Source organism: Microbacterium sp. CnD16-F (assembly GCF_024124465.1).
Classification (GTDB): domain Bacteria; phylum Actinomycetota; class Actinomycetes; order Actinomycetales; family Microbacteriaceae; genus Microbacterium; species Microbacterium gawkjiense.
Genome location: NZ_JAMXSA010000011.1, coordinates 1 through 56,042, shown reverse-complemented (window position 1 = coordinate 56,042; position 56,042 = coordinate 1). Strand labels below are relative to the sequence as shown.

Below are 56,042 nucleotides of genomic sequence, written 5' to 3'. Positions count from 1 at the left end.
ACGCCGAGGAGGATCCAGAGGACCGTCAGCAGCTGCGGGTCGCTGATCGGGCGCTCGGTCGCGTACAGCGCGGCGACCGTCACGAAGATGAAGATGCCGCCGACGCACAGGGCGATCGAGGTGATCGAGCGTCGCGTCGGCTTGTGTCCGCTGACCCGCGCGTTGAGCAGCGTGGTGATGACGAGCGAGATCGCGCCGATCGGCTGTACGAGGATCAGCGGCGCGAAGGACAGCGCCGCGAGCTGGCAGAGGATCGCGAGGCCCAGCATGACGGTCCCGAGGACCCACGACGGACGGCGCAGCAACCGCAGAAGCTGACCGCCGGTCAGGCCGGAGACACCCGCCTGCGCGGTGAGCTGCTCGACCTTCTGCACGCCGCGGTGCTGATACTGCGCACCGAACGACATGAACACCGCGCCGATGATCGCGAGCGGGATGCCGATGAGGATCGCCGGGTTCCCGAAGACGCCGACGAGCTCGTCGGTCAGGTCGTCGATCGGCGTCCCGGGGAGAATCACGCCTCGACGATACCGGGCGCGAGCCTCGTTAGGCTTCTGACGTGGCCGTACTTCCGATTCGCATCATGGGCGATCCTGTCCTCCATTCCGTCGCCGCTCCCGTCGACGAGGTGACCGACGACATCCGCACGCTCGTCGCCGACATGTTCGAGACGATGGACACGGCACCGGGTGTCGGCCTCGCCGCCCCGCAGGTCGGCGTCGGGCTCCGTATCTACACGTACTCGTATCAGGACGACGACGGGCAGCCGTGGCGGGGTGTCCTCATCAACCCGGAACTCTGGATGACGCCGCCCGAGCCCGGCTCCCCCGACCCCGACGACGAGTCCGAGGGGTGCCTGTCCTTCCCGGGCGAGCGGTTCGCTCTGCGCCGGGCCGACGCGGTCCTGGTGACGGGCACGGACCTCGACGGCGCTCCGGTCGAGATCCGCGTCGAGGGCTGGCGCGCCCGCATCATGCAGCACGAGTTCGACCACCTCAACGGCATCCTCTACATCGACCGCCTGTCGGACTCCGACTGGAAGACCACCCAGAAGATCGCTCGCAAGCGCGGCTGGGGCAAGCCCGGACAGAGCTGGATGCCGGGCGTCGACGACCTCGACGCCTGACCGGCCGTCCGCCATGGAGCCGTGGGAGCTGCACGGGTGGTTCGACGACTTCGTCGACACCTGCAACCGGCACGATCTGGCGGCGATCCGGGATCTTCTCGATCCGGGTGTCCGGCGCGCCCACCTCCCCGCAGGAGCGGACGCCTGGATCGATGACCTGGCCGATCTGTTCCACGGCTTCCCGGACTGGCGGTGGAAGACGATCCAGGTGGTCGCCGAGGATGATCGGATCGCCGCGCACCTGCGCGCCGGCGGAACGCACACAGGGGTGTGGCGCGGCATCCCGCCGACGCGTCGGCACGTGAACGTCGCCGAGTTCCTGTTCCTGCGCATCACGGCGGGACGCGTGGTCGCCGTGACCGGATCGGGCGACGAGGCCGTACAGGCCCACCTCACCGGCTGACACCGATGTCCGCCGCTCTGCGTACGATCGCGGAGTCGGCCGGAGAGAGGGATGCCGGTTGGGTGCGAACAGGCGGTACGCGGCGAGCGTCGATGCGCGGATGGACGACCGCATCCTGCAGCGGGTCGCGTCGCGCGGCATCCTGCAGTCCCTCACCAACGAGGAGCTGGAGCTCGACCGCAGGCCCGTGACGACCGATCCGCGCCCTGCCCGGGTGCAGGCGTGGGTGCGCTTCGGCGCCGAGGCGGTGCTCGTCGATGCGGATCTGTGCATGTGGACCGACCGGGCCGCGGCGATCCGATTCCGGGTCGGCGATCAGGAGCGCCGGTGCTGGGTGTGGTCGGGCGCTGTGCTCCGCGACGGGTGAGGTCGGGCCCGGCGTGAGCGCCGGGCCCGACTCCACGTTCCGCGCGCAGCGCGTATGTTCCGCTGCGGGTTTTTCAGCGCCAGGACGAGCGCTCCGTATCCGCGGAATCGCGGTACACGGAAGCCCGCGAGCAGGCGCCCGAGCGATCGTCCGAGCTGCACCGCGCGGCGCTCGGACTGCAGCGGCTGCACGCGTGCGACGTCGTCGAGGTCGATCGGCGCGAGCGCCAGGACTTTCGCCGCGACGGCGCGCTCGATCAACGCAGCACCTCGACGGGTGCGCGCGATCACCACCGACGACCCCTCACCCTCGTCGAAGGTCGGGAACCCCCGCTCGTCCGTCGCCCAGAAGTCACCCACCGCGATGTCGGCGTGCTCACCCGTGCCGTCGGGACAGATCTTGCAGCGGGACTGCAGCTGCCGACCGAGGTGGTGACCCCAAGACTCGTTGTAATCCTGGGACCCGCTGGCGGCACCGGTGAAGACGAACCGACCCGGCCACCCGTCCCCCCGGTATCGCAGCGAAGTGAGTTGCTCGGGGTCACCGCCGAGCTTCTGGACGAGACCGTCGGTCGCGTGCTGACTCGGAGTGCCGGCGCAGAAGAACGAGAGCAGGATCGGGTCCTCCCCGGAGGTGGCGTCGAGGTACTGGCGAAGACCGGCGAGCTCGCAGGGCTTACCGACCATCCCGCCGCCGTTCCACGCGGAGGGCACGCTGACGGGCGCGTATCGCGAGCCCGCAGCCGCCAGCGCTTCCTCCCGGGAGGTGATCGTGACGGGCGCCGTCCGCTTCGGACGCGAGGCGTCCTGCGCGGCACCGGTGACGATCGCAGCCTCTCCGACGTCGAGGAGAAAGGCGGTCAACGCCGTCAGCACGCCCCCGCTGCTTCCCGCTCGTCTGACAGAGTCGTCCACCGCGTGCCCTTCCCACGCAGCGACCACGCGACCGAACAGCCAGTGCGTCGATCCTTCCGAGTCGGGTGCGCGCAGTCGGACGCCGGGGCAGGATGCGTGGAAGGTGCGCGCCTGCGCCGCGTCATCGTCGCCGCCGCGCGGTGCCACGGTGGGTCGCATGAATCCGTCGGCGGACAGTCCCATCGTGACCCGGTCGGACACCAGCGCACAGACACCGCAGCCCGTGCAGTTGTCGTTGCGGACGACCGCGTCGACGGCACCGGCTAGAAGATCCCTGTTCGCGCGCACGCGATCCCCGTTCGCTCCCGTCAGCCCTGCTCCTCAGAGCCCCCAGAGGACTGACGTCCTGATCTGTCTACCAGAAACATCGTGAGTACGCCGCTCGGAAGGCTGTCGTCAGGTCGCGACGGCGACGCCCGGCACCTCGGCGAGGGAGGTGTACACCGGGAGGCCGCGCTCCCGCGCGATCGCCACGACCTGGTCTGCGCCTCGGGACTCGCCCGGAAGGCGCAGCACGGCGTCGCAGTGCTGCAGCAGTCGCTCGGCCGTCGGGTACACGACCTGCGCGGCCAGGGGGTCGTGCGGACCCTCAGCGCCGGCGCTGCGCAGAACGGGCAACGCCACCCACTCCCCGATCATCGGGATGTGGCCGGCTCGGAATATCGGCCAGGCGGCCTGCTCGAGATTGCGCCGCATGAGGTCGGGGTCCCCGTTCGTACCCGAGGCGTACGGGCCGGCGATGAGGATCAGGAGGGGGCGAGGTGCGTCGGAGGGGGTCATGTCGATGGAACACGCACAAACATGCACAACCGTGAAGGATCGCGAGTGCTCGCCGCCACCCGCAAACAGTTGCTGCTCGACCGACTCCGCTCGGACGGCCGCATCGTCGCGAAGGAGCTCGCCGCGGAACTGGGGCTCTCCGAGGACAGCATCCGCCGCGATCTTCGCGAACTGGATGCCGCCGGGCTGGCCGTCCGGGTGTACGGCGGCGCCCTTCCCGCACCCCCCGCCGTCGCGAACTACGGGGTGCGCGAAACCGTCGCGACCGACAGCAAGACACGCGTCGCGCGGCGCGCGGCCCAGCTGATGGAACCGGGCAGCACCGTCATCCTCGACGGCGGGACGACCGCGCTCGCGACCGTGCGCGCGCTCGACCCCGGTCGCGAGTGCACGATCATCACCCACAGCCCCACCGTGGCGACCGCGCTGCTGCACCACACCGCCGAGGTCATCATCCTCGGGGGCCGCCTGTTCAAGCACTCGGCCGTCGCCTCGGGCGCCGCCACGTGGAGGCGGCGATGACCGTTTCCGCGGACCGGTTCCTGCTCGGTGTCACGGGTGTCCACGAGGACGCGGGCCTCACCACCGGCGACGCCGACGAGGCCGCGATGAAGCGCACGCTCGCGAGCCGCGCGGCGGAGCCCTTCGTCCTCGGGACTGCGGAGAAGATCGGGGCCGCGTCGCGATATCGCCTTCTGACGTGGGATGCGGTCGACGGGGTGATCGTCGACGCGGAGGATGCTGCCGGCGCCACGACGCTGTCCGCTCTCAAACGGCGCGACGTCAGCGTCCTGCGCTGAGGGTCAGCGCCGGCGCGGGCGCGACTGCCGGCGGAACCGGGCTTCGCGCGACGCGACCTGGACGCCGAGCCCGGTGATGCCCGCGACGAGCGCGCCGAAGAGGGCGAAGAAGGCGACGTCCTGGCCGCCGCAGTACTGGAACGCGGCCCAGACCAGCAGGACGACGGAGGCGGCGAGGACGATCACGCCCGCGCGTTCGCCCCAGCTCCACACCTTCCAGCCACCGACGACGGTGCTCATGGCTCCAGGATGAGGCCGCTGTGGGCCCCGCGTAAGGAAATTTCTCGGAAGAGCGGATGCCGCGCCCCGGCATCCGTGCCGCGAAAGCGAAAACCCCCGGCGGGACCGGGGGTTTCGTTCAATGGCTCCCCGGCTTGGACTCGAACCAAGAACCTATCGGTTAACAGCCGATTGCTCTGCCAATTGAGCTACCGAGGATCAGTCACCCGCCACCGGGCAACCACACAATCGTAGCAAAGCCCGAGGGGTGCTCGTGACATCAGCCGCCGATGCGTGTCGCTTCGTCGGGGGTCCAGAGCACGTCGTCCAGGGTGGGGCCGACACCGATCGGGTGGCCGGCGCGCAGGACGAGGACCTGGGCCTCGAGGTCGGCCACGAGCTCGCGCTCGTTCGTGACGACGAGCAGAGCCATCCCGTCGTCGACACGTCGCCGGAGAGCGTCGAGGACGGCGGGCCGGACGTCGACGTCGAGGTTCGCATAGGGCTCGTCCGCGATGAGGACCGTGGGATCGAGCACGAGGCTGCGCGCGATTGCGACGCGTTGACGCATGCCGGAGCTCAGCTCGTAGGGGTACTTCTCCGACGCCCCGATGGGGAGCTGCAACTCGTCGAGCAGCGCGGCGACCCGCAGCGCGAGGGCGCGCTCGTTGACCTTGCGATCACGGGCTGTGATCGGTTCCGCGACGATCTCCGAGATGGTGAGCCGCGCCGGAAGATCCGAGTTCGCGCCTTGACGCAGGTGCCCGGTGCGATAGGTCAGGACCCGCCGGGCGCGACCCCGTGCACGAAGGGAGATGCCGGCGACCTCCCCGACCCCGCCGACGATGCGCAGGTCGCGGTGGTCCGCCCCCGCGAGACACGAGGCGAGACTCGACTTGCCGGAACCCGTCGCGCCCATCACCGCGACGACCTCGCCCGGCGCGACCCGCAGAGACACGCCGTCGACGACACGCGTGTCTGCGGAGACACGAGCGATCGACAGGTCGGAGCAGTAGATGACGGCATCCGGTTCGGTCACTCGAGGCATGCTTTCCATCCTCATCCGTCGGGGACGCGGGCGCCAGTCCGGGGCGGTGCGGAAATTGCGGCGGATCCGGTGCGTTGTTCGGGGCGCGCGGTGTCGTGGCACGTCGCGGGCGCCGTCGTCGTGATCCGCGCACGCATTCGAGCGTGGGCTCGTGAGGTGTCGCGACGTCCGCTCGCGGCCGGCTGACGAGGATGAGAGGACTCTCATTCTCGAGGTGTGCATAACGAGTGTTCTGAGCCGGTTTCGCCGGGGTGGATGTCGGTGGCCAGTGGCAGAGTTCAGGTATGACGGATGCGGCGGAAACCCCCGGTGGCGATGACTATCTCGCTGCTCTGGCGGGGGTCGTCGCTGGCGTCGATTCCGCGGCTCGACGGATCGCCGCAGCGCAGATCGACGAGCTGCGTATGCTCGCTGCGGCGGGCCGGTTGGCGGAGGCGCAGATCGCGCAGCGGAACGCCCGGGTGCAGGTTCACGACATGGCGCTGCGGTCCATCGCGGCCGAGGTCGGCGGGGTCATGCGGGTCACCGACCGGACCGTGCAACGCCGGATCGGTGAAGCGCGGACGTTGATCGAAGGCTTCCCGGCGACCGTCGAGGCGTGGGAACAAGGCCGCATTGTGCGGGGTCACGCGATCGCGATCGTCGAGACCGGGACGAGTCTGCCCGCGGAGATGTGGGCGGAGTTCGAACAGGTGGCGATCAGCCGGTGCGTACGGGACACTCCGAACCGGGTGCGAGGTGAGCTCGAGATCCTCGCGCACCGAATGCACCCTCGCTCCTTCGCCGAGCGGCACGAGGAGGCTGCCGCGACGCGATGCGTCCGGATCGTGCCCGGACGAGACGGGATGTCCGACGTGATCGCAACCGTCCCGACGGTGATCGCCGAGGGCATCCACGACCGGCTCACGCAGCAAGCGCGGGCGATCATCGTCACGCGCGACGAACGCGCCGCTGCGCACGGAGGTATCGGTGTCGCGTTCGAGGCCGCAGTCACGCAACGCGAAAGCGCCAGCGACAGCGAGGACGCTGCCGTGATCGTCGCCACTGACAACCGGTCCGCCGACCAGGTCCGGGCCGACGTGTTCGCGGACCTCCTCCTCACGGGAGCACCCGCCATCGATGACACCCGCGACACCACCGCCGGTCCGCTCGGTGCGATCCGCGCGCGGGTGCAGGTGCTCATCCCCGCAGCGACACTCACCGGTCAAGACGACGGACCTTGCGACCTCACCGGGCGCTCCCCCATCGACCCCGCGACCGCCCGAACCCTCGCGGGCGACACCGGGATGTGGGAACGGCTCTTCCACGACCCCACCACCGGGGTCACCGTCTCAACCGACTCGTACCGGGTCCCGTCGGGAATGCGCCGGTTCCTGCAAGCCCGTGATCAGCACTGCCGGTTCCCCGGATGCCGCGTCGCCGCCATCCGCTGCGAGGTCGATCACACCCACGACCACGCGCTCGGCGGACGAACCGAACTCACCAACCTGGCGCACCTGTGCCAACGGCATCATTCGATGAAGCAGTTCACCGCCTGGCGGGTGCGACAACTGAAGGGTGGAGTCCTGGAATGGACCTCACCCCTCGGCAGGACCTATCGCGAAGACGCACCCACCCCGGCCGTCGCCTTCACCCCTGCCGCACCACCACCACCCCCGCCGACCACACCAGCGGAACCCGCACCCTTCTGAGCATCACGCGGCAATCAGAGCGCGTCGCTCTCGTAGCCCAGCGAACACTCCTGAGCGTGACGCGGCGGTGAGAGCGCGTCGCTCGCGTAGACCGGCAAACACGCCTGAGCGTGACTCAGCGGTACGAGAACGTCGCCCGCATGGCCCCGCGAGCACGCCTGAGCGTCACGCGGCGGTGCGAGAACGCCCCGCATCCCACCATCCCGCGTTTCTGCGCGGCGACACAAAGCGTCAGACGAGATCAGCCAGCGTCCGGCGCCGCTGGTCGAGGTCCCGCAGGGCGACCCGGACCGCGCGACCCTCCTCGGAGTCCGCCGGCACGCGCTGAACGGCGCCGAGCAGCTCCGCCTTCTCCCGATCCATCGCCCGCAGCCGAAGTCGACGGCACAGCGCACGCGCCGACGTCGTCGCCTCCACCTCCGTCAACGCCGGGAACGACGCCGTCAACAGCTCCGCGGCGAGCCCGCGATACGGCTCCCGCGTCGCGTCCACAGCAGCCGTCGACCACCCGACACGCGAACGGTCCGGCTGCGCCGCCACCGCCTGGCGCACCGCGTCGAGCGCCGGATGCTCCATCGGGATCTGCAACGCGGCATCCACTTCTTCCTGATCGATGACGTGCCCGTACTGCAGCACACCCATCAGCGCATCCCGCTCGAGGGTCACGCTCGCCGTCCGCGGAAGGCTCGCGACCGTCACCCGCAACGACGGAGCCGCTCCATCCGAGGACCCCTCGACCGGAGCCGCCTCCGGCTCCCGCGGGCCGCGCGGCCCGCGGGCCGCGCGCTCCACCGCCGGAGTGACCTCACCGAGGTCCATCCCGAGCTTGCGCGCCAGCACCCGCGTGTACCCCGGTCGCAGCGACGAGTCGCGGATCTCCGCGACGATCGGCGCGGCCGCGCGCAACGCGCCGACCCGGCCCTCGACGCTCCCGAGATCGAACCCGGTCAGCTTCTGGTCTATGACGAACTCGAACATCGGCGCCTTCGCGTCCATCAACGCCCGCACGGCGCCGTCGCCGCGATTGAGCCGCAGATCGCACGGGTCGAGACCGTCCGGCGCGACCGCCACGTACGTCTGCGCCGCGAACCGCCTCTCCTCCGAGAACGCCCGCAACGCCGCCTTCTGCCCCGCGGCATCCGGATCGAACGTGAAAATCACCTCGCCCGAGGCACTGTCGTCACCCATCACCCGGCGCAGCACCGTGATGTGGTCCGACCCGAACGCGGTGCCGCACGTCGCGATCGCCGTGGTCACCCCGGCGAGGTGGCACGCCATCACGTCGGTGTACCCCTCCACGACGACGACACGGTGCGAGCGAGAGACGTCCTTCTTCGCGAGGTCGAGACCGTAGAGAACCTGCGCTTTCTTGTAGATCGGCGTCTCGGGCGTGTTCAGGTACTTGGGCCCCTGGTCGTCCTCGTACAGCTTCCGCGCCCCGAAGCCGATCGTCTGGCCCGTGAGGTCGCGGATTGGCCACACCACACGTCCGCGGAAGCGGTCGTACACGCCGCGCTGCCCCTGCGACACGAGCCCCGCCGTCGCCAACTCCTCGTCGGTGAAGCCCTGCGCACGCAGGGCGTCGCGCATGTTGTTCCACCCCTTCGGGGCGTATCCGACACCGAAGTGCGCGGCGGCACCGGCATCGAACCCGCGTTCGCCGAGGAACCGGCGACCCGCGTCGGCCTCCCCTGTCGCGAGCTGCGCGCGGAAGTACTCGGCCGCGGCCGTGTTCGCCTGGTAGAGCCGCGTGCGGCCGCCGGTCTCGGGCGCAGCACCGCCGTCCTCGTAGTGCAGCTGGTACCCGATGCGAGCCGCGAGACGCTCGACCGCCTCGGTGAACGACAGGTGGTCCATCGCGCGCAGGAACGAGTAGACGTCGCCCGACTCCCCGCATCCGAAGCAGTGGTAGTAGCCCGCCTGGGGCCGCACGTTGAAGCTCGGACTGCGCTCATCGTGGAACGGGCAGAGCCCCTTGAGGGACCCCACGCCCGCTGACTTCAGGGCGACCCGCTCCCCCACGATGTCCGCGATGTTCGTCCGGGCCTTCACCTCGTCGACGTCGGACTGCCGGATGCGGGCCATCAGAGACCTTCGATCGGCTCGGGAAGGGCGAAGCTCGCGTTCGCGACGACCCGAGACCCCGCCGGCCACAGGCCGAGTTCGCGCAAGTCCACCGGCCCGACGAGAGCCGAGTGCCACTCGATCGCGAAACGGTCGGTGAGCGTCGCCACCTGATCCACCACGACGCGCTTGCGTTCGACATCGCTCGATGCCGCCGCGAAGTCCACCGCGTGCACCCGATCGAGGTGCTCCGGACGCTCCAGCAGAGCCGACGCGAGGCGCTTCAGCACCCGACGCTGCTCCTTGTAGAGCCCCTTACGACCGTCGATCGACACGACGAACGCCCCGATCGTGCCCTTCAGCACCGCCATCTCGGCCTCGATCACCCGCGGCACGATCATCCTTCCCCGATAGCGGGTCAGCGCGGGCGTGTCGTAGTGCTCGCGCGTCGCCGCCGTCGCGGCACGAGCGAAGCGCCCGATGAAGTCGGACGTGAGGTTCTTCAGCCGGGCCACCGACGCCCGCGTGCCGTCGAAGTCGGTCATCCACTCGGGAAGTCGCACGAGTCGGTACAGCGCATCCGCGAGTTCATCGCGGCCGAACCCGAGCCCGACCCACGACTGGATCGCCGTCAGCAGCGCCTCGCGCTCCCGGGCATCCGCGAGTCGGCGGGGATCGAGGTACCCGTTCAGGACGGCGTCCTCGAAGTCGTGCACCGAGTAGGCGATGTCGTCGGAGAGGTCCATGACCTCGGCCTCGATGCACCGCACCCGACCGGGCGCGCCCTGCCGCATCCACCGGAAGATCGCCTCGTCCTCGGCGTACACACCGAACTTCTGGCGTCCTCCGGGATCCGGGATCGCGTGATCCGCCGTCCACGGGTACTTGCAGGTCGCGTCGAGGCTCGCGCGGGTGAGGTTCAGCCCGAAGCTCTCGCCGTCGTCGTCGACGACCTTCGGCTCGAGACGGGCGAGGATCCGGAGCGACTGCGCATTGCCCTCGAACCCGCCGATGTCCTCGGCCCACTCGTTGAGCGCCCGCTCGCCGTTGTGTCCGAAGGGCGGATGCCCGAGGTCATGGCTCAGGCACGCCGTGTCGACCACGTCGGGCGAGAGCTCGAGCGCGATCGCGAGCTCGCGTCCCACCTGTGCCACTTCGAGCGAGTGGGTCAGCCGGTTGCGGGCGAAGTCGTCGGGGCTCGCCGGGCTCAGCACCTGCGTCTTGGCCGCGAGCCGCCGGAACGCCGCGGAGTGCAGCACCCGGGCACGGTCACGGGCGAACCCGTCGCGCAGGGAACGGTGCTTCTCCGGGTGGAAACGCTCGGCGTCGTGGTCGTCGTAGCCCGTGGGGCGTCCGGCGGCGATGCCCACGCTCGCGCCGATCACCGACTCAGCCGCCACTGGTGTCGAGCTCCGCATCCGCGAGGGCAGTGGATGCCGCGTGTCCGATCTCGCGCGAGTCGAGCCACCCGTCGGGCAGGGCCGGCCGCTTCGGCGTGCCCGCACGCCCGCGCTGACCCTCCGCGGCGGCACCGGGGTACGGCGCGTCGAGGTCGAGCGTCGCGAGCAGCTCGTCGATCTCCGCGAGGCTCGACGCGGTCGCGAGGCGAGCCCGCAGGTCACCCCCGACGGGGTAGCCCTTGAAATACCAGGCGACGTGCTTGCGGATGTCGCGGCAGCCGCGGTCCTCGTCCTCGAAGAACTCGACCAGCAGCTCCGCGTGGCGACGGAACGCGGCCGCGACGAACCCGAGGGTCGCATCGACGGGCGGAGCGGCGTGGCCGGTGCCGAGTTCGCGCGCGAGGTCACCGAAGAGCCAGGGGCGGCCGAGGCATCCGCGTCCGACGACGACACCGTCGCAACCGGTCTCGGCCATCATCCGGCGGGCGTCCTCCGCCGACCAGATGTCGCCGTTGCCGAGCACGGGGACGCTCGTGACCGTCTCCTTCAGCTTCGCGATCGCGGACCAGTCCGCGTGGCCCGAGTAGAACTCCGATGCCGTCCGCGCGTGGAGCGCGACGGCGGCGACGCCGGCGCCTTCGGCGATCCGGCCCGCCTCGAGGTAGGTCAGGTGGTCGGAGTCGATGCCCTTGCGCATCTTGACGGTCAACGGGATGTCGCCGGCGGCCTTCGCGGCGCGTTCGACGATCTCGCGGAACAGCTCGGTCTTCCACGGCAGCGCCGCGCCGCCGCCCTTGCGGGTCACCTTGGGCACGGGGCATCCGAAGTTCAGATCGACGTGGTCGGCGTGATCCTCCTCGACGATGATCCGGACCGCGGCCTCGACGGTCGCCGGGTCGACGCCGTACAGCTGGATCGACCGGGGGGTCTCGGACTCGTGGTGGCGGATGAGCCGCATCGTCGTCGCGTTGCGCTCGACCAGAGCGCGCGTCGTGATCATCTCGCTCACGTAGAGGCCCGCACCGTACTCGCGGCACAGGCGACGGAAGGCCGTGTTGGTGATGCCGGCCATGGGTGCCAGGACGACGGGAGCGTCGAGGGTGATCGGCCCGATACGCAGGGGCGCGGGGGGTGCGAGGGTCGAGGACATATCCTTCCCATTCTCCCAGACGGCGAGCGCTTACGGCATCGGCGCGCGTCTTATCGTGGAGACATGACCGAAACCCCCTCCCTCCGCGACATCCCGTTCACTACGGCCGACGGGAGGGAGGCGACACTGGGCGACTTCGGCGACAAGGCGTTCCTCATCGTCAACGTCGCGTCGAAGTGCGGTCTGGCCCCGCAGTACGAGCAGCTCGAGGAGCTGCAGAAGACGTATGGCGAGCGCGGCCTGCAGGTCATCGGGTTCCCGTGCAACCAGTTCATGGGGCAGGAGCCCGGGTCGATGGAGGAGATCCTCGACTACTGCGCCGTCAACTGGGGCATCACGTTCCCCATCATGGACAAGATCCGGGTGAACGGCTCGCACGCCGCTCCGCTCTACAAGGCGCTGAAGAAGACTCCGAACGCGGAGCGCGCGAAGGGCCCCGTCATGTGGAACTTCGAGAAGTTCCTCGTGACGCGGGACGGCGAGCTGCACCGCTTCCGTCCGCAGACCAAGCCGAACGAGCCCGAGGTGATCGCGGCGATCGAGGACGCGCTGGCCTGATCAGCTCGCGGCCGACGCCTCCGCGCGCTCGGACCACACCTGACGTGCGATCTGCGCGAACGCCTCGGCGGGCTGCGCCCCGCTGACGCCGTACTTGCCGTCGATGACGAAGAACGGCACACCCTGGATGCCGTAGGCCTGCGCCTGCGCCTGGTCGGCCCGCACCGCCTCGAGGTAGCGGCCGGACTCCAGCGCGTCGCGCGCGGCCTCCCGATCGAGTCCTGCTTCGGCGGCGAGATCGACGAGGTCGTCGATGCGACCGACGTGACGGCCCTCGGTGAAGTAGGCCGACATGAGCCGCTCGGTCATCTCCTTCTGGAGACCCTGCTCCTTGGCGAAGTGGAGCAGCTCGTGCGCCTTCACCGTGTTCGTGTGCTTCAGCAGGTCGAACCGGTACTCGAGGCCTGCCTCGGCGGCGACACCCGTCACCCGGTCGAGCATCGGCTTGACCTGCTCTGGTGTCATGCCCTTGTGCTGCGACAGGAAGTCGACCTCGTTCCCGTCGAAGTCGACGGGGGTGTCCGGGGACAGCTCGTACGAGTGGAACGTCACCTCCACGCGGGGGGCGTCGGCGTCGTCCGCCGTCGCCGCGAGCCCCGTCTCGAGGTTGCGCTTGCCGATGTAGCACCAGGGGCAGGCGATGTCGCTCCACACGTCGATCTTGATGGCATCCGTCACATCGCCTGCAACGCGCCGGGCACTCGCATCTATTCCCGCCGCCGTCCTAGGCTGGCGGGATGCTCTCTGCCGACGACCCGCTGCCGGCTCTGCCGCGTCGCGTCGTGATCGCGGGCACGACGGGGGTGGGCAAATCCACCCTCGCACGACGGCTCGCCGACCTGTGGCACCTCGAGTACACCGAGCTTGACTCGCTCTTCCACGGACCGGGCTGGACGCCCCGGCCCGAGTTCCTCGACGACGTGCGCCGCGTCGCCGCCGGTGAGCGGTGGGTGTCGGAGTGGAACTACTTCAGCGCGGGCGGTGGGCAGTTGCTCGGCGAGCGCGCCGACCTCGCGGTGTGGCTCGACCTCCCCCGTCGCATCGCGCGCGCCCGGCTCGTGCGACGCACCCTGCGGCGCAGCATCCTGCGGCAGCCCCTGTGGAACGGGAACGTCGAGCCTCCCCTGTGGACGGTCCTCCGCGACCCCGACCACATCCTGCGCTGGGAGATGCGCACGCACGGCACCTGGCGGGAACGGATGCCGCGGGTCGCCGCCGAGTACGGCCTGCCCGTCGTGCGCCTCCGGCATCCGCGGGAGGTCGAGCGCTGGCTCGCGGGCCCTGCCGCGCGCGTCGCGGACTGACCTCAGGAGGACGTCGGGGCGTCCTTGGCCCCGCCGAAGCGGCGGTCGCGCGACAGATAGAGCTCGATCGCGCCCCACAGGTCGGTCCGCGAGAAGTCGGGCCACAGCGTGTCGAGGAACACCATCTCGGCGTACGCCGCCTCCCACAGCAGGAAGTTGGACGTCCGCTGCTCACCGCTCGACCGCACGAAGAGGTCGACGTCGGGCATGTCGGGGACGTACAGGTGGCGCCGGAGCGTCTTCTCGGTGATGGCCGAGGGCTTCAGCTTTCCGCGGACGATCTCCTCACCCATCGCGCGCATCGCGTCGATGATCTCCAGCCGCCCGCCGTAGTTGATGCACATCGTCAAGGTCAGGCCGGTGTTGCCGGACGTCAGCTGCTCGGCGTACTGCAGTTCCTTGATGACCGATCCCCACAGCCGCGGCTTGCGTCCGGCCCAGCGGATGCGGACGTTCCACTCGTTGAGCTGGTCGCGCCGCCGGTGCAGCACGTCGCGGTTGTATCCCATGAGGAAGCGCACCTCCTCGGGCGAACGCGCCCAGTTCTCCGTCGAGAAGGCGTACACGCTGAGGTGTTTGACGCCCGCCTGGATCGCCCCGGCGACGACGTCGAGCAGCACCTCCTCGCCCGCGCGGTGCCCTTCGATCCGGGTCAGCCCGCGGCGGTTCGCCCACCGGCCGTTGCCGTCCATCACGATCGCGACGTGAGCGGGGACCGAGCCCTTCGGGAACTCCGGCGGATAGACGCCGGTCCAGTCGAGCGGTCGATAGGGCACCGCGTCGCGATGCGTGTACGGCTTGGGACTCACCGAGGCGCCTCCAGGTGGGACAGGGAACGGATGCCGCGCTCGGTGTGCCACTGCGCGTAGGCGGCGATGAGGCCGGAGGATGCCGCGGTGGCGCCGGACGAGGCGGCATCCACCACATCCCACTCCCCCGCCAGCAGCGCCCGCAGCAGATCGCTGGTCTCGACACTCACCCGCGGAGCACCGGTGGGCGCGCACGCGGCGCAGACGATGCCGCCCAGCTGCGCGACGAACCACTCGTGCGGCCCCGGAGCACCGCACCGCGCACACTCCCGCAGGGACGGCGCCCACCCCGAGAGGGACATGACCCTCAGCAGGTAGGAGTCGAGTACCGACCGCGGGGCGTGGTCGCCGCGGGCGAGGGCGCGAAGCCCGCCGACGAGGAGGAGGTACTGCTGCGGCGTCGTCTCGGCCTCGTTGAGCCGGTCGGCGGTCTCGGACATGGCGGATGCCGCGGTGTACCGGTCATAATCGGTCGCGATGTCCGCACCGTAGGCGCCCAGGGACTCGGCCTGCTGCACGATGTCGAGCGAGCGGCCCTTGTACATCTGGACGTCGGCGACCATGAACGGCTCGAGCCGGGCGCCGAACTTCGACGACGTCCGCCGGACACCCTTCGCGACAGCGCGCACCTTGCCGTGACGACGGCTGAGCATCGTCACGATGCGGTCCGCCTCGCCCAGCTTGTGGGTGCGAAGGACCACGACCTCGTCGCGGTAAGTGGGCACCCCTCGATTATCCCGTGACCGGGCACAATGAAGGCGTGACCGAGCCGCAGTTCCTCATCCCCCTCTGGGCCGACCTCACCGCCGTCGGGCTCGGCGGCGTGCAGGGCGCCCTGTTCGCCTCGGGGTTCCAGGGTCAGCGCCGGCTCGACCTGCTCGGGGTCGCTATCATCGGCGTCGTGATGGGTCTCGGCGGCGGCATGATCCGCGATCTGCTCCTGAACACGACGCCCGTCGCCCTCCAGAGCGACGGATACCTCATCACCGTCACCGCCGCGGCCCTCGTCGGGATGCTGCTGGCGAACCTCTTCCAGCGGCTCAACGCCGTCATCGTGGCGCTCGACGCCGTCGCGATCGGCATGTTCGGCGCGCTGGGGACGACCAAGGCGTTGGCGCTCGGCCTCCCCCTCATCCCGTCGGTCTTCGTCGGCGCGTGCGCGGCGGTCGGCGGGGGCCTCCTGCGCGACGTGTTCATGGGTCTCCCCGTCGCGATGATGCACGTCGGCTCGCTCTACGCCGTCGCCGCGGCGGTGGGATGCGCCGTCCTGGCCGTCCTCGACCTCGTCGGCGTCGCGGCGGTGCCGGCGGCGATCACCTGCATCGCGGTGACCGCCGTCATCCGGGTCCTCGCCGTCGCCTTCGACATCTCGCTGCCGGAGCAGCGCGCGCTCTACCGGCGCAAGGTCGCCGTCGAGACCTCGACCATCCCGATAATCAGACCGTGATCCGGTCCCGACGGCGACCGCGCGGACTCAGACGCCGGCGAGCTCACTCTCGGACACGCGGCTGCGGATCGCCCGGTTGACCGCCGAGACGACCGCCTTCAGGCTCGCCGTCGAGATGTCGCCGTCGATGCCGACGCCCCAGAGGCGCTGATCCCCGACCTGCAGCTCGACGTACGCGGCCGCGTGCGCGTCGCCGCCGGCACCCAGGGTGTGCTCGACGTAGTCGTAGAGGGAGATCTCGAAACCGCGCTCGCCCAGCACCTTCAGGAAAGCCGCGATGGGACCGTTGCCGGCGCCCGTCGCCGAGACGCGCTCCTCGCCGTCGCGGAGCGTCACCTCGAGCGCGACCTCCCCGGACATGTCGCTCTGCGTACGGGTCGACAGCAGTTCGAAGCGACCCCACTTCTCGTCGGCGGCGGCAGCGGGCAGATACTCGTCGGAGAAGATCGACCAGATCTGACCGCTCGAGACCTCGCCGCCCTCGGCATCCGTCTTCGCCTGGACGACCCCCGAGAACTCGATCTGCAGCTTGCGCGGCAGGTCGAGCGCGTGGTCGGTCTTCAGCAGGTAGGCGACACCGCCCTTGCCGGACTGCGAGTTGACCCGGATGACCGCCTCGTACGAGCGTCCCAGGTCCTTCGGGTCGATGGGCAGGTACGGCACGGCCCACTCGATCTCGTCGACCGAGACGCCCGCCGCCTGGGCACGCGCCTCCATCGCCTCGAAGCCCTTCTTGATGGCGTCCTGGTGCGACCCGCTGAACGCGGTGAAGACCAGGTCGCCCGCCCAGGGGCTCCGCTCGGGCACGGGCAGCTGGTTGCAGTACTCGGCGGTGCGCTTGACGTGGTCGATGTCGCTGAAGTCGATCTGCGGGTCGATGCCCTGCGTCAGCAGGTTGATCCCCAGGGCAACCAGGTCGACGTTGCCCGTGCGCTCGCCGTTGCCGAAGAGGCATCCCTCGATGCGATCGGCCCCGGCCATGTAGCCGAGCTCCGCCGCGGCGATCGCGGTGCCGCGGTCATTGTGGGGGTGCAGCGACAGGATGACGTTCTCGCGGTGGGCCAGGTGCCGGCTCATCCACTCGATCGAGTCGGCGTACACGTTGGGCGTCGCCATCTCGACGGTCGCCGGTAGGTTGATGATGACCTTGCGCTCAGGGGTCGGCTCGAAGACCTCGATGACCTGGTTGCAGACGTCGACGGCGAACTCGAGTTCGGTGCCGGTGTAGCTCTCGGGCGAGTACTCGTAGTAGACGGTCGTCTCGGGGATCGTCTTCTCGTACTCGCGGCACAGGCGGGCGCCCTCGAGGGCGATGTCGATGATGCCCTGCTGATCGGTGCGGAAGACGACCTCGCGCTGCAGCACGCTCGTGGAGTTGTACAGGTGGACGATCGCCTGCTTGGCACCGGCGATCGACTCGTACGTGCGCTTGATGAGGTGGTCGCGGGCCTGCGTCAGCACCTGGATCGTGACGTCCTCGGGGATGAGGTCCTCTTCGATCAGCTGGCGCACGAAGTCGAAGTCGGTCTGGCTCGCGCTCGGGAAGCCGACCTCGATCTCCTTGTAGCCCATCTTCACGAGGAGCTCGAACATGATCCGCTTGCGCTCGGGACTCATCGGGTCGATGAGCGCCTGGTTACCGTCGCGCAGGTCGACGGCGCACCAGCGGGGCGCGACCTCGATGCGCTTGCCCGGCCAGGTGCGATCGGGCAGCTCGACGCGGATCTGCTCGTGGAACGGGCGGTACTTGTGGATCGGGGCGCCGGAGGGCTTCTGGGTGTTTCGCATGATGGGTGCTTCTTCTCTCGTCACTGGTGCGGACCCACGACAACCTCCGCGACGAGTTGGTCCTAGATCGAGGACTCGTCGCGGCGACGAAGAAGGAGGCCGCAGAAGCGCATACCGACACGTTACACCCCGATCCGAAGCGCCGACATCCGAGACGGATGCCGCGGCCCCGACACTCTCCCGGTATGACGCTCCGCCGATCCGCCGCCGTCCTGCTCGCCGGCGCCACCCTGCTGCTCACCTCCTGCGCCGCCGCGGCTGATGCGGGCGGCTCCGCTGCGCCTCCAGGGGCTGCCCTCGCCGCGCTGACACCGGAGAACCCGACCGGCGAGGTGCTCGCACAGGGAACCGTCCTCGACGACGGGACGACGGCGAAGCTGTGCCTGGGGGCCGTCGCCGAGTCCGCGCCGCCGCAGTGCAGCGGCATCCTCCTCGTCGGATGGTCCTGGGAGGGCCTCACGGACGCGGCTTCTGCCGGCGGCTCGACCTGGGGGACGTACGCCGTGCGCGGTGTCTACGACGGCGAGAGCTTCAGCGTCCGCGACGCACCCGTACCCCTCGCCCTGTTCGACCCGATCGCACTGCCCGACCCCACCGGCGGGAAGGCGGGTGCCGCGTCCGCTCAGGACGCCGCGGCGATCCAGTCGATCGTGCCCGACGCCCTCGGCTCGGGCTACCTCGGTTCGTACGAACAGGACGGATGGGTGTTCGTCGACGTCGTGTGGGACGACGGCACCTGGCAGCGCGCCGCCGATCAGGACTTCGGCGCAGGCAAGGTGATCATCCGGTCCGCGCTGCGCTCCGTCGGCTGAGCGGCGTCGCTCTCCGTCAGGGCAGCAACGCGAGCTTGCCGCCCGGGTGCCCCTCTATGAGGAAACGCGCCGCCTCGACCGCGTCGGCGAACGGGAAGGTGCGGGCGACCGGCACCTCGAGCAGTCCGCGCCGCGCGAGGTCGACGAGCTCGCCGCGGACGGCGTCACGGAAGGCCGCGCTCGCGCGCAGCATCCCGCCGATCGCGACGATGCCCTCGGACTCGAGGTCGCGACGGACGATCGTGATGATGCGGGTCCGGTCCTCGACGAGCGCGAGCGAGGCCTCGATCGCCTCGTCGGTCCCCACTCCGTCGAGCGACGCGACGAAGGAGGCGCCCGCCGCCGCGTCCTTCGCCCGGTCGACGAGACCCGGGCCGTACGCGATCGGGATGCCGCCGTAGCGCCGCACGACGTCGGCGTTCCGTTCGCTCGCCGTCCCGACCACGCGGACACCGCGAATCGCCGCCTGCTGCAGGAAGCTCACTCCGACCGCGCCGGAGGCGGCGTGGAACAGCACCGTGTCGCCGCTTCGCGCACCGCTCAGCTCGAGCAGCTCGGCGGCCGTCGCCCCGGCCAGGAGCAGGTTCGCGGCTTCGGGATGCGTGAGGGTCGACGGCTTCGCGAAGACCTTCTCGGCGGGGACAGTCAGCTCGGTCGCGTACCCGCCGCTCACGCGGAACGCGAGCACCTCGTCGCCGACCGTCGCCGCGCCAGAGCCGATCTGCGTGTCGGCACCGAGCGCGGTGATCTCGCCGGACACCTCGTACCCGATCGGGAAGGGGAACGACGCGCCGGGACGAGTGGGGTACTTCACATCCGCGGGGTTCATCCCGGCGGCGTGCACCCGGATCGTCACCTCGCCGGGGCCCGGTGCCGGCGCCTCGACCTCGCGGAGCTCCCACTGCGACGGACCCTCCGGCCCCGTCGCGAACCATGCCTGTGCCATGCCGTCGTCCTTCCGTGGGATGCCGACGCCGTCGCCGGTCAGAATCCGAGGCGCCCCAGTTGCTTGGGGTCGCGCTGCCACTCCTTGGCCACCCGGACGCGCAGCGACAGGAACACGCGGCCGCCGACGAGCGGCTCGATGCCCGCTCGCGACCGCGCCCCGACCTCTCTCAGACGGGACCCGCCGCGGCCGATGATGATGGCCTTCTGGCTGTCGCGCTCGACGACGATGTTCGCGTACACGTCGGTGAGGTCACTGTCCTCGCGCGCCGAGATGTCCTCGACCGTCACGGCAATGGAGTGGGGCAGCTCGTCGCGGACGCCGTCGAGCGCCGCCTCGCGGATGATCTCGGCGATCCGATCCTCGACGCTCTCGTCGGTGACGACCCCTTCGGGGTAGAGCGCGGGGCCCTCGGGCATGAGCTTCAGCAGTTCGTCGGCGAGCACGTCGAGCTGGTCGTCGGTGACTGCCGAGAGCGGGATGACGGCGGCCCAGTCCTCGCGCAGCGCGTCGACCTCCATGAGGCGCTCGGTGATCTCCTCGCGGGTCGCGATGTCGACCTTCGTGACGATGGCCACCTTCTTCGCGCGACCGTACCCGTCGAGGGATGCCGCGATCCGCCGGTCGCCGGGTCCCACCTTCTCGGTGGCCGGCACAAGGAATCCGATGGCGTCCACGTCGCCGAGCACCTGCTCGACGAGGTCGTTGAGGCGCTGACCCAGCAGCGTCCGCGGCTTGTGGATGCCGGGGGTGTCGACGATGACGAGCTGTCCGCTCGGGCGGTTCAGGATGCCGCGGATCGCCTTTCGGGTCGTCTGCGGCTTGTCGCTCGTGATCGCGACCTTCTCGCCGACGAGGGCGTTGGTCAGCGTCGACTTGCCCACGTTGGGGCGTCCGACGAACGTCACGAAACCGGAACGGTCGGTCACGGTCACTCCGATCCCCGCGAGACGCGGACCTCTCCGGTGGTGGGTGCGAAGGCGCTCTCGGCGGCCTCCAGGCTCTCGGCGCGCTCGACGAACACGGTGGAGAGACCGCGGCCGCGACCGAGGGAGGTGCCGCCGGTGAGGATCAGGCCGCTGTGCTCGACGCGGGCGCCCGGCACCGGGACGCTGCCGAGCGCCTTGCCGAACAGGCCGCCGATCGAGTCGACGTCGTCGTCCTCGAGCTCGATGCCGAAGAGGTCGCCGACCTCGTCGAGCCCGAGGCGCGTGCTCACGCGGAAGCGGCCGTCGCCGAGGTCCGTGACCTCGCTCGTGCGCAGGTCGTACTCGTCGGCGATCTCCCCGACGAGCTCCTCGATGAGGTCCTCGAGGGTGACAAGCCCCGACACCCCGCCGTACTCGTCGACGACGAGGCAGACGTGCACGGCTTCGCGCTTCATCTGCTGCAGCAGCGTCTCGGCGCGCATCGACTCGGGCACGAAGACCGCCGGCCGGGCGATCTGCGCGACCGGCACGCCGCGCCACGCGGTCTCGTCGCGGTAGGCGAACTGGACGAGGTCCTTCAGGTACACGACACCGGTGATGTCGTCGGCCTCGCCGTCGGCGATCGGGATGCGCGAGACGCCCTTGTCGAGGAAGAGCGTCATCGCCTGCTGCGTCGTGGCCGCGGCATCCATCGTCACCATGTCGGTGCGCGGCACCATGACGGCGCGCACGAACCGATCGGTGAAGTCGAACACGGAGTGGATCAGATCGCGGTCGTCCGCCTCGATGAGGTCCTGCGACGCGGCCTCGTCGACCATGCTGAGGAGCTGCTCCTCGGAGGCGAACGACGCGCCCCGGTGGATGCCGGGGGTCAGCCGGTCCCCCACGAGGACGAGGAGGTGCGCGAGGGGTCCGAGCACGATGCGCGCGCCGCGGATGAGCGGGGCGCAGAACCGCAGGAAGCCCTTGGCGTGCTGACGCCCGACGGCGCGCGGCGAGGCGCCCACGAGGACGAAGGAGGCGATCGTCATGAGGACGACGGCGGCGAGCATCGCCCACCAGATGTTGTCGAAGATCAGCGTGAACGCGACCGTCACGAGCACCGCGGCCGCCGTCTCGACGAGGATGCGGATGAACACGACCGCCGTGCGGTGGGCGTCGGGGTCGGCGGCGATCCGCCGCAGTGCCGTTTCCGAGCGCGCCTCGTCGGCGAGGTCGGCGAGGTCGGCGCGACCCGTCACGTCGAGCGCGGCCTCGAGCGAGGCCATCAGCCCGCCGAGCGCGACGAGCAGGCCGGCCGCGACGAGGAGGAGGATCTCGGTCATGCGCGCCGGCGGCGCTCGCTCGAGTGGAACGCGCCGATGAGCTCCTTCTGGAGTCCGAACATCTCGCGCTCCTCCTCGGGCTCGGCGTGGTCGAAGCCGAGCAGGTGGAGCAGTCCGTGCGTCGTCAGGAGGATGAGCTCGTCCATCGTGGAGTGCTTCGCCGCCTGCGCCTGGGTCTCGGCGACCTGCGGGCACAGCACGATGTCGCCGAGGAGCCCGGGAGGAGTGGGCGCCTCCTCGGTCCCGGGGCGCAGCTCGTCCATGGGGAAGCTCAGCACGTCGGTCGGACCGGGCTCGTCCATCCACTGCACGTGCAGCGCTTCCATGGCGCCTTCGTCGACGAGGAGGATCGCGACGTCGGCGTCGGGGCTGACGTGCAGTTCGGCGAAGTTGTGCTCGGTGAGGCGCAGCAGGACGGTCTCGTCGACCTCCACACCGGACTCGTTGGTGATCTCGATGGTCATGATCGTCCTCGTTTGGGCTGTCGGTCGCGGGGTCCGGCGGGCCGCAGGCCCGCGCGGCGCTCGGCGCGGTTCGCGAACTCGCTCGCCTCGTCGCGCTCACGGCGTGCGGCGAGCTTCTCCTCGTCGTACGCGCTGTAGGCGTCGACGATGCGGCCCACCAGAGTGTGGCGCACGACGTCGTCGCTCGTCAGGCGCGCGAAGTGGATGTCGTCGATGTCTTTGAGCACCCGCGTGACGAGCCGGAGGCCCGACGCGCCCTGCGGCAGGTCGACCTGCGTGATGTCGCCCGTGACGATCATTCGCGTGCCGAACCCGAGACGGGTGAGGAACATCTTCATCTGCTCGGGCGTCGTGTTCTGCGCCTCGTCGAGGACGACGAAGGAGTCGTTCAGGGTGCGCCCGCGCATGTAGGCGAGGGGGGCGACCTCGATCGTTCCCGACGCCATGAGCTTCGGGACGAGCTCGGGGTCCATCATCTCGTTCAGCGCGTCGTAGAGCGGCCGCAGGTACGGGTCGATCTTGTCGGTCAGCGTGCCCGGCAGGAATCCGAGACGCTCCCCCGCTTCGACGGCGGGACGGGTCAGGATGATCCGGCTGACCTCCTTGCGTTGCAGCGCCTGGACGGCCTTGGCCATCGCGAGGTAGGTCTTACCGGTGCCGGCGGGGCCGATGCCGAAGACGATCGTGTTCTCCTCGATCGCGTCGACGTACTCCTTCTGGCCGAGCGTCTTCGGACGGATGACCTTGCCGCGCGAGGAGAGGATGGCTTCGCCGAGGACCTCGGAGGGACGCATCCCGCCGTTGTCCCGCAGGATGCGGCTCGACTGGGTGACGTCGCTCGGGTCGAGGCCCTGCCCCGCCCGCGCCATGCCGATGAGTTCGTCGACGAGTTCGCGGGCACGCGCCACGGCGTCGCCCTCGCCGGTGAGCGTGATCTCGTTGCCGCGGACGTGCACCTGCACGTCAGGGTGTTCGCGTTCGACGGTGCGCAGCAGGCGGTCCTGAGGACCCAGCAGCTGCACCATCGCGACGCCGTCCGCGTAGATGCGGTCGACGGTGGGTTCGGTGCTGTCAGCCACCGAGGCTCCCTTCGCTGAGCCCGCCGCCCAGCACGTGGGCGTGGACGTGGAAGACGGTCTGACCGGCGCCGGGGCCGGTGTTGAAGATCAGGCGGAAGTCGCCGTCGGCGTGCTCGGCGGCCAGGCTGTTCGCGAGCCCCACCAGCTCGGCGAGCAGGGCAGGGTCACCCGCGGCGAGCTCGACGACGTCGCGGTACTGCTCGCTCTTGGGGATCACGAGCAGGTGCACGGGAGCCTGCGGGGCGATGTCGCGGATCGCGAACGCGTTCTCGGTCTCCGCGATGATCTCGGAGGGGATCTCACCCCGGAGGATGCGGGTGAACACCGACGACTCGCTCATCCCCCCAGTCTAGTCAGCGGCTCCCGGCGTCGGCCGGTGCCGACTCACCAGCGGCCGAGCGCCCGGTTGACCAGCGCGAGCGCCGCGGGACCGGCGGTCGAGGTGCGCAGAACCGTGTCGCCGAGCCGCACGAGGGTCGCGCCCGCGGCCTGCAACGCGTCGAGCTCGTCGGGCGAGATCCCACCCTCGGGACCGACGACGAGCAGCACGTCACGGGTGTCTGCGGCGTCGAGGTCGACCGCGGAGAGCGCAGCGGATGCCGTGGGTTCGAGCACCAGCATCCGTGCCGACTCGGCCTGCGAGACGAGTTGCCGCGTCGTCACCGGGTCGGCCACCTCGGGCAGCCAGGCACGGTGGGCCTGCTTGGCCGCCTCGCGGGCGATCGACTCCCAGCGTGCGACGCCCTTGGCGACCTTCGCGCCGTCCCACCGCGAGACGGACCGGGCTGCCTGCCACGGGAGGATCGCGTCGACGCCGAGTTCGGTCGCGGCCTGCACCGCGAGCTCGTCGCGATCACCCTTCGCGAGCGCCTGCACGAGCACCGTGCGCGGCGACGGCGCCGGGTGCTCCCGCCGCTCGACGACCTCGACGACGACCTCCTTCGGTGCGACCGAGGCGACGGTTCCCGTGAGCCAGAGTCCGCGGCCGTCGCCCACGGTCACCCCCTCCCCGACCCGGATGCGGCGCACGGCGGCCGCGTGGTGCGCCTCGGCGCCTGTCAGCCGGACGACGTCGCCCGGGCCGGCGGCACCGGCATCCTCGATCAGGAAATGCAGGGCCACGGTCAGCGCTTGAACTTGCCGCGGAGCTTGGAGAACAGGCCCGGGTGGAACTCGGCGAGGTGCGGCGGCGCGGGGCGCGTGCGCTTGGCGAGCTCCTGGACGAGGGCCCGCGACTTCGGGTCGAGGTGCGACGGGGTGACCACCTGCACGGCGACGCGGAGGTCGCCGCGCTGCTCGCCGCGGAGCGGGGTGATGCCGCGCCCGCGGATGGTCAGCTCGTCGCCCGCCTGGACACCCTGGCGGATCTCGAGGTCGACGGGGCCGTCGAGCGAATCGATCGTGACGCTCGTGCCGAGGATCGCGTCGATCATCGACACCTCGAGGGTCGCGAGCAGATCGTCGCCGTCACGGCTGAAGACGTCGTGCGGCGCGACCGTCACCTCGAGGTACAGGTCGCCGTTGGGGCCGCCCGCGGGGCCGACCTCGCCCGATCCGGGCAGCTGCAGGCGCAGTCCCGTCTCGACGCCGGCGGGGATGTCGATCGACACGGTGCGGCGCGCGCGGACGCGGCCCTGGCCCTGGCACGTGGAACACGGGTAGGGGATGGTCGTGCCGTAGCCCTGGCAGGTCGTGCAGGGCTGCGACGTGACGACGTTGCCGAGCAGGCTCCGCACGGTCCGCTGGATCTGCCCTGAGCCGTGGCAGATGTCGCAGGTCACCGGCTGGGTGCCGGGCTGGCAGCACGAGCCCTGGCAGGTCTCACACAGCACCGCCGTGTCGACCTCGATGTCGCGGTGCACGCCGAAGACGACGTCGCCGAGGGTCAGGTCGACGCGCACGAGGGCGTCCTGGCCCCGCTCGCGACGCGAGCGCGGGCGTCCGGCACGCGTGCCCCCGCCGCCTCCGCCGAAGAACGTCTCGAAGATGTCGCTGAAGCCGCCGAACCCGGCCCCGGCGCCGCCGAACGCCCCGGAGTCACCGCCGAGGTCGTACCGCTGGCGCTGGTCGGGGTCGCTCAGCACGTCGTACGCGTGCGTCACGAGCTTGAAGCGCTCCGCCGCATCCTCTCCCGGGTTCACATCGGGGTGGAGCTGTCGCGCCAGTCGGCGGTACGCCTTCTTGATCTCCTCAGGGCTCGCGTCGCGCGCGACACCCAGGACCTCGTAGTGGTCAGCCACAATCACCTCTCCGGCCCGGAGGCCGATTCGTTCAGCGCGACTTCTCGTCTTCTTCGAGCAGACGCGTCAGATAGTGCGCGACGGCACGGACCGCCGCGAGATTGGTGGGGTAGTCCATGCGGGTCGGGCCCAGCACGCCCACGCGCGCCTGCGAGCCGCCGGCGTCGTAATCCCCCGCGACGACGGATGCCTCGGCGAGCCCGAACGGCTCGTTCTCGCGGCCGATGCTGGTCGCCAGTCCCCGGTCGTCCGCGACCATCTCCCCCATGAGGCGCAGGAGCGTCACCTGCTCCTCGATCGCCTCGAGCAGCGGGTAGATGCTGCCGCGGAAGTCCGCTTCGCGACGGGCGAGGGTCGCGGACCCGGCCATGACCATGCGGTCGGAGCGGAACTCGTCGAGCTCCTCGCCGATCGCGCGCAGGACGATCCGCCGGTTCTCCTCGCGGGGGGCCGGAGCCTCCTCCTCGAGGATGCGGGCGATCGCCGCGGCACCGTCGCGGACGCTCTTGCCGGTCAGCAGCGCGGCCATCGCGAGCTTGAGCTGTTCGGCCTCCTCGGCGGACGGCTCGGTCGCGAGGAACGCGACCCGCTGCGAGACCCGGCCGGTGTCGGTCACGACGATGATGACGATGCGGGTGCCGCCGAGGTGGACGACCTCGACGTGCGAGACGTTCGCCCGGGCGAACGACGGGTACTGCACGATCGCGACCTGTCCGGTGAGGCGGGTGAGCGTGCGGACCGTGCGGACGAGCAGGTCGTCGAGGTCGCCGGTGTCCTCCAGGAACGCGCCGATCGCGGAGCGCTGCGCGGAGGTCAGCGGACGGACCTCGGCGAGATGGTCGACGAAGACCCGGTACCCCTTGTCGGTGGGCACACGGCCCGACGACGTGTGCGGCGCGATGATGAGTTCCTCGTCCTCGAGGAGGGCCATGTCGTTGCGGATCGTGGCGGCGGACACACCGAACTGGTGGCGGTCGACGATCGCCTTGCTGCCGACGGGTTCCCGCGTGTCCACGTAGTCCTGGACGATCGCGCGCAACACCTGAAGACCGCGTTCCGAGACCATCACCCCTCCTCCGCTGGCACTCTCGATCTTGGAGTGCCAATTCTACCGCGCGCGGAGCGTTCTGCTCGGATCACTCGGTGAGCGCCCGCACGACGGCGTCGGCGAGAAGCCGCCCGCGGCGGGTCAGCACGATCGTGCCGTGGACCGCCGCCGCGCCGTCGACGAGCCCGTCGGCGATGAGGGATGCCACGTTCCGCCGCCCGATGGCCGTCGCCTCGTCGACGGCCACCCCATCGACGATGCGCGAGCGCAGCAGGATGTCCTCGAGGCGGCGGGCCTCGGCATCCGGTCGCTCCCGTCCCGCGGCCGGGGACTGGCCGACGGCGAGACGCTGGGCGTACGCGGCCGGGTGCTTCACGTTCCACCACCGGAGTCCGCCGATGTGACTGTGGGCGCCCGGGCCGTACCCCCACCAGTCCTGGCCGCGCCAGTACGACAGGTTGTGGCGCGACCGCTGCGCGCCGTTCGTCGCCCAGTTCGAGACCTCGTACCACCCGTACCCCGCCGCGGCGAGCAGTTCGTCGGCCAGCTCGTACATGTCGGCCTGCAGATCGTCATCGGGAGCGGGCACCTCGCCGCGGCGGATCTGCCGCTCGAGTTTCGTGCCGTCCTCGACGATGAGCGCGTAGGCCGAGACGTGATCGGGTGCGAGGGCCGTCGCCGTCTCGAGCGAGGTTCGCCAGTCCTCTAGCGACTCCCCCGGAGCGCCGTAGATGAGGTCGAGGCTGACCGCCAGCCCCGCGTTCCGTGCCGCGGCGACGGCCGTCGCGATGTTCGCGGGGTCGTGGGTGCGGTCGAGGGCGGCGAGGACGTGCGGGACAGCCGACTGCATGCCGATCGACAGGCGTGTCACACCGGCGGCCGCGAGGGTCTCGGCCACGGCGTCCGTCATCGTGTCGGGGTTCGCCTCGACCGTCACCTCGGCACCGTCCGCCAGGCCGAAGGCCTCCCGGACGCCGTCGAGCATGCGCGCCAGGTCGCCGGGCGGCAGGAGCGTCGGGGTGCCGCCGCCGAAGAACACCGTCTGCGCGGGGCGGAGCGGTCCGCGTTCGGCCAGCACGCGCCGGGAGATCGCGATCTCGCGCAGGACCTCGTCGGCGTACGCGTCCTGCCGGGCGCCGCGCAGTTCGGTCGCCGTGTAGGTGTTGAAGTCGCAGTAGCCGCAGCGGACGCGGCAGAACGGGACGTGCAGGTAGACGCCGAAGTCGACGTCGTCCGACACGCGCACGTCGGCGGGCAGAGCGCCGTCGAGAGGAGCGGGATCGCCGAGGGGAAGGGCCGAGCCCATCAGGAGCCGGTGGCGTACATCGGCGACATCGCCTGCAGGTACCCCTGGAACAGGGCGCGACGCCGACGCTTCACCAGCGGACGCCAGAGGCGGTAGAGCACGCCGGTCGGCTTGTCGAAGGCGCGGACCGTGAACCAGACCTCGTCGTCGTCGCGCCATTCGAGCAGGAAGGACTCCTCGCCGCTGACGACGGATCCGCCGACGGTGCCGAGCGAGAACCCGACCCGGCGCGGCTCGTCGACGACCGAGATGACCCGGAGTTCGGCATCGGCCCGCATCCCGCCGACGCGCCCCCGAAGGTGCACGGTCGTCCCGGCGCTCGCGAACGGCACGCCGTCGGCGTCGAAGCGCTGCTCGTCGTCGAGACGACTGGGCTGGACGGCGTTGCCGTCGGCGTCGAAGCCGACACCGGAGTACATCGGACCGGATGCCGGGCGCACATCGGTTACCTGGAGACCCGCCCCGCGCTGCGCTCCCCACCCGAGGAGCGACTCGGTCGAGGTGACGAAACGGCTCTTACCGCTGCCGAGACGCCAGGACGCCTCCGCCGGGGTCGTGCCCTTCGGCGGATAGCCCATGAGATCGGGGGCCTGCGTGGCCCCGACGGCGGCGTAGTCGACGGTCCCTGCCTGGAAACTCCCGCGGCGCATCGTGCCAGCCTACTTCTTGTCCTTGCCCTCGACGTCTCCCGAGAGCGCGGCGATGAACGCCTCCTGGGGGACCTCGACGCGGCCGACCATCTTCATGCGCTTCTTGCCCTCCTTCTGCTTCTCCAGCAGCTTGCGCTTACGGGTGATGTCACCGCCGTAGCACTTCGCGAGGACGTCCTTGCGGATCGCGCGGATGTTCTCGCGGGCGATGATGCGCGCGCCGATCGCGGCCTGGATGGGGACCTCGAACTGCTGACGCGGGATGAGCTTGCGCAGCCGCTCGGTCATCATCGTCCCGTAGGCGTAGGCCTTCTCACGGTGGACGATCGAGCTGAACGCGTCAACCTTCTCGCCCTGCAGCAGGATGTCGACCTTGACGAGGTCGGCGGTCTGAGAACCGGCCGGCTCGTAGTCGAGGCTCGCGTAGCCCTGCGTCTTGGACTTCAGGTGGTCGAAGAAGTCGAAGACGATCTCGCCGAGGGGCATGTTGTAGCGCAGCTCGACGCGGTCCTCGCTGAGGTAGTCCATGCCGAGCAAGGTGCCGCGGCGGGACTGGCAGAGCTCCATGACGGTGCCGACGTAGTCCTTCGGCAGGAGGATGCCGACCTTCACGACCGGCTCGGAGACCTCTGCGACGCGGCCGTCGGGGTACTCGGACGGGTTCGTGACCGTCACGGTCTCGCCCGTGTCGGTCATCACCTCGTACGTCACGGACGGCGCGGTCGTGATGAGGTCGAGTCCGAACTCGCGCGCGAGGCGCTCGGTGATGATCTCGAGGTGCAGCAGACCGAGGAAGCCGCAGCGGAACCCGAACCCGAGGGCGACCGAGGTCTCCGGCTCGTACTGCAGCGAGGCATCCGACAGTTTCAGCTTGTCGAGCGCCTCACGGAGCTCGGCGTAGTCGCTGCCGTCGATCGGGTAGATGCCCGAGAAGACCATGGGCTTCGGGTCGGTGTACCCCGCGAGCGCCTCGGATGCGGGCTTGCGGTGGTTGGTGATCGTGTCGCCGACCTTGGACTGGCGGACGTCCTTCACACCGGTGATGAGGTAGCCCACCTCGCCGACGCCGAGACCCTTGGTGGGCACGGGCTCGGGGCTCGACACCCCGATCTCGAGGAGGTCGTGGGCCGCCTTCGACGACATCATCTGGATCCGCTCGCGCGGCTCGAGCTTGCCGTCGACCATCCGCACGTACGTCACGACGCCGCGGTAGGCGTCGTAGACCGAGTCGAAGATCATGGCCCGGGCGGGGGCGTCGGCATCCCCGACGGGTGCAGGGATGCGCTCGACGATGCGGTCGAGGAGGGCCTCGACCCCCATGCCGGTCTTGCCGCTCACCTTGAGCACGTCGGCCGGGTCGCCGCCGATGAGGTTCGCGAGCTCGGCGGCGTACTTCTCCGGGTCCGCCGCGGGCAGGTCGATCTTGTTGAGGACCGGGATGATCTCGAGGTCGTTCTCGAGGGCGAGGTAGAGGTTGGCGAGGGTCTGCGCCTCGATGCCCTGCGCCGCGTCGACGAGGAGGATCGCTCCCTCGCATGCCGCGAGCGACCGGCTGACCTCGTAGGTGAAGTCGACGTGGCCGGGGGTGTCGATCATGTTGAGGGCGAACGTGCCGTCGGCGGTGGCCCACGGCATCCGGACCGCCTGGCTCTTGATGGTGATGCCGCGCTCGCGCTCGATGTCCATGCGGTCGAGGTACTGGGCACGCATGTCGCGGTCGGCGACCACGCCGGTGATCTGCAGCATGCGGTCGGCCAGGGTGGACTTGCCGTGGTCGATGTGGGCGATGATGCAGAAGTTGCGGAGCTGCGCGGGCGGCGTGGCCGCGGGCTGCAGGGGCTGAAGGGCGCGGGGTGACATGACCAGCCGAGTCTACCGGCGCACGGCCGCGCGGCCGGCCCTCGGATCCGGCACGATAGCCCCCGCGTCGACGACACGCCAACACGCGGTCGCATGAGAAAGAGTTAACCGATCTGACACTTGCGGGGCCGTGGAACCGACCGAATGCTCAATGTGGCGGTCGGTTCCTGCGCGATAAGCCCCGCGCCCGTGCCGCTTCGGGAGATCCCACGTGTCGAACCCACCCGTTCCTGCGCACGCGTCACCGTCCTTCCTCCGCCGCACCGGCGCCCTGCTCACGGTCACCGCCGTGACGACCGCGGGTCTCGCCCTCGTGCCGAGCGCGGCGAACGCCGCCGTGTCGGCCGACGCGCCCGTCGTCATCTCGGAGGTGTACGGCGGCGGCGGCAACAGCGGCGCCGCCTTCAACCGGGACTTCGTGGAGCTCGCCAACACCGGCGACGCGGCGATCGACCTGAGCGGCTTCAGCGTGCAGTACGCCTCCGCGACGGGAGCCACGTGGCAGGTCACGAAGCTCGGCGACATCGACCTCCCTGCGGGCGAGAACCTGCTCATCGGTCAGGCCTTCGGGAGCAACACGTCGCTCCCCGCGTTCGAGGCCGACGTCGACGGCTCGATCGCGATGAGCGGCAGCGGCGCGAAGGTCGCCCTGGTCTCCAGCGAGACGGCCCTCACAGGCGGCACCGGCATCGCCGATCTCGAGCAGGTCGTCGACCTCGTCGGCTGGGGCAGCACCGCCTCGGCCTTCGCCGGCTCCGCGCCCGCTCCCGGCACGTCGAACGCGACGAGCGTCTCGCGCGACGAGGACGCCACGAACACGGCTGACAACGCAGCGGACTTCACCGCCGGCACACCGACGCCCACGGGTCTCGGCGCCGATGTCGATCCCGAGCCGGAGCCCGACCCCGAGCCGCAGGCGGCGACGATCGCCGAGATCCAGGGCACGACGGATGCGTCCCCGCTGACCGGCCGCACCGTCACCACCACCGGCGTGGTCACCGCGCACTATCCCACCGGCGGCTACAACGGCTACGTCATCCAGACGCCCGGCACGGGCGGGGCACTGGATCTCGACACGCACACGGCGTCGGACGCCGTCTTCGTCTACGCGCCGGGCGCCGTCGGCGAGGTCGCGCTCGGCGACACGGTCACGGTCACCGGTGTCGTGTCGGAGTACAACGGGCTCACCGAGATCACGGTCGAGCCGGGCGACGCCCGGGTGATCGAGGACGCGGAGGCGCCGACGCCGGCGACCGTCGCGTGGCCGACCACCGCCGCGCAGCGCGAGTCGCTCGAGTCGATGCTGATCTCCCCGCAGGGCGAGTTCACCGTCAGCGACACCTACAGCACCAACCGCTTCGGCGAGGTCGGCTTGGCCGCCGGCGACGCACCGCTGCGCCAGCCCACCGACGCCGCCCGACCCGGCAGCGACGAGGCGGCAGCCGTCGCCGCCGACAACGCCGCCCGGGGTGTGCGCCTCGACGACGGCGCGGGTCTCGACTACACATCGGCCGCCAACCAGGCGCTGACCCCCGCCTACGTCTCGCTCACCGAGCCGGTGACGGTCGGCGCGGGCGTCACCTTCTCGGCGCCGCTCATCGTGGACTACCGCAACGACGCCTGGAAGCTGAATCCGACCGAGCCGGTCGTCGGCGACGGGACGGGCGCCGATGACGTCGTCTTCGAGAACGTCCGCACCGACGCACCCGAGGAGGTCGGCGGGGATCTGTCGATCGCCTCGTTCAACGTCCTGAACTACTTCACGACGCTCGGCACCGACTCGGCGACCTGCGAGGCCTACTCCGACCGGTTCGGCGACGGCGTCACGGTGCGCGACGGCTGCGCCCAGCGCGGTGCGTGGGACGCCGCCGACCTGGAGCGTCAGCAGGCCAAGCTCGTCGAGGCCATCACCTCGGTGGATGCCGCCGTGATCGGTCTCATGGAGATCGAGAACTCGGCCGCTCTCGGCGAGGAGAAGGATGAGGCGACCGCCACGCTCGTCGACGCGCTGAACGCGGAGGCGGGTGCCGGCACCTGGGCCTTCGTCCCCTCGTCGGCGGATCTGCCCTCGGCATCCGAGCAGGACGTGATCACCAACGCGATCATCTACCAGCCCGCCCTCGTCTCCCCCGTCGGCGCCGCGCGCGCCCTGGGCGACCAGAGCGCCGACGGCGAGGCGTTCGGCAACGCGCGGGAGCCGATCGCGCAGGTGTTCGAGCCGGCCGCTGGCGGCGACCCGTTCCTGTTCGTCGTGAACCACTTCAAGTCGAAGGGATCGGTCGGCCCCTGGCCGGGCGACGCCGACACCGGCGACGGCCAGGGAACGTCGAACGAGTCGCGCGTGCGCCAGGCGACGGCGCTGCGCGACTGGGTCGCGGAGATCCAGGGCGACGTGGATGCGGTGGCCCTCGCCGGCGACTTCAACTCCTACAGCCAGGAGGACCCGCTGCAGGTGCTCTACGAGGCCGGGTACGTGGATGCCGAGCAGGCGTTCGACCTCGACTCGTCGTCGTACAGCTTCTCGGGGCTCGCGGGCTCGCTCGACCACGTCCTGCTGAACGAGGCGGCGCTCGCCCGCTCCACCGGAGCGGACATCTGGAACATCAACTCCGGAGAGTCGATCGCCCTCGAGTACAGCCGCTTCCGCACCCACGGCACCGAGTTCTACTCGGCTGACCCGTTCCGTTCGAGCGACCACGATCCGGTCATCGTCGGAATGGACGCGGATGCCGCCCCCGTGCAGCTGACCCTTCTCGGGATCAACGACTTCCACGGACGCATCGACGGCAACACCGTCGCGTTCGCGGGGACCGTCGAAGAGCTGAGGAAGGCCGCATCCGGGCCCACCCTGTTCCTGTCGGCCGGCGACAACATCGGCGCCTCGCTGTTCGCGTCGTCCGTGGCGCAGGACGAGCCCACGATCGACGTGCTGAACGCCCTGGGTCTGCAGGCGAGCGCGGTCGGAAACCACGAGTTCGATCGCGGCTTCGCCGACCTGTCGGGTCGGGTGTCGGACGCGTTCGACGCGCCGCAGCTGGGTGCGAACGTCTACGAGAAGGGCACGACGACCCCGGCGCTCGACGAGTACGCGCTGCTGGAGGCCGACGGACTGACGGTCGGCGTCATCGGCGCCGTCACGGAGGAGACCCCGACGCTCGTCACGCCGACCGGCATCGAGTCGGTGGACTTCGGCGACCCGGTCGAGGGGGTCAACCGCGTCGCCGCGCAGCTGACCGACGGCGACGCCTCCAACGGCGAGGCGGACGTCATCGTCGCGCTCTACCACGAGGGCGCCGGAGCCGGCACGCCGGACGGCGCGACCCTCGAGGAGGAGGTCGCCGCGGGCGGCGCCTTCGGAGCGATCATCGAGGACACCTCCCCCGAGGTCGACGCCATCTTCACCGGTCACACGCACAAGGAGTACGCGTGGTCGGCACCGATTCCCGGCACGGACCGGACGCGTCCCGTCGTGCAGACCGGCTCGTACGGCGCCAAGATCGGTGAGATCACCTTGACGGTGGATGCCGCCACAGGTGAGGTCTCGGCGCACACCGAGCGCAACGTCGCCCGGACGACAACCCCCGCCGCCGACCTCGTCGCCGCCTACCCGCGGGTCGCGGAGGTCGACCGCATCACGAAGGCCGCGCTGGCGAACGCCGCCGCGGTCGGCAACACCGAAGTCGGTCAGGTCTCGGGCGACATCACGACCGCCTACAGCGGCGGATCGTACGTCGACGGTGTCTACACCGGCGGATCGCGCGACAACCGGGCGGCGGAGTCGACGCTCGGCAACACCGTCGCCAACATGCTCCGCGACAGCCTCGCGGACCTGCCGAACGGCGCCGTCATCGGCGTCACCAACCCGGGTGGTCTGCGCGCCGATCTGTTCGACACGCAGGCCGAGTTCGGCGCCGGTGCGGTCGCGGGTCTCGCGGACGGATCGATCTCGTTCAGCCAGGCGAACGCGGTGCTCCCGTTCAGCAACACGCTCGCGCTGGTCACCCTCACGGGTGAGGAGTTCACGACGATGCTTGAGCAGCAGTGGCAGCGGGATGCCGCGGGCAACGTCCCCCAGCGCCCCTACCTGCAGCTGGGACTCTCGGACAACGTCTCGTACACCTACGACCCGGCACTGCCGGAGGGTGAGCGCATCACGTCCGTGACGGTCGACGGGGCTCCGATCGATCCCGAAGGGACCTACCGCATCGGCACGTTCTCGTTCCTCGCGGCCGGCGGCGACAACTTCCGCGCCTTCACGGAGGGCGAGGACTACGTCGACACAGGTCTGCTCGACTACGAGGCGTGGGTCGACTACCTCGCCGAGGGGTCGCCCGTCGCCCCCTCGTTCGCGAAGCACGGTGTGCAGGTCTCGGGCGTGCCCGAGACGGTCGCCGCGGGCGAGACGGTGTCGTTCCAGGTGGCCGGGCTCGACCTGACTAGCAAGGGCGCTCCCGCCAACGCCGAGGTCTCGGTGAGCTTGGGCGAGCAGGTGCTCGGCACGGCGCCGGTGTCGGAGGGCGCGGCATCCGTCAGCGTCACCCTGCCCGCCGGAACGCCCGCCGGCGCCGCGCAGCTGACGGTGACCGCCGCCCCCAGCGGCACGGTCGTGCAGGTGCCCGTCACCGTCGAGGAGGCGGCGGAGCCCGCCGCGGCGACGAGGACGCGTCTGGTGGCCGTCACGCCGGTCCACATCAACCGGTTCCTGCCGACGACGCTCGTCGCGATCGTCACGCAGGAGGGCGGCCGCGCCGAGGGTGTCGTCGAGTTCCGCGAGGGCGACACCGTGATCGCGACGGCGGAGGTCCGTCGCGGCACCGCGTCGACGACGCTCGGCCGTCTGTCCCGCGGGACGCACACCTACACGGCGACGTTCGTCCCCGACGACCCGACCGTCGCTCAGGGATCGGAGAGCAAGCCGGTCAAGGTCCGCGTCCTCTTCTGACCGGACGGGCCGGAACGGGGGCGGATCCCATGGATCCGCCCCCGTTTCCGCGTCGAAGGGGCGCCGGATTCGTAGGCTGAGGGGATGACGCCTCAGGTGGTGTTCGTGCACGGCATCCGGACCTCCGCGACGATGTGGCGCGCGCAGGTGGAGCATCTCGCCGCGGCGGGCGTCGGCGCGATCGCCGTCGACCTGCCGGGGCACGGTCGCCGGATGAGCGAGACGTTCACGCTGGACGGCGCGTTCGAGACGATCGACACCGCGGTGAGGGATGCCGCGGCCCGCGGCCCCGTGCTGTTGGTCGCGCACTCGATGGGTGGGCTGGTGGCGATCGAGTACATGGGCCGTGAGGAGCCCCCGCCCGTGGATGCGTTCATCGCCGCCGGCTGCACGTCGATCCCCCGCGGCGCCGGCCTCGCGATCTATCGGGCACTGGCGCGGGGGTTCGATCGCCTGCCCCGACGCGGTCAGCCGCTCGCCGACCTCGTGCTCGACCGGACGCTCCCACCCGAGACACGGGCGGACTTCGGCGCCGGCGGCTACGCGTACGACACGCAGGACATCGCTCTGCGCAGCCTGTCGGTCCTCGACCTCGTCGTCGCGCTGCAGCGGATCTCCGTTCCCCTGTGGTTCGTGAACGGGCAGTGGGACCAGCTGCGGCTCAACGAGCGCCTGTTCACGAAGCTCAAGCCCGAGGCGGAGCTCATCGTCGTGCCCCGGACATCCCATCTCGTCACCGCGATGCGGCCCCGTGTGTTCAACGCGATCGTGGACCTGGCGCTGGCGACGATGGCGCGGGACCGGCCGACTTCGGGATGAGGCGCGCACCTGATAGAATCGGTTTTTGGCTTGCGTGTGGGTTCCTCCCTCACACGACCGCTGCGTGACAGCCCTCTTCTGTCGCCGGCACTTCCAACCGATAACTCCGAACGAAAGATACGTCGAACGTGGCGAACATCAAGTCGCAGATCAAGCGCAACAAGACCAACGAGAAGGCCCGCGAGCGCAACAAGGCCGTGAAGAGCGAGCTGCGGACCGTCGTCCGTCAGACCCGTGAGGCCATCTCGGCCGGCGACAAGGCCGCTGCCGAGAAGGCGCTGCTCAAGGCCACCAAGAAGCTCGACAAGGCCGTCAGCAAGGGCGTCATCCACGAGAACCAGGCGGCCAACCGCAAGTCCTCGATCGCCAAGCAGGTCGCCGCTCTCTGAGCCGCAACTCTTCCGAAGGCCCGTCCCCCTGGGGGCGGGCCTTCGTCGTTCCCGGATGTGGTCTCAGGCGCCGTAGGGCGCGCGCGTCGCGACGACGGTGACGAGCCGTTCCACCGCGAAGACGGCGTCGCGGGACGCGCCCTTCACCTCGGCATCCGCTCGCGCGGCCGCCTGGATGGCGATGCCGAGCGACGATTCCGTCCAGCCGGCGAGGTCGCGACGGGCCCGGTCGACCTGCCAGTCCTTCATGCCGATGCGCGCGGCGAGGGCGCCGGACGGTTCGCGGGAGCCGGCCACGCGCGCCATGGTGCGCAGCTTCGACGCGATGGCGGCGACCATCGGGACCGGATCGGCGCCCGAGGCGAGAGCGTGCCGGAGGGTGATGAGGGCGTCGCCGTAGCGACCCGCGATGGCCGTGTCTGCAACGGCGAACGCGGTGGTCTCGACGCGACCGCCGTAGTAGCGGGTGACGACCTGCTCGGTGATGTCGCCCTCGACGTCCGAAATGAGCTGCTGGCACGCGGCCGCGAGCTCGGTGAGGTCGTCCGAGAACGCCGAGACGAGGGCACGGAGGGCGGGCGGGGCGATGCGTCGTTTCGCGGCCTGGAACTCGCCCGCGGCGAAGTCGAAGCGGTCGGAGTCGCGTTTGACGGCGGGGCAGGCGATCTCGATGCCGCCGCCGACACCCGAGCGGATCGTGTCGAGCAGCTTCTTGCCGCGGACGCTCGCGCCGGTGTGGCGGAGCACGATCGTCGCGCCGTCCTGCGGCGCCTCGAGGTAGCGGAGCGCCTCGGCGAGGAACGCGTCGGAGCACTTCTCGACGCCCGACACCCGGACGAGCCGCGGTTCACCGAACAGCGACGGCGACGAGACGGCCAGCAGCGTGCCGGGCGCGTAGTCGTCGGCACGGACGTCGGTGACCTCGAGACTCGGATCCTCGGCGCGGAGGTAGTCGCGGATGCCGGCGGTCGCCCGCTCAGCGCAGACCTCTTCAGGACCGGAGACGAGCACGACCGGTGCCGGCTGCGGCGCCCGCCAGGAGATCTGCGGGATCGCCGACTTCGTCGTCTTCGCGGCGGGACGACGGGGGCTCGGCATGATGTCCAGCCTAGCGAGGGCGGCGGACGGTGACGGGTGCGTCAGCGCTCGCGCGAGCGCCAGAGGCGCAGGCCGCCGTCGTCGCGCCAGACAGCGAGGTCGCCGGAGGTGTCGGTGCGCGCGACGGTCGCCTGTTCCTCGTGCAGGAGATCGAGGATCTCGTCCCGTGGATGGCCATATGTGTTCTCTCCCACGGTGACGAGGGCGACGCGAGCGTCGAGATCGCGGTACAGGCCGACGTCCTGGTCGGCGCTGCCGTGGTGGGCGACCTTGACGACGGAATAGCGGCGATCGACGGCGCCCGTCGCCGCGAGGGAGCGCTGCGGCTGAGCCGACAGGTCACCGAGGAAGATCGCGTCGGGGACGCGGCATCCGGTCACGTCGATGATGACGCTCGCGTCGTTCCCGGCGGGATAGACCGGATCGCGCGGCTTCGGCCACAGCGTGCGCCAGTTGCACTGCCCCAACGCGCCGCTCTGGCCGGCGGACACCTGCTGCGTCCGGGCGCCGCGCGCGGTAAACCGCGCGAGCAGGTCCGCGGCCTCCGCATCGGGGACCGGACCGTGCACGACGAGATCGGCGCGCCCGAGCACAGCGCCGGCGCCGCCGCGGTGGTCCATGTCGAAGTGGGTCAACACGAGGATGTCGACACGATCGATCGCGAACCGGTCGAGGCATCCGGCCAACGCCGCAGGCTCGGGGCCCGTGTCGATGAGCATGACGGAAGCGGCGTCGCGCACCAGGACCGCGTCGCCCTGCCCGACCTCGCACGCCGCGATCGCCCACGCGTCCGGCACGCGGGTGCGGTCCAGCAGCGTCCGCACCGGGCCGGCGGCGGCGATCACGAGGACGACGCCGGCGAGACTCCACGCCGCCACGCGCCGCAGACCGGGATGCCGCGCCGCGATCACCGCCCCGATCGCCGCCCCTGTCGCGGCGAGTGCGAGGAGTCCCGGCATCCCCTCCAGCCAGGGCAGGGATGCCCCGGGCAGGCGCGCGGCGAGGTCCGCCGTCCCCGCGATCCAGGCTGCCGGCAGCCAGGCGATCGCCGCGAGCCCCTGTGCGAGCACCGGAACCGGCAACGCGAGGCAGGCGAGCAAGCCGAGCACCGTGGCCGCGGGCGCGGCGGGACCCGCCAGGAGGTTCGCGAGCACCCCGACGAGGGGAACCGTCGGCTCGATGAGCACGAGCAGCGGCCCGCAGGCCAGCTGCGCGGCGAGCGGCACCGACAGCGCGAGTGCGGCGGGCGACGGCATCCACCTCGACAGTCCGTCGGCGAGCGGGCCAGCCAACAGCAGCAAGGATCCGGTCGCAACGGCCGAGAGGGCGAACCCGAGGGATGCCGCGAGCCACGGATCGAGCACGAGAAGCAGACACACCGAGGCCGACAGCACCGAGACGCCCGCGCCGATCCGTCCGAGCAGCAGGCCGAGCATCGCGATCGCGGCCATCGCGCCCGCTCGGACGACACTCGGCTCCGGCGAGACGAGGACGACGAACGCGACGAGCGTCACGAGCCCGGCTGCGACGCGGATGCCGCGCCGCGCCCCGCAGAGCGCTGCGATACCGAACGCGATCCCGACCACGAGCGCGCAATTCGCTCCGGAGACCGCTGTCAGGTGGGACAGCGACGACGCCTTCATCTGCTGGTCGAGCTCGTCGCTTACGGCCGAGGTATCGCCGACGGCGAGACCGGGGACGAGGCCAGCGCCGGGCTCCGGCAGCCCGGCCACGGCCGCCACGAGACCGGTGCGCAGCGTCGCAGCCACGCCCAGCGGGCCCGAGGGAGGCCGGTCGACGACGAGGGCGGATGCCTCGACGACGAGCACCGCACGGTCGCCGGGGTCCGCCCGGAACGCCGTGCCCGTGACCGTCGCGCGAGCGCCCAGGTCGAGACCCGGCGCACGCTCGGACGCGCGGACGACGACGGGGGCCGACACGGCCCGGTCGTCGTCGCCGACGGTCGCGGACCGTGTGATCGCATCGAAGCGGTGCCCCGTCGCGGAGCGCTCCACCTTGCCGACGACGTCGACCTCGAACGTGACGCTGCGGCCCCCGTCGACCTCGAGACCGGCCAGTGCGTCCCGCGCCGGCTGCGCGAGCGCGACGTGGGATGCCGCAGCCGCCGCCACGGCGAGGGAGACCGCGACGAGCGCGAGCACGGTGGGTCTCGCGCGGCGCAGCGCCACACCGAGAAACGCGACGGCGACGCCCCACAGGACGACCGCCGACACGACCGCGTGCTCCGGGAACGTGATCGCCGCCCCCGCACCCGCCCACGCCGTGCCGGCGACCGGGAGCAGACGCAGGTCGCGGCGTCGCGCCGTCCGGACACTCACACCGTGACCAGGTCGCGGAGCGAAGCGAGCATCTTCTCGCCGATGCCGGGGACCGCGAGCAGATCGTCCACGCTCGTGAAGCGGCCGTTGTCCTCGCGCCAGTCGAGGATCCGCTGCGCGATCGCGGGACCCACCCGCGGCAGCGTGTCGAGGGCCGCGAGGTCCGCGGTGTTGAGGTTCACGCGACCGTCGCCCTCGGGCGCCGTCGCACCCGCGGCATCCGATCCCACCTCCCCCTCGGCGGGCACCACGAGCTGTTCGCCGTCGCTGACGGGTCGCGCCAGGTTGACGCCTTCGCGGGATGCCGCATCGGTGAATCCCCCGGCGGCGGCGACCGCATCCACGACACGCGCGCCCTCGTCGAGCCGGTACAACCCGGGCTCGGCCACCTCGCCCGACACGTGCACGTAAACGGTCGCGGGGGCCACGGTCTCGGACGCGGCATCCGGCACCGTCTCGACCGCAGCCTCCGCCCCGGTCCGGACGATGCCGATCGCGATCGTGACCGCCGCGACCACGACCACGAGGGCGACGGCGGCACCGATCCCCAGCCGGCGACGCGACACCGGCACCGTCTGCGCACCCATGCGTCGAGGATTGCCCGCGGCCACGCGCGCGATCGTCCGCCGCCCGTCAGCCGTGGACGGCCATCACGGATCGCGTGTGGTGGAGGAACCGTCGCAGTCGGATGAGGTCCCGCTCAGAGAACCGCAGTGGGGCCAGGGCGCCGCGAGCGCGACCTCTGGATCCGCCGACCAGTCTCGACCGTAGAATCGGAGAACGGCGCCCACATCGGATGCGGTGAGCGGATCCACTCCGAATCCGCGAACGATATCCGAATCTGCGCATCGCGACGGCACTGCTCCATCCGCCCGCGGCCGGACTCACGCGACGGTGAAGCTGACGACCTTCGGCGCCCGGACGACGGCGCGCGTGATCTCCTTGTCGCCGATCGCACGACGGACCTTCTCGTCGGCGCGCGCGAGCTGCTCGAGCTCCTCGCCCGATATCTTGGCGGGGACGGTGAGCGTGCCGCGCACCTTGCCGTTGACCTGGACGACCGCCGTGACGGACTCCTCGACGAGGAGCGTCGGGTCGGCCTGACGCCACGGCACCACACCGACGAACGGCTCGTAGCCGAGGATCTCCCACATCTCCTCCGCGGTGTGCGGGGCGAACAGGTCCAGGACCATCGCCACGGCCTCGGCGGCCTCGCGCACCGCCGGGTCGGCCGCACCGGCGCCCGAGTCGATCGTCTTGCGGGTCGCGTTGACGAGCTCCATGAGGCGCGCGACGACGACGTTGAACTTCGACTGCTCGACGAGGCCGACGACATCGGCCCACAGGCGATGCGTGACGCGGCGCAGAGCGGCATCGCCCTCGGCCCAGACGACATCCGTGGGGCTCGCGACGTCCGCGGCGATCCGCAGTGCGCGCGAGAGGAACTTCTGGGCGCCCGTCGTCGAGACGTCCTCCCAGTTGATGTCGTCCTCCACGGGCCCGGCGAACGCGATCGCGACACGCACGGCATCCGCACCCGGGTCGTCCATGCTCGACGCGAACTCGACGAGGTTGCCCTTCGACTTCGACATCTTCGAGCCGTCGAGCAGCACCATGCCCTGGTTGATGAGGCTCGTGAAGGGCTCGGTGAAGTCGACGAGGCCCATGTCGAAGAGGACCTTCGTGATGAACCGGGCGTACAGCAGGTGCAGGATCGCATGCTCGACGCCGCCGATGTACGAGTCGACCGGGGCCCACTTGGATGCCTCGGCCGTCGGGAACGGCTCGCTCGCCCCGTTCGGCGCCAGGAAGCGGAGGAAGTACCACGAGCTGTCGACGAACGTGTCCATCGTGTCCGGGTCGCGGAGCGCCGGCTCCCCCGTCTCGGGGTCGACCGTCGTCATCCACTCGGTCGCACCGCCCAGCGGCGACGTGCCCTTCGGCTTCAGGTCGAGACCCTTCGCGTCGGGCAGCACGACCGGCAGCTGCTCGTCGGGGACGGGCACGATGCGGCCGTCCTCGGTGTGGATCATCGGGATGGGCGTACCCCAGAAGCGCTGGCGCGAGATCAGCCAGTCGCGCAGGCGATAGGTCTTCGCGGCCCGACCGGTGCCCGCAGCAGTGAGCTCCTCGATCGCGCGCGCGATCGCGTTGCGCTTGGAGAGACCGTTGAGTGAACCGGAGTTGATGAGGCGCCCGTCGCCCGTCAGCGCGGTGCCGGTACGGGCGGGGTCGATCGACTCGAGGTCATCACCGATCGGCACACCGTCCTCGTCGACCTCGATGACCGGGATGGCGCCCGTGACCGGCGCCGTCGTATCGACGACGACCTTCACCGGCAGGTCGAACGCGCGGGCGAAGTCCAGGTCGCGCTGGTCGTGGGCGGGCACCGCCATGACGGCGCCGTGACCGTAGTCGGCGAGGACGTAGTCCGCCGCCCAGATCGGCAGACGCTCGCCGTTGATCGGGTTGATCGCGAAGCGGTCGAGGAAGACGCCCGTCTTGGGGCGGTCCGCGGTCTGCCGCTCGATCTCGCTCGTCTTCTGCACGGTCTCCAGGTAGTCCTGGAACCGCATCCGCACTTCCGGCGACGATCCCGCGGCCAGTTCGGCAGCCAGGTCGGAGTCCGGCGCGACGACCATGAAGGTCGCGCCGTGCAGCGTGTCGGGACGCGTGGAGAAGACGGTGATCTTCTCGTCGCGCCCCTCGATCTCGAAGTCGATGTCCGCACCGACCGAACGGCCGATCCAGTTGCGCTGCATCTGCAGCACCTTGTGCGGCCAGAAGCCCTCGAGCTGATTCAGGTCATCGAGCAGACGGTCGGCGTACTCGGTGATCTTGAAGTACCACTGCGTCAGCTTCTTCTTGACGACCTCGTACCCGCACCGCTCGCAGTGACCGTCGACGACCTGCTCGTTGGCGAGCACCGTCCGGTCGTTGGGGCACCAGTTGACGGCACTCTGCTTGCGGTACGCGAGACCGCGCTCGAAGAGGCGCTGGAACAGCCACTGGTTCCAGCGGTAGTACTCGGGGTCGCTCGTGTGAAGCACGCGGCTCCAGTCGTAGGACGACCCGAACGCGCGGAAGCTGACCTTGTGCTGGGCGATGTTGTTGTACGTCCACTCGCGGGGATCCGAGCCCGCACCGCCCTTGATGGCCGCGTTCTCGGCGGGCAGGCCGAAGGAGTCCCAGCCGATCGGGTTCAGGACGTTGTAGCCGCGGTGGCGCCAGAACCGCGCGACCGCGTCGACGTAGGCGTAGTTCTCAGCGTGCCCCATGTGCAGGTCGCCCGAGGGGTAGGGGAACATGCCGAGCACGTACTTGCGCGGTCGGGTGTCCTCGTCGCCGCCCGCCTTGAAGGGGTCGGCCTCCGCCCATCGGGTCTGCCACTTGGTCTGGATGGCGCGGGAGTCGAAGCTCGTCTGCTCGGGAGTCGATGCGTCGTGGGAGGTGCTGGAGGACACGGTGAACCAATCGTGCAAAGTCGGGAGGGCGCGCGAAAGCGCCGTTTCAGCCTAGCGGACCGGGACTTTCACCAGCCCGGAGGCAGGTCCGCCCCCAGGGCGCGGAGCGGTGCCCGGGCCTTGATCCCCACCTCCGCGACCTCGTCGGCGGCGTTGGACCCCCAGGTGATCCCCCCTCCGGCGCCGACGTACGCGCCGGCCGGATGGACCACGATCGAGCGGATGACCATGGCGAGGTCCATCCCGCCGTCGTCGCCGATCCACCCGAAGCATCCCGAGAACACCCCGCGCGGCGCGGCCTCGAGCCGGTGCAGGATCTGCATGGCCGACAGCTTCGGCGCTCCCGTCATGCTCCCCGCCGGGAAGGCGGCATCCCACAGCTGGCCGACGGTCGTCCCGGGGCGCAGCCGACCCGCCACCGTGCTCACCAGTTGATGCACCGCCGGGTACGACTCCACCTCGAGCAGCCGTTCCGCCGCCACCGACCCGGGGACGCAGACCCGCTGCAGGTCGTTGCGCATCAGGTCGACGATCATCACGTTCTCGGCCTGCTCCTTGACGCTGGCGCGCAGGTCCGCCGCGAGAGCCGCGTCGCGCTCCGCCTCCGCGGATCGCGGGCGCGTGCCCTTGATGGGGCGGGTGCGGACGATCCCGTCGTCCACGGCGAGGAACTGCTCCGGCGACGCGCTCGTGAGCGCCCACCCGCCGCTGCGGATGAACCCGCCGTGGTGGGCGGGCGTCGCGGCGCGCAGCCGCAGGTAGGTCTGCACGGGATCGACGGATGCCGCCGTCTCGAATCGCGTCGTCAGGCACAGCTGATACGCGCGCCCCTCGCGGATCTCGTCCCGGCACTGTTCGATGAGTTCCGCGTACTCCCCCGGCTCGTGGCGCGCGGTGACCTCGACCTCCGGAGCAGGACCGACCGACGGCAGCGGCGACTCGGCGACCGACTCGACTTCGGAGACGAACGCGGCCAGCCGATCGGCCGGGGCGAAGGCGAGGACACGACGCGAGGAGTGGTCGAACCCCAGCATCCGCTCGACGCGCAGCCAGAGTTCCTCCGGGCCCGGGTCGATCGCGGCCGGCGCACCCGCCCGGGCCGCCGCGGCGTCGTACCCGGCCCATCCGACCCAGCCGCCGCGGAACGGCCCCGCGGCACGGTCACCGCTGCCCGCGGCGATCACGTCGCGTGGAGAGGACGACGGGATGCCGCTGCCCACCCAGCTCCATCCGTCGGACGCGTCCGGGCCGGCGTCGAGCCAGAAGGCGTCGCCCGCCGCGAATAGCCCCGTGAACGCGACCGCAGGATCGACCCACCCCGCGAGGACGCGGTGCGGCAGGTCACTCGACATCCCTTCAGGGTAGACGGCGGATAATCTGAGGTCGTGAACGAGATCCTCGACTGGTTGCTCGGCACCGTTCAGGCTGTCGACCCGGTCGTGCGGACGATCGTCGCCGGCGTCGCCATGATGCTCGAGACGAGCGTTCTGGTCGGTCTGATCGTCCCCGGCGACTCGATCGTGATCGTGTCGGGCACCGCGGTCGACAGTTTCCCCGAGGGCGCGTGGCTCGTCGCGGCGGTTCTCATCGGAGCGTTGGCGGGCGAGAGCATCGGCTTCGCCCTGGGCCGCTGGCTGGGTCCCCGCATCCGCTTCTCCCGCGTCGGCCGGCTCATCGGTGAGCGCAACTGGGCGCGCGCCGAACTGTACCTGCGGCGGCGGGGCGGGCCGGCGATCTTCCTGTCGCGGTTCCTGCCGGTCCTGCACTCCCTGGTGCCGCTGACGGTCGGGATGAGCGGCTTCGCCTACCGGCGGTTCCTCGCCTGGACCGTGCCCGCGTGCGCCGTGTGGTCCGTCGCCTACGTGTCGGTGGCGGCGGCCGCCGCCGAGGGATACCGCGAGCTCTCCGACAACCTGCACTACGCGGGATACCTGTTCGTCGGCGTGATCGCGGCGTTCCTCCTGCTGGTCTACGTCGCGAAACGTGTCATCAGTGCGCGCGAAGCCCGTCACCTCGCCGAGGAGGAGCCCGCCGGGGTCGACGCCGACGACGTGAAAGACTGAAGCGATGGCTTCCCCCGCTTCGCCCCCGATGAAGGTGCTCTGGCTCGCGCGCTTGGAGTACAGGTTCCACGCGTGGCGCGAGAAACGCGCCCGCGCACGCGGGCGGACGGCGACCGTCGCCGCGTTCCCGGGGTACGGGAGCACCCAGTGGGTGCGGGTGCTCGGCAGGGTCCTCATCCCCCCGAAGGCCAAGAGGCGCGAACGCGGCGATTACGCGGGTGTGCGCGGATGGCGCAGCTTCGCATCGGTCCCGGTCGCACACGCGACGGTCACCGTCACCGTGAACGGTGTGCCGCACGAGGTCACCGCCGACCGCGGCGGCGTGATCGACGCCGTCCTGCCCGCCACGCTGCCGCCCGGATGGCAGACGGTCACGATGCGGGTCGAGGAGGCCGAGCCCGTCGAGGCGCGCGTCTTCGTTGTCGGGGACGACATCCGGTTCGGCATCATCTCGGACGTGGACGACACCGTCATGGTGACCGCCCTCCCCCGCCCCTTCGTGGCGGCGTGGAATTCCTTCGTCCTCAACGAGCACGCCCGGCAGCCGGTGCCCGGCATGGCCGTGCTGCTGGAGCGGCTCGCCCGCGAGAACCCCGGATCGCCGGTCCTGTACCTGTCGACGGGAGCCTGGAACGTCGCGCCGACGCTCGTCCGGTTCCAGCGGCGGCACTTGTTCCCGATGGGCGCGATGCTCCTCACCGACTGGGGGCCGACGCACGACCGCTGGTTCCGCAGCGGCAAGCTGCACAAGCAGGAGAGCCTTCGCCGGTTGGCCGACGAGTTCCCCGACATCGACTGGCTCCTCATCGGCGACGACGGGCAGCACGACGATGAGATCTATACGCAGTTCACGATCGAGCATCCCGAACAGGTCGCGGCGGTCGCGATCCGGCGGCTGACACCGGCGGAAGCGGTTCTCGCGGGCGGCCGCACGGCGGTCGACGACCACAGCGCCGCCGGGGTGCCGTGGGTGACCGGCGATGACGGGGCGGAACTGCTGGAACGGTTGACGGACGTCGACATCGTCCGCGATGTCCCCCCCTCCTCCTAGGCTGTCCGACATGTGTGGTCGCTTCGTCGTCGCGAATGCCGCTTCCGAGCTCGTCGGCGTGCTGCGCGTCGACGTCGAGAGCGACGACCTCCCGGCGCCGTCCTACAACATCGCTCCCACGTCGCAGGTCGCGATCGTCCTCGACTCGGCCAAGACCGATCCGCCCACGCGGCGCCTCGAGCCGGCGCGGTGGGGTCTCGTGCCGTCGTGGGCGAAGGACGTCAAGGTGGGTGCACGGGCGTTCAACGCGCGGTCCGAGGAACTCGAGGACAAGCCGATGTTCCGGCAGGCCCTCATCAAGCGCCGCGCGATCGTGCCGGCGACGGGCTACTACGAGTGGCAGACCACCGACGAGGGCAAGACGCCCTACTTCATCCACCCCGCCGACGGCTCGCCCCTGCTGTTCGCCGGGCTCTACGAATGGTGGAAGGATCCCGCGAAGGCCGAGGACGATCCGAGCCGCTGGCTGCTCTCGTTCACCATCCTCACGCGCGCCGCCATCGATCCGCTCGGCTCCATCCACGATCGGATGCCGCTGTTCCTCGACGCCGACTTCGCCGACGCCTGGCTCGACACCGAGGTCGACAACGTGGGCGACCTCCTCGACGCGGCCGTCGACGCAGCGGACCAGGTGGTCGCCGGCCTGACCGACCATGTCGTCTCGAACGCCGTCGGGAACGTCCGCAACGACTCCCCCGACCTCATCGAGCCCGTCTGACCCGCTCGTGACGACCGCCACCGCGACCGTGCTCGACCGGTCCGACTGGACCGAGCGGATGCGGGCGCACGCCGCCCGCGCGGATGCACTCACCGCCCGGCGCCGTCAGCGGGCGGCGCGCGGCGAGACGCATCCCGTCGACGACTTCCTGTACACGTATTACTCGTACAAACCCTCCCTGCTGCGGCGGTGGCATCCCGGGCGGGACGTCGCGCTCGACGACGCGGCCGACGCACCCCACGCGGCCTGGCGGTGGTACCGCGCCGAGGGCGGCGTCGTCGGCGCGGACACCGAGGCGTTCCTCACCGAGAAACGCCCGCTCGTCCGAGCGATCCGCGGCATCCTCGCGGGCGCCCTGGGACGCACGGCATCGTATGGCTGCTTCGGCATGCACGAGTGGGCGATGGTGTACCGCGACCGGGACACGCGGCACCCGGTCCCCCTCCGACTCGGCGCGGAAGGGACGGATGCCGTCGTCGAGGCGCACGATGTGCGGTGCACGCACATCGACGCGTTCCGGTTCTTCACGCCCGACGCCGTGCCCCGCAACCGCTTCGCCCCGACGCGGGAGACGCAGCCGCAGATGGAACAGCCGGGATGTCTGCATGCAGGCATGGACCTCTACAAGTGGGCCGTGAAACTGGGGCCGCTCGTGCCCGGCGAGTTGATGCTCGATGCGTTCGAGCTCGCGCGCGACATCCGGGAACTCGACATGCGTGCGTCGCCCTACGATCTGACCGGGTGGGGGTACAGCGCGGTCCCCGTCGAGACACCCGAAGGGAAGGCGGCCTACGTCGCCGCCCAGCGCGAGTTCACGGCGAGGGCGCAGCCGATCCGTGCGGCGCTCCTCGCACGGATCGGCTGACCCCGGTCTCACCCGAGCTCGACGCGCGCCTCCGGGTTGTTGAGGACGACGATCGGCGTGATCGGCGAGTGCCCCGCGGCCGCGATCCTCGCCCGGTCGAAGCGCACCAGCGGCTCACCCGCCGTCACGCGCTGACCGGCGGTCACGAGTGTCTCGAATCCGTCGCCCTTCATCGCGACGGTGTCGATCCCGACGTGGATCAGCAGCTCCGTCCCGTCGTCGAGGCGCAGACCGATCGCGTGCCCGGTCGGGAACACGCTCTCGACGCGGCCATCAGCGGGGGCCGAGATCACGTCGCCCGTCGGGTCGATCGCGACGCCCGGCCCCATCGTCCCGTCGGCGAACATCTCATCGGAGACCTCCGACAACGCCAGCACCCGCCCGGCCACCGGCGGGCGCAGCCGGACGAGATCCGGAGCCTGCGTCGCCTGTGCGACAGCGGTGCCGGTCGAGGGAGCGGGCGCCGCCGACACGGCGCGACCCGCCAAAACGTCCTCCATCGCGTCCTTCACGAACTGCACGTTCAATCCGTAGACGACCTGGACGGAGTGCCCTCCCGGCTTGATCGTCCCGGCCGCACCGGCACGCTTGAGGGCGGCGTCGTCGACCCGCGCGACGTCGGCGATCTCCATGCGCAGACGCGTCGCGCAATTGTCGAGCTCGACGATGTTCTCGCGACCGCCCAGGGCCTCGACGAACCGCTCCGCCGTCGCATGGAAGTCGCCGCGCGGCGCGGCATCCGTCCCCTCGTCCTCCAGCGCGTCGTCGTCCTCGCGCCCCGGCGTCTTGAGATCGAACCGTCGGATGATCCAGCGGAAGACCACGAAGTAGATCGCGAACCAGATCGGTCCCATGATCAGGATGATCCAGGGGTTCTCGGCGAGCGGGTTCGCCCACCCCAGGACGAGGTCGATGAATCCGCCCGAGAAGCCGAAGCCCATGCGCACCGGGAGGATCGCCGAGACGAACAGCGAGATGCCCATGAACACGGCGTGGATGAGGTACAGCCACGGCGCAAGGAACATGAACGAGAACTCGAGCGGCTCGGTGACGCCGACGAAGAACGACGAGATGGCTCCCGAGAGCAGGATGCCAGCGGCCACCTTGCGCCGGGTCGTCTTGGCGGTCACGTACATCGCGAGCGCCGCGCCGGGGAGGCCGAACATCATGATGGGGAAGAAGCCCGTCATGTACTGCCCGGTCACGCCGTAGACGCCGTCTCCGGCGGAGCCCTGCAGGAAGTTGTTGAGGTCGTTGATGCCCGCGACGTCGAACCAGAACACGGAGTTGAGCGCGTGGTGCAACCCGAGCGGGATGAGCAGCCGGTTGAAGAATCCGTAGATGCCCGCGCCCACCGGTCCGAGGGTGACGATCCACTCGCCGAAGCCGACCAGGCCCCCGTAGACGAACGGCCACACGAACACGAGCACGATCGCGAGGACCAGCGAGAGCCCCGCGGTGACGATGGCGACCGAGCGCTTGCCCGAGAAGAACGACAGCGCGTCCGGCAGCTTCGTGTCCTTGAATCGGTTGTAGCACCACGCCCCGATCAGGCCGCAGATGATGCCGACGAACACGTTCTGGATCTTCGTGAACGCGGGGTCGACGTCCTCGACCGCGGCTCCGGTGAGGGCCGCCATCGTGGCCGGGCTCAGCATGGTCGTCACGGTGAGCCACGAGACGAGGCCGGCGAGGGCGGAGGTGCCGTCGGACTTCTTCGCCATCCCGATCGAGACACCGACGGCGAACAGCAGCGCCAGGTTGTCCAGGAGCGCGCCGCCGGCCGCGCTCAGGAACGCGGAGCCGATGTTGTCGGCGCCGCCGTTGGCGTTCTTGATCCAATAGCCGATGCCGGACAGGATCGCGGCGACGGGAAGGACGGCCACCGGCAGCATGAGCGACCGGCCGAGCCTCTGGAAGAACTTCATCGTTTCTCCGCTCTCAGCTCCGCGAGGGCGGAGCCAGGCACGAGGTTACTCACCGCGAGCGTCGAACGTCAGAGGGCACGCGGTCGGCATCGACGCCGACGTCAAGCCCTCGACCCTCGTCGCCTGCGCCGCGAGACTGGCGGAGTCGAAAGGATCATCGTGAGCGCTGACAGCACCTCGCACTCCCCCGAGCTCGACCGCTTCATCGGCGGTGAACAGGAGGGCCTCCCGCCCGCCCCCGAGGGCGCATCCGACAACAGGGCGGCCGTCGACCCCGACGAGCGGTTCCACGTCCCCGAGGACGGTGACCTCAGCGTCGACGCGCAGCTCGCGCAGGACGACCCGGACTCAGACGACGGGCTCTGATACCTCCCGGCTCGACGCGACGGGCGTACGCCAGAGCAGCACGGCGGCGACCCCTGCCAGGATGGCGGCGGTCAACGTGATCGGGACGGGGATGATGCTGAAGAACACGGCTGCGTAGCTGATCACGCCGTCGAGGACGCGATCCTCCGCGAGCGTGAGTTGGAGCTGATCCGCCGAGATGCTCACCGCGACGACGAACACGAGATCGAAAAGCAACTCGAGAGAGGATGCCGCCCGCCCCGGCTCGTGCGGATCGCGCGGCCGCATCGGGATCAGCCGTAGCGTCGAGGGCAGAGGAGTGTTGATCGGGTTCCCCGGGTCATGCGCACCATGGTGGCATCCCGCCGGTCACGCGCCATGCGGAAACACGAACACCCCGGCGAACCGGGGTGTTTGGTGCACCTGAGGGGACTCGAACCCCTGGCCCCCTGCATGCCCTGCAGGTGCGCTACCACCTGCGCCACAGGCCCGGATGGTCTCGCGGATGCCCAGAATTCCCGGAATCTTGCCCCTCGGCTTCACTCCGGTGGTGGTGATAGCCAGCATACGCGACCGGGCTTCGACGGATCCGGGCGGTCCTGGAGAGATCTCGAGGTATCTGAACAGTTGCGTACCCGTCTACATCTCAAGTCCGGCCCGCCGGCGCCACGGGCAGCATCTTCTGCTGCACGGGTCGGAACGAAGCTACTGGTCTCAGTCTGGCCGCGGGAGGAGAGCCGCCGGGCCGGGCGTGCCGAATGTGAGGAAGACCAGCGTGACGTCGTCACTCTGATCCCATGGGACTTACCTCGTTGTGGGTGCAGCACTGACGAGGCGGATCGCAGTTAGGGCATGTCTGACAATTGCCGGGTCCAGGCGATGACGGCGTTGAGGATGACAGCGGCCCGGTAGGTGATCGCGAGTTTGTCGTAGCGGGTGGCGAGTCCTCGCCATTGCTTGATGTGGCAGTAGCGGCGCTCGATGACGTTGCGGCCCTTGTAGTCGGCGGCGTCGAGGCCGACGGGGCGTCCGCCGCGTGAGCCGCGGCGCTTGCGGTGGCCTTGCTGGTCGGACGGCTCGGGGATCACGGCCTTGATCCCGCGGGCGCGTAGATGCCCGCGGATCGCGCGGGATGAGTACGCCTTGTCACCCCGGACCGCGTCCGGACGAGTGCGGGGCCGGCCGACGGGACGGGCGACACGCAGGTGTCCCTCAGCGGCAGGAACATCGGCGAGTCCCCGGCCTGGCCTGCTGTCAGCAGCGCGACCAGCGGGAGCCCGTTGCCGTCGACGAGCTGGTGGATCTTCGTCGACAGGCCGCCTCGGGAGCGGCCGACCGCGTGATCAGGCGGCTCGACGCCCGGATTCGTGTAATTCGATCCAGCCCCCTGTGAGGCGCTTCGTGTTCGTCGCGTGCTGATGCGCGCGGGCGATCGTGGAGTCCACCGACAGCGACCACTCCACCAGCCCCGCCTCGTCCGCGGCGGCGGTGAGTGTGGCGAGCACCTTGTCCCAGGTGCCTTCCGTGGCCATGCGGTGATGCCAGGTCCATACCGTCTGCCACGGCCCGAACACCTCCGGCAGATCCCGCCACGCGATCCCGCACCGATACCGGTAGACGATGCCCTCGACCATCAACCGCGCGTCCGCGAAGGGCCGTCCCCTGCGCCCGGTCGGGCGCGGCAGCATCTCCTCGAGCAACGACCACTGAGCATCCGAGAGCACCTGAAACCGCGTCACGACCTCAGACTCTCAGCGCGCCGCCGAACTATTTGTCAGACACGCCCTAGGTCGCGACGGCGGCACGACATGGGAGCCGGTGGCCTTCACGGGCGAGAATGACTTCCACGTTCTCACCGCCGCACCGGACGCATCATCGCCACGACGCCCGACGGGCCTCAGGTCAGTACCGACCAAGGGCGACGTTCGGACCGCTGCCAGACAGCCCGATCATGTCCCTCATCGCTGTGTCCCCGGACGGCCAGCAACTGATCGGCGTGGGAAGCAAAGGCAGCTCGGAGAGGAGCACGACCCGCGATCTATCGTGGCGAAACATCGGCACGGCGCACGGCTCCGCGCAGGCATTCGCCATTACCGACGCTGGCGACATCCTCATCGTCGATGACAGCGGACCCAGCCAGCGGTTCTCCACTTATCGAAAAACCACAAGCCCCTCCGTCCATCCTCGACCTCGCTTTAGCGTGACCGCATTGGGGGAAGTGCCCCCGAAGAAGGAAGAGCCGCCATGACTGTTGCAGATCAGATGCTCGCCACCCACCCGAAAGTCGGTTTCGCCGCAGCACAGGACGCCCTTCTGCGCTGTATCGAGGCGTGCGCCGAATGCGCCCAGGCATGTACCGCCTGCGCAGATGCATGCCTCGGAGAAGACATGGTCGCGGAACTCGTCACGTGCATTCGGAAGAACTCCGACTGCGCAGATATCTGCGCCGCCACAGGTGCAGTGCTCTCCCGCCAAACCGCACCGGATGTTGCAACGGTTCGCGCCCTGCTCGAAGCCTGCCGCACCGCCTGCGCGTCCTGTGCCGCCGAGTGTGAACAGCACGCAGACATGCATGAGCACTGCCGCGTGTGCGCCGAATCCTGCCGCCGCTGCGAGGAGGCATGCACCGACCTTCTCGCCGCTCTCTAAAGCGGCCCAGGTTCGCAGTCCTCCTGCGAGCACTACCCGCCATTGGCGGTCGCTGACGGGACGGTCGATGCCGCAATCGCCCGCCCCGTCACCGTCGCCGCACCCCCTCCCATCCGAACAGGAGACGTCATGACCGCGAACGACCACCACGACCCCCAACAGAACGACCGAAGCGCAGCGACCGGCGATCACAGCCAACAAGGTCACTCCACGCCCTGGAAGATGTATCTGCGATTCGGGGCGATGATCCTCACCGGAATGGTTGTCATGTACTGGGTGATGTTCGTCGGCTCGTGGGAGTGGAGCCACGTCCGCTTCAGCGAAAGCCGCGTCTTCATGGCCCTGACCATGGGCGGTGCGATGGGGTTGGTCATGCTGGCGTGGATGCTCAACATGTACAAGAGCGTCAAAGCGAACATCGCCGTCGCCACAGTTAGCGTCCTGCTGCTCGCCGGCGGAGTCGCGCTTGACCGCAGTCAGATCACCGTGGACGACACCGCCTGGATGAACGCGATGATCCCCCACCACTCCCTCGCCATCACCCGCTCCGAACGTGCACAGATCCAGGACGTTCGCGTCTGCGAACTCGCCGCCGAAATCAGCGCGGCGCAGCGCAACGAAATCCTCGAGATGAACTGGCTCATCGACGACATTGCGAGCAACGGCATCGCTGAAACCCCCGAAGAGGCGCAGGCACGTCCCGCCCCAACATTCGATGAGACAGCTCTGCGAGAGTGCCCCAAGGAGTAGCTCGTCCAGATCTGCATGACCCGAGTGCGGTCATGACCTAGGAGCGAGCGTCATCACGTTGGCTGCGCCGAAAACGATCGTTTGTGGCATGCGCCGCGGCGATCGCGAAGTGAGCCCCCGAAACCCCGCACCGTTTCAGAACCTCGTTTCGGGACAGATGGAGTCGGTGCGGGGTTTCGGCACGGCGGGTCGGTGTGGGGAGTCGATCAGTTCCACGCCGAGCGACGGAGTAGCCGGAGTCCGTTGAGGGCGACGATGACGGTCGATCCCTCGTGGCCGGCGACGGCGAGAGGAAGCGGCAGCGTTCCGATCAAGTCCCACAGGACGAGTGTGGCGATGAATGTCCCGGCGATGATCAGGTTAGCGATGACGAACCGGCGCGCCCGCCGGGAGAGGGTGATGACGTTGGGAATCGCGCTGAGGTCGTCGCGGATGATGATCGCGTCGGCGGTGTCGAGCGCGAGGTCCGATCCATGGCGTCCCATAGCGACACCGACGCTTGCGGTTGCCAGCGCGGGTGCGTCGTTCACCCCGTCGCCTACGACCATGACGGCCGTCCCTGATGCTTGCAACCCGCGCACGACGTCAGCCTTGTCCTGCGGGAGCACCTGGGCGATGCCGGTCTGCGTGGCGACCTCACGAGCGGTCGCGTCGTTGTCACCCGTGAGAAGGTGGACGCGGCCGGTTGTGACGGCTGAGAGTCGTTCGACGACGGCGGCTGCGTTCGAACGGAGGGCGTCGTCGAGGACGATTGTTCCGATGGGTTCGCCGTCGACGGTAACGGTGACGACGGTTCCGATCCGGTCGGTGTGCTCACTTGCGTCCTGCGCGACGCGCACAAGCCGACCGTCGACGGTGCCCTCGACACCCACGCCGGGGATCGCGCGGAAGTTGGTCGCGGCCGGTATGTCGAGGTGCACGGCCGCGCGAACGATCGCGTAACCCAGCGGGTGCTCGCTCTGCTGCTCAACGGCTGCCGCAAGCTGCAAAATAGTGTCCGCATCGTGTGTGCCGAGGGGGTCCACGGTGCGAACGATGGGCGCACCTTGGGTCAGAGTGCCGGTCTTGTCGAACGCAGGTCGACCAGGCGGCAATGACGGCGAATCGGTACCCATTCGCAGGGGCCCCGGCGACCCGGTGCTCTCAGGGACGGTCAACGGCACCGGAGCGCGCCGGGTGCGCGTGGGACGTCCAGCCTCGGAGTCGGTCATCGCCCGTGTCGTGGCGCTGGTTGAGACGGCATCTGCCACCAAGGCAAAAACTCAGCTGTTCATCGAAAAGGTCGAACAGCGTTACTCGGTGGGCGTCGTTGTCGCCACGCTTGTGGTGTTCTTCCTCCCTCTTGCGCTGGGTGAGGACTTCCAAGCGCGCAACCGCGCCAGACAGGTGCGCGTCGCGGCCGGCGTCATCGGGGAACACGTCGAAGATCCCGAAGGAGGACGGGCCGAGACGGATCGCGAACCACCCGATGGTGGCCGGCTCCTCCTCGACGAGTCCTCGCCCGATGCCGAGGAATTCCTGGACCTCGTCTTCCTTGCCGGGCAGGGCCTCCAGCCTGACAACGAGACGTAGTTGCCGAGTCCCGACTGTGAGGTGCCACCGCTGTCCATACAGCGAAGGTGCGCGGGGATTGCCGCGTACCTTGCAGATAGCTCTAGGAGGCTCGAAAGCGCCCTGCGGCTACTCGGCGAAGTGACCAGTACTCGACTACCAAACATTCAAACCCCCCGATCGGGGAGTGAAGTTTCGGTGCTTTACCGGGAGTTTTGGTGGAAGTAAGGGGAATACTGTCGAAAAGTGCCCCGCCCTTGCGCCGCATAGTGAGTACCCATCATCTCATCCGACAGCGACCTCTGCTACAGCGTCGCCACGGCCGGAAACTCCCCACTCATCTCCCGCCTTTGAGCGAGGAGAAGCTGGTCATCGCTGAAGCTCGATACGAAGCAGGCGCGACTCTCAAGGCGATTGAGTAGTGCCCCGTAGAGTGGTGTAACGATCCCGGCCAGTAAACGTCAGCGTGGCCACCGGGATCTTCCTTCGAGGAAACTCTCACATCCCACTCGAAAGGCGTCACACCGATGACCACTCCCTCTAT

The 56,042-nt window shown here is 70.0% G+C and carries 51 protein-coding genes, 2 tRNA genes and 4 pseudogenes (1 of these 57 running past the window's edge); 21 read left to right on the top strand and 36 right to left on the bottom strand.

All coding sequences use genetic code 11. The annotated features are described in order from the left end of the window. Window positions 1–518, bottom strand: partial view of a DMT family transporter gene (locus NH287_RS05165; protein WP_064002163.1) — the start only. Its footprint begins 562 nt before the window's first position; the window shows 518 of its 1,080 coding nt (coding positions 1–518); it begins with the start codon at window positions 516–518; its stop codon lies off the left edge, out of view. Window positions 519–559: 41 nt separating this feature from the next. Between NH287_RS05165 and def the strand changes: the two genes are divergently transcribed. From def to NH287_RS05150, 3 genes are all read left to right on the top strand, one after another. Next, window positions 560–1,126 (top strand): peptide deformylase, encoded by a 567-nt coding sequence (gene def / locus NH287_RS05160; protein WP_253034744.1) that lies wholly within the window; start codon window positions 560–562, stop codon window positions 1,124–1,126. A gap of 13 nt (window positions 1,127–1,139) precedes the next feature. Then, window positions 1,140–1,529 (top strand): ester cyclase, encoded by a 390-nt coding sequence (locus NH287_RS05155; protein ID WP_253034743.1) that lies wholly within the window; start codon window positions 1,140–1,142, stop codon window positions 1,527–1,529. 100 nt (window positions 1,530–1,629) lie between these two features. Continuing rightward, window positions 1,630–1,896 carry a hypothetical protein gene (locus NH287_RS05150; protein ID WP_253034742.1) on the top strand — a complete coding sequence of 89 codons (267 nt, stop codon included), beginning with the start codon at window positions 1,630–1,632 and terminating at the stop codon, window positions 1,894–1,896. Here the strand turns inward: NH287_RS05150 and NH287_RS05145 are convergent. Then, window positions 1,845–3,098: a Coenzyme F420 hydrogenase/dehydrogenase, beta subunit C-terminal domain gene (locus NH287_RS05145; RefSeq protein ID WP_253034741.1), complete on the bottom strand. Its 1,254-nt coding sequence runs from the start codon at window positions 3,096–3,098 to the stop codon at window positions 1,845–1,847. The genes NH287_RS05150 and NH287_RS05145 overlap by 52 nt on opposite strands. Window positions 3,099–3,206: 108 nt before the next feature. Beyond that, window positions 3,207–3,590, bottom strand: coding sequence for a DUF4406 domain-containing protein (locus tag NH287_RS05140; RefSeq protein ID WP_253034740.1), 384 nt, complete (start codon window positions 3,588–3,590; stop codon window positions 3,207–3,209). Between the two features lie 21 nt (window positions 3,591–3,611). On the opposite strand from NH287_RS05140, the pseudogene NH287_RS15425 reads away from it, so the two are divergent. After that, window positions 3,612–4,390 (top strand): annotated as a pseudogene (locus NH287_RS15425) (DeoR/GlpR family DNA-binding transcription regulator). Window positions 4,391–4,393: 3 nt separating this feature from the next. Here NH287_RS15425 and NH287_RS05125 read toward each other — a convergent pair. From NH287_RS05125 to NH287_RS05115, 3 genes are all read right to left on the bottom strand, one after another. Next, window positions 4,394–4,630: a hypothetical protein gene (locus tag NH287_RS05125; protein ID WP_253034737.1), complete on the bottom strand. Its 237-nt coding sequence runs from the start codon at window positions 4,628–4,630 to the stop codon at window positions 4,394–4,396. Between the two features lie 122 nt (window positions 4,631–4,752). Continuing rightward, window positions 4,753–4,828: transfer RNA gene (locus NH287_RS05120), tRNA-Asn, on the bottom strand. Between the two features lie 61 nt (window positions 4,829–4,889). After that, entirely contained in the window at window positions 4,890–5,657 is a 768-nt protein-coding gene (locus NH287_RS05115) for an ATP-binding cassette domain-containing protein (protein WP_253034736.1), read from the bottom strand. 284 nt (window positions 5,658–5,941) lie between these two features. Between NH287_RS05115 and NH287_RS05110 the strand changes: the two genes are divergently transcribed. Beyond that, window positions 5,942–7,348 carry an HNH endonuclease signature motif containing protein gene (locus NH287_RS05110; RefSeq protein WP_253034735.1) on the top strand — a complete coding sequence of 469 codons (1,407 nt, stop codon included), beginning with the start codon at window positions 5,942–5,944 and terminating at the stop codon, window positions 7,346–7,348. A gap of 231 nt (window positions 7,349–7,579) precedes the next feature. On the opposite strand, the gene dnaG is transcribed toward NH287_RS05110, so the two are convergent. From dnaG to dusB, 3 genes are read right to left on the bottom strand one after another with little or no spacing between them, the layout of a single operon-like run. Beyond that, on the bottom strand, window positions 7,580–9,433 hold the full coding sequence (gene dnaG / locus NH287_RS05105) for a DNA primase (protein ID WP_253034734.1): 1,854 nt from the start codon (window positions 9,431–9,433) through the stop codon (window positions 7,580–7,582). Continuing rightward, a complete protein-coding gene (locus tag NH287_RS05100; RefSeq protein WP_290440356.1) occupies window positions 9,433–10,830 on the bottom strand; it encodes a deoxyguanosinetriphosphate triphosphohydrolase in 1,398 nt (465 codons plus the stop codon). Before NH287_RS05100 ends, dnaG begins: the two co-directional genes overlap by 1 nt. After that, entirely contained in the window at window positions 10,802–11,962 is a 1,161-nt protein-coding gene (dusB, locus tag NH287_RS05095; protein ID WP_217531453.1) for a tRNA dihydrouridine synthase DusB, read from the bottom strand. Before dusB ends, NH287_RS05100 begins: the two co-directional genes overlap by 29 nt. A 63-nt stretch (window positions 11,963–12,025) precedes the next feature. On the opposite strand from dusB, the gene NH287_RS05090 reads away from it, so the two are divergent. Further along, entirely contained in the window at window positions 12,026–12,520 is a 495-nt protein-coding gene (locus NH287_RS05090) for a glutathione peroxidase (RefSeq protein ID WP_217531454.1), read from the top strand. On the opposite strand, the gene NH287_RS05085 is transcribed toward NH287_RS05090, so the two are convergent. Further along, on the bottom strand, window positions 12,521–13,198 hold the full coding sequence (locus tag NH287_RS05085) for a DsbA family oxidoreductase (protein WP_253034732.1): 678 nt from the start codon (window positions 13,196–13,198) through the stop codon (window positions 12,521–12,523). A gap of 59 nt (window positions 13,199–13,257) precedes the next feature. Between NH287_RS05085 and NH287_RS05080 the strand changes: the two genes are divergently transcribed. Next, window positions 13,258–13,824 (top strand): AAA family ATPase, encoded by a 567-nt coding sequence (locus NH287_RS05080; protein WP_253034731.1) that lies wholly within the window; start codon window positions 13,258–13,260, stop codon window positions 13,822–13,824. Window positions 13,825–13,826: 2 nt separating this feature from the next. Here NH287_RS05080 and NH287_RS05075 read toward each other — a convergent pair whose 3' ends face one another. Further along, window positions 13,827–14,633, bottom strand: a complete 807-nt coding sequence (locus tag NH287_RS05075; protein ID WP_253034730.1) for an isoprenyl transferase — start codon at window positions 14,631–14,633, stop codon at window positions 13,827–13,829. Next, window positions 14,630–15,358 (bottom strand): DNA repair protein RecO, encoded by a 729-nt coding sequence (gene recO, locus NH287_RS05070; RefSeq protein ID WP_217531458.1) that lies wholly within the window; start codon window positions 15,356–15,358, stop codon window positions 14,630–14,632. Before recO ends, NH287_RS05075 begins: the two co-directional genes overlap by 4 nt. Window positions 15,359–15,393: 35 nt before the next feature. Between recO and NH287_RS05065 the strand changes: the two genes are divergently transcribed. After that, window positions 15,394–16,080, top strand: a complete 687-nt coding sequence (locus NH287_RS05065; protein WP_217531459.1) for a TRIC cation channel family protein — start codon at window positions 15,394–15,396, stop codon at window positions 16,078–16,080. A gap of 27 nt (window positions 16,081–16,107) precedes the next feature. On the opposite strand, the gene leuA is transcribed toward NH287_RS05065, so the two are convergent. Continuing rightward, window positions 16,108–17,868: a 2-isopropylmalate synthase gene (leuA, locus tag NH287_RS05060; protein WP_217531460.1), complete on the bottom strand. Its 1,761-nt coding sequence runs from the start codon at window positions 17,866–17,868 to the stop codon at window positions 16,108–16,110. Between the two features lie 185 nt (window positions 17,869–18,053). On the opposite strand from leuA, the gene NH287_RS05055 reads away from it, so the two are divergent. Next, window positions 18,054–18,680 (top strand): hypothetical protein, encoded by a 627-nt coding sequence (locus tag NH287_RS05055; RefSeq protein WP_253034729.1) that lies wholly within the window; start codon window positions 18,054–18,056, stop codon window positions 18,678–18,680. A 16-nt stretch (window positions 18,681–18,696) separates the two neighbouring features. On the opposite strand, the gene NH287_RS05050 is transcribed toward NH287_RS05055, so the two are convergent. From NH287_RS05050 to lepA, 12 genes are all read right to left on the bottom strand, one after another. Continuing rightward, window positions 18,697–19,626, bottom strand: a complete 930-nt coding sequence (locus tag NH287_RS05050; protein ID WP_253034728.1) for an NADP-dependent oxidoreductase — start codon at window positions 19,624–19,626, stop codon at window positions 18,697–18,699. 38 nt (window positions 19,627–19,664) lie between these two features. Further along, complete coding sequence (gene era, locus NH287_RS05045) at window positions 19,665–20,561, bottom strand: GTPase Era (protein ID WP_374209363.1); 897 nt, start codon at window positions 20,559–20,561, stop codon at window positions 19,665–19,667. Then, window positions 20,558–21,880, bottom strand: a complete 1,323-nt coding sequence (locus NH287_RS05040; protein ID WP_253034727.1) for a hemolysin family protein — start codon at window positions 21,878–21,880, stop codon at window positions 20,558–20,560. The genes era and NH287_RS05040 overlap by 4 nt, the downstream gene beginning before the upstream one ends. Further along, the gene (gene ybeY, locus NH287_RS05035; RefSeq protein ID WP_064002183.1) at window positions 21,877–22,344 is read right to left on the bottom strand and encodes an rRNA maturation RNase YbeY; all 468 of its coding nucleotides are present in this window, start codon (window positions 22,342–22,344) and stop codon (window positions 21,877–21,879) included. The genes NH287_RS05040 and ybeY overlap by 4 nt, the downstream gene beginning before the upstream one ends. Continuing rightward, window positions 22,341–23,369: a PhoH family protein gene (locus NH287_RS05030; RefSeq protein ID WP_253034752.1), complete on the bottom strand. Its 1,029-nt coding sequence runs from the start codon at window positions 23,367–23,369 to the stop codon at window positions 22,341–22,343. Before NH287_RS05030 ends, ybeY begins: the two co-directional genes overlap by 4 nt. A gap of 46 nt (window positions 23,370–23,415) precedes the next feature. Then, a complete protein-coding gene (locus NH287_RS05025; RefSeq protein WP_064002185.1) occupies window positions 23,416–23,763 on the bottom strand; it encodes an HIT domain-containing protein in 348 nt (115 codons plus the stop codon). A 44-nt stretch (window positions 23,764–23,807) separates the two neighbouring features. Next, a complete protein-coding gene (locus tag NH287_RS05020; protein WP_253034726.1) occupies window positions 23,808–24,545 on the bottom strand; it encodes a 16S rRNA (uracil(1498)-N(3))-methyltransferase in 738 nt (245 codons plus the stop codon). 2 nt (window positions 24,546–24,547) lie between these two features. Beyond that, window positions 24,548–25,663, bottom strand: coding sequence for a molecular chaperone DnaJ (dnaJ, locus tag NH287_RS05015; protein WP_253034725.1), 1,116 nt, complete (start codon window positions 25,661–25,663; stop codon window positions 24,548–24,550). Window positions 25,664–25,694: 31 nt separating this feature from the next. Next, the gene (gene hrcA, locus NH287_RS05010; protein ID WP_253034724.1) at window positions 25,695–26,729 is read right to left on the bottom strand and encodes a heat-inducible transcriptional repressor HrcA; all 1,035 of its coding nucleotides are present in this window, start codon (window positions 26,727–26,729) and stop codon (window positions 25,695–25,697) included. 70 nt (window positions 26,730–26,799) lie between these two features. Beyond that, window positions 26,800–28,017 (bottom strand): radical SAM family heme chaperone HemW, encoded by a 1,218-nt coding sequence (hemW, locus tag NH287_RS05005; protein ID WP_253034723.1) that lies wholly within the window; start codon window positions 28,015–28,017, stop codon window positions 26,800–26,802. After that, a complete protein-coding gene (locus NH287_RS05000) occupies window positions 28,017–28,667 on the bottom strand; it encodes a DUF1990 family protein (RefSeq protein WP_253034722.1) in 651 nt (216 codons plus the stop codon). Before NH287_RS05000 ends, hemW begins: the two co-directional genes overlap by 1 nt. A gap of 9 nt (window positions 28,668–28,676) precedes the next feature. Beyond that, window positions 28,677–30,527: a translation elongation factor 4 gene (lepA, locus tag NH287_RS04995; RefSeq protein ID WP_064002191.1), complete on the bottom strand. Its 1,851-nt coding sequence runs from the start codon at window positions 30,525–30,527 to the stop codon at window positions 28,677–28,679. Window positions 30,528–30,738: 211 nt separating this feature from the next. Between lepA and NH287_RS04990 the strand changes: the two genes are divergently transcribed. From NH287_RS04990 to rpsT, 3 genes are all read left to right on the top strand, one after another. Beyond that, entirely contained in the window at window positions 30,739–35,469 is a 4,731-nt protein-coding gene (locus NH287_RS04990; RefSeq protein ID WP_253034721.1) for an ExeM/NucH family extracellular endonuclease, read from the top strand. Between the two features lie 84 nt (window positions 35,470–35,553). Beyond that, complete coding sequence (locus NH287_RS04985) at window positions 35,554–36,288, top strand: alpha/beta fold hydrolase (protein WP_253034720.1); 735 nt, start codon at window positions 35,554–35,556, stop codon at window positions 36,286–36,288. A gap of 128 nt (window positions 36,289–36,416) precedes the next feature. After that, a complete protein-coding gene (gene rpsT / locus NH287_RS04980) occupies window positions 36,417–36,677 on the top strand; it encodes a 30S ribosomal protein S20 (RefSeq protein ID WP_064002194.1) in 261 nt (86 codons plus the stop codon). Window positions 36,678–36,740: 63 nt separating this feature from the next. Here rpsT and holA read toward each other — a convergent pair whose 3' ends face one another. The 5 genes from holA to NH287_RS04955 all read right to left on the bottom strand — a co-directional run bounded on the left by holA (window position 36,741) and on the right by NH287_RS04955 (window position 44,930). Beyond that, on the bottom strand, window positions 36,741–37,775 hold the full coding sequence (gene holA / locus NH287_RS04975) for a DNA polymerase III subunit delta (RefSeq protein ID WP_253034719.1): 1,035 nt from the start codon (window positions 37,773–37,775) through the stop codon (window positions 36,741–36,743). A gap of 41 nt (window positions 37,776–37,816) precedes the next feature. Continuing rightward, complete coding sequence (locus tag NH287_RS04970; protein ID WP_253034718.1) at window positions 37,817–40,114, bottom strand: ComEC/Rec2 family competence protein; 2,298 nt, start codon at window positions 40,112–40,114, stop codon at window positions 37,817–37,819. Then, a complete protein-coding gene (locus NH287_RS04965) occupies window positions 40,111–40,701 on the bottom strand; it encodes a ComEA family DNA-binding protein (protein WP_253034717.1) in 591 nt (196 codons plus the stop codon). Before NH287_RS04965 ends, NH287_RS04970 begins: the two co-directional genes overlap by 4 nt. A 297-nt stretch (window positions 40,702–40,998) precedes the next feature. Next, window positions 40,999–43,578 carry a leucine--tRNA ligase gene (gene leuS / locus NH287_RS04960; protein ID WP_253034716.1) on the bottom strand — a complete coding sequence of 860 codons (2,580 nt, stop codon included), beginning with the start codon at window positions 43,576–43,578 and terminating at the stop codon, window positions 40,999–41,001. 68 nt (window positions 43,579–43,646) lie between these two features. Next, window positions 43,647–44,930, bottom strand: a complete 1,284-nt coding sequence (locus tag NH287_RS04955; protein WP_253034715.1) for an anthranilate synthase component I family protein — start codon at window positions 44,928–44,930, stop codon at window positions 43,647–43,649. 33 nt (window positions 44,931–44,963) lie between these two features. Between NH287_RS04955 and NH287_RS04950 the strand changes: the two genes are divergently transcribed. The 4 genes from NH287_RS04950 to NH287_RS04935 are packed head-to-tail and all read left to right on the top strand — an operon-like array spanning window position 44,964 to window position 48,275. Further along, window positions 44,964–45,641, top strand: coding sequence for a DedA family protein (locus NH287_RS04950; RefSeq protein WP_253034714.1), 678 nt, complete (start codon window positions 44,964–44,966; stop codon window positions 45,639–45,641). Between the two features lie 4 nt (window positions 45,642–45,645). Further along, on the top strand, window positions 45,646–46,692 hold the full coding sequence (locus NH287_RS04945; protein WP_253034713.1) for an App1 family protein: 1,047 nt from the start codon (window positions 45,646–45,648) through the stop codon (window positions 46,690–46,692). Between the two features lie 10 nt (window positions 46,693–46,702). Then, the gene (locus tag NH287_RS04940) at window positions 46,703–47,410 is read left to right on the top strand and encodes an SOS response-associated peptidase (protein WP_253034712.1); all 708 of its coding nucleotides are present in this window, start codon (window positions 46,703–46,705) and stop codon (window positions 47,408–47,410) included. 58 nt (window positions 47,411–47,468) lie between these two features. After that, window positions 47,469–48,275 (top strand): 3-methyladenine DNA glycosylase, encoded by an 807-nt coding sequence (locus tag NH287_RS04935; RefSeq protein ID WP_290440359.1) that lies wholly within the window; start codon window positions 47,469–47,471, stop codon window positions 48,273–48,275. Window positions 48,276–48,283: 8 nt separating this feature from the next. Here the strand turns inward: NH287_RS04935 and nagE are convergent, their stop codons facing one another. After that, window positions 48,284–50,203 carry an N-acetylglucosamine-specific PTS transporter subunit IIBC gene (gene nagE, locus NH287_RS04930; RefSeq protein WP_253034710.1) on the bottom strand — a complete coding sequence of 640 codons (1,920 nt, stop codon included), beginning with the start codon at window positions 50,201–50,203 and terminating at the stop codon, window positions 48,284–48,286. A gap of 159 nt (window positions 50,204–50,362) precedes the next feature. Between nagE and NH287_RS04925 the strand changes: the two genes are divergently transcribed. Continuing rightward, the gene (locus tag NH287_RS04925; protein WP_253034709.1) at window positions 50,363–50,569 is read left to right on the top strand and encodes a hypothetical protein; all 207 of its coding nucleotides are present in this window, start codon (window positions 50,363–50,365) and stop codon (window positions 50,567–50,569) included. Here NH287_RS04925 and NH287_RS04920 read toward each other — a convergent pair. From NH287_RS04920 to NH287_RS04910, 3 genes and pseudogenes are all read right to left on the bottom strand, one after another. After that, window positions 50,552–50,836 carry a low temperature requirement protein A gene (locus NH287_RS04920; RefSeq protein WP_253034708.1) on the bottom strand — a complete coding sequence of 95 codons (285 nt, stop codon included), beginning with the start codon at window positions 50,834–50,836 and terminating at the stop codon, window positions 50,552–50,554. The two genes, NH287_RS04925 and NH287_RS04920, sit on opposite strands and share 18 nt — an antisense overlap. A gap of 127 nt (window positions 50,837–50,963) precedes the next feature. Continuing rightward, window positions 50,964–51,039: transfer RNA gene (locus tag NH287_RS04915), tRNA-Ala, on the bottom strand. 354 nt (window positions 51,040–51,393) lie between these two features. Beyond that, window positions 51,394–52,287 (bottom strand): annotated as a pseudogene (locus tag NH287_RS04910) (IS5 family transposase). A 212-nt stretch (window positions 52,288–52,499) separates the two neighbouring features. Between NH287_RS04910 and NH287_RS04905 the strand changes: the two are divergent. The 3 genes from NH287_RS04905 to NH287_RS04895 all read left to right on the top strand — a co-directional run bounded on the left by NH287_RS04905 (window position 52,500) and on the right by NH287_RS04895 (window position 53,947). Then, window positions 52,500–52,796 carry a hypothetical protein gene (locus NH287_RS04905; protein WP_253034707.1) on the top strand — a complete coding sequence of 99 codons (297 nt, stop codon included), beginning with the start codon at window positions 52,500–52,502 and terminating at the stop codon, window positions 52,794–52,796. Then, the gene (locus tag NH287_RS04900) at window positions 52,793–53,197 is read left to right on the top strand and encodes a four-helix bundle copper-binding protein (protein WP_253034706.1); all 405 of its coding nucleotides are present in this window, start codon (window positions 52,793–52,795) and stop codon (window positions 53,195–53,197) included. Before NH287_RS04905 ends, NH287_RS04900 begins: the two co-directional genes overlap by 4 nt. Window positions 53,198–53,326: 129 nt before the next feature. Continuing rightward, window positions 53,327–53,947 (top strand): DUF305 domain-containing protein, encoded by a 621-nt coding sequence (locus NH287_RS04895; RefSeq protein ID WP_253034705.1) that lies wholly within the window; start codon window positions 53,327–53,329, stop codon window positions 53,945–53,947. A 206-nt stretch (window positions 53,948–54,153) separates the two neighbouring features. On the opposite strand, the gene NH287_RS04890 is transcribed toward NH287_RS04895, so the two are convergent. Further along, window positions 54,154–55,062, bottom strand: coding sequence for an HAD-IC family P-type ATPase (locus NH287_RS04890; protein ID WP_253034704.1), 909 nt, complete (start codon window positions 55,060–55,062; stop codon window positions 54,154–54,156). Here NH287_RS04890 and NH287_RS15420 point away from each other — a divergent pair. Then, window positions 54,983–55,267, top strand: a pseudogene (locus NH287_RS15420) (hypothetical protein); the annotation flags it as partial. The gene NH287_RS04890 and the pseudogene NH287_RS15420 overlap by 80 nt on opposite strands. 48 nt (window positions 55,268–55,315) lie before the next feature. Here NH287_RS15420 and NH287_RS15415 read toward each other — a convergent pair. Next, window positions 55,316–55,561: pseudogene (locus NH287_RS15415) on the bottom strand (putative quinol monooxygenase); the annotation flags it as partial. Window positions 55,562–56,042: the final 481 nt, after the last annotated feature.

What these genes read in the sequence shown, in the direction of transcription:
- NH287_RS05155 (WP_253034743.1), top strand. Translation starts at nt 1,140, where the DNA reads ATGGAGCCGTGGGAGCTGCACGGGTGGTTCGACGACTTCGTCGACACC.
- NH287_RS05150 (WP_253034742.1), top strand. Translation starts at nt 1,630, where the DNA reads ATGGACGACCGCATCCTGCAGCGGGTCGCGTCGCGCGGCATCCTGCAG.
- NH287_RS05140 (WP_253034740.1), bottom strand. Translation starts at nt 3,590, where the DNA reads ATGACCCCCTCCGACGCACCTCGCCCCCTCCTGATCCTCATCGCCGGC.
- NH287_RS05125 (WP_253034737.1), bottom strand. Translation starts at nt 4,630, where the DNA reads ATGAGCACCGTCGTCGGTGGCTGGAAGGTGTGGAGCTGGGGCGAACGC.
- NH287_RS05115 (WP_253034736.1), bottom strand. Translation starts at nt 5,657, where the DNA reads ATGCCTCGAGTGACCGAACCGGATGCCGTCATCTACTGCTCCGACCTG.
- NH287_RS05110 (WP_253034735.1), top strand. Translation starts at nt 5,942, where the DNA reads ATGACGGATGCGGCGGAAACCCCCGGTGGCGATGACTATCTCGCTGCT.
- dnaG (WP_253034734.1), bottom strand. Translation starts at nt 9,433, where the DNA reads ATGGCCCGCATCCGGCAGTCCGACGTCGACGAGGTGAAGGCCCGGACG.
- NH287_RS05100 (WP_290440356.1), bottom strand. Translation starts at nt 10,830, where the DNA reads ATGCGGAGCTCGACACCAGTGGCGGCTGAGTCGGTGATCGGCGCGAGC.
- dusB (WP_217531453.1), bottom strand. Translation starts at nt 11,962, where the DNA reads ATGTCCTCGACCCTCGCACCCCCCGCGCCCCTGCGTATCGGGCCGATC.
- NH287_RS05090 (WP_217531454.1), top strand. Translation starts at nt 12,026, where the DNA reads ATGACCGAAACCCCCTCCCTCCGCGACATCCCGTTCACTACGGCCGAC.
- NH287_RS05080 (WP_253034731.1), top strand. Translation starts at nt 13,258, where the DNA reads ATGCTCTCTGCCGACGACCCGCTGCCGGCTCTGCCGCGTCGCGTCGTG.
- leuA (WP_217531460.1), bottom strand. Translation starts at nt 17,868, where the DNA reads ATGCGAAACACCCAGAAGCCCTCCGGCGCCCCGATCCACAAGTACCGC.
- NH287_RS05055 (WP_253034729.1), top strand. Translation starts at nt 18,054, where the DNA reads ATGACGCTCCGCCGATCCGCCGCCGTCCTGCTCGCCGGCGCCACCCTG.
- NH287_RS05050 (WP_253034728.1), bottom strand. Translation starts at nt 19,626, where the DNA reads ATGGCACAGGCATGGTTCGCGACGGGGCCGGAGGGTCCGTCGCAGTGG.
- NH287_RS05040 (WP_253034727.1), bottom strand. Translation starts at nt 21,880, where the DNA reads ATGACCGAGATCCTCCTCCTCGTCGCGGCCGGCCTGCTCGTCGCGCTC.
- ybeY (WP_064002183.1), bottom strand. Translation starts at nt 22,344, where the DNA reads ATGACCATCGAGATCACCAACGAGTCCGGTGTGGAGGTCGACGAGACC.
- NH287_RS05030 (WP_253034752.1), bottom strand. Translation starts at nt 23,369, where the DNA reads ATGGTGCAGCTGCTGGGTCCTCAGGACCGCCTGCTGCGCACCGTCGAA.
- NH287_RS05025 (WP_064002185.1), bottom strand. Translation starts at nt 23,763, where the DNA reads ATGAGCGAGTCGTCGGTGTTCACCCGCATCCTCCGGGGTGAGATCCCC.
- hrcA (WP_253034724.1), bottom strand. Translation starts at nt 26,729, where the DNA reads ATGGTCTCGGAACGCGGTCTTCAGGTGTTGCGCGCGATCGTCCAGGAC.
- hemW (WP_253034723.1), bottom strand. Translation starts at nt 28,017, where the DNA reads ATGGGCTCGGCCCTTCCCCTCGGCGATCCCGCTCCTCTCGACGGCGCT.
- NH287_RS05000 (WP_253034722.1), bottom strand. Translation starts at nt 28,667, where the DNA reads ATGCGCCGCGGGAGTTTCCAGGCAGGGACCGTCGACTACGCCGCCGTC.
- lepA (WP_064002191.1), bottom strand. Translation starts at nt 30,527, where the DNA reads ATGTCACCCCGCGCCCTTCAGCCCCTGCAGCCCGCGGCCACGCCGCCC.
- NH287_RS04985 (WP_253034720.1), top strand. Translation starts at nt 35,554, where the DNA reads ATGACGCCTCAGGTGGTGTTCGTGCACGGCATCCGGACCTCCGCGACG.
- holA (WP_253034719.1), bottom strand. Translation starts at nt 37,775, where the DNA reads ATGCCGAGCCCCCGTCGTCCCGCCGCGAAGACGACGAAGTCGGCGATC.
- NH287_RS04965 (WP_253034717.1), bottom strand. Translation starts at nt 40,701, where the DNA reads ATGGGTGCGCAGACGGTGCCGGTGTCGCGTCGCCGGCTGGGGATCGGT.
- NH287_RS04955 (WP_253034715.1), bottom strand. Translation starts at nt 44,930, where the DNA reads ATGTCGAGTGACCTGCCGCACCGCGTCCTCGCGGGGTGGGTCGATCCT.
- NH287_RS04945 (WP_253034713.1), top strand. Translation starts at nt 45,646, where the DNA reads ATGGCTTCCCCCGCTTCGCCCCCGATGAAGGTGCTCTGGCTCGCGCGC.
- NH287_RS04940 (WP_253034712.1), top strand. Translation starts at nt 46,703, where the DNA reads ATGTGTGGTCGCTTCGTCGTCGCGAATGCCGCTTCCGAGCTCGTCGGC.
- NH287_RS04935 (WP_290440359.1), top strand. Translation starts at nt 47,469, where the DNA reads ATGCGGGCGCACGCCGCCCGCGCGGATGCACTCACCGCCCGGCGCCGT.
- nagE (WP_253034710.1), bottom strand. Translation starts at nt 50,203, where the DNA reads ATGAAGTTCTTCCAGAGGCTCGGCCGGTCGCTCATGCTGCCGGTGGCC.
- NH287_RS04920 (WP_253034708.1), bottom strand. Translation starts at nt 50,836, where the DNA reads ATGCGGCCGCGCGATCCGCACGAGCCGGGGCGGGCGGCATCCTCTCTC.
- NH287_RS04905 (WP_253034707.1), top strand. Translation starts at nt 52,500, where the DNA reads ATGTCCCTCATCGCTGTGTCCCCGGACGGCCAGCAACTGATCGGCGTG.
- NH287_RS04900 (WP_253034706.1), top strand. Translation starts at nt 52,793, where the DNA reads ATGACTGTTGCAGATCAGATGCTCGCCACCCACCCGAAAGTCGGTTTC.
- NH287_RS04895 (WP_253034705.1), top strand. Translation starts at nt 53,327, where the DNA reads ATGACCGCGAACGACCACCACGACCCCCAACAGAACGACCGAAGCGCA.
- NH287_RS04890 (WP_253034704.1), bottom strand. Translation starts at nt 55,062, where the DNA reads ATGGGTACCGATTCGCCGTCATTGCCGCCTGGTCGACCTGCGTTCGAC.